General features: G+C 61.7%; 59 protein-coding genes (2 of these 59 running past the window's edge). 17 read left to right on the top strand and 42 right to left on the bottom strand.

Translation table 11 applies throughout. The features are described 5' to 3' along the window. Positions 1–215: the end of a glutathione S-transferase family protein gene (locus CFII68_RS01855; protein WP_018613600.1), read on the top strand. 418 nt of this gene lie to the left of the window's left edge; 215 of the gene's 633 nt are visible here — the last part of the coding sequence; the start codon falls outside the window, past its left edge; its stop codon occupies positions 213–215. Positions 216–220: 5 nt separating this feature from the next. On the opposite strand, the gene CFII68_RS01860 is transcribed toward CFII68_RS01855, so the two are convergent. Further along, positions 221–703: a GNAT family N-acetyltransferase gene (locus tag CFII68_RS01860; RefSeq protein WP_018613598.1), complete on the bottom strand. Its 483-nt coding sequence runs from the start codon at positions 701–703 to the stop codon at positions 221–223. 117 nt (positions 704–820) lie between these two features. On the opposite strand from CFII68_RS01860, the gene CFII68_RS01865 reads away from it, so the two are divergent. From CFII68_RS01865 to CFII68_RS01875, 3 genes are all read left to right on the top strand, one after another. Next, positions 821–1,477 (top strand): HD domain-containing protein, encoded by a 657-nt coding sequence (locus tag CFII68_RS01865; protein ID WP_018613596.1) that lies wholly within the window; start codon positions 821–823, stop codon positions 1,475–1,477. 84 nt (positions 1,478–1,561) lie between these two features. Beyond that, the gene (locus CFII68_RS01870) at positions 1,562–1,906 is read left to right on the top strand and encodes a hypothetical protein (protein ID WP_018613594.1); all 345 of its coding nucleotides are present in this window, start codon (positions 1,562–1,564) and stop codon (positions 1,904–1,906) included. A gap of 32 nt (positions 1,907–1,938) precedes the next feature. Beyond that, complete coding sequence (locus CFII68_RS01875) at positions 1,939–2,319, top strand: Rho termination factor N-terminal domain-containing protein (protein ID WP_018613593.1); 381 nt, start codon at positions 1,939–1,941, stop codon at positions 2,317–2,319. A gap of 455 nt (positions 2,320–2,774) precedes the next feature. Here the strand turns inward: CFII68_RS01875 and araH are convergent, their stop codons facing one another. From araH to CFII68_RS01990, 23 genes are all read right to left on the bottom strand, one after another. Beyond that, a complete protein-coding gene (gene araH, locus CFII68_RS01880; RefSeq protein WP_003204223.1) occupies positions 2,775–3,743 on the bottom strand; it encodes an L-arabinose ABC transporter permease AraH in 969 nt (322 codons plus the stop codon). A gap of 10 nt (positions 3,744–3,753) precedes the next feature. Next, entirely contained in the window at positions 3,754–5,298 is a 1,545-nt protein-coding gene (gene araG / locus CFII68_RS01885) for an L-arabinose ABC transporter ATP-binding protein AraG (RefSeq protein WP_018613592.1), read from the bottom strand. Positions 5,299–5,373: 75 nt separating this feature from the next. Beyond that, a complete protein-coding gene (locus CFII68_RS01890; protein WP_018613591.1) occupies positions 5,374–6,378 on the bottom strand; it encodes a substrate-binding domain-containing protein in 1,005 nt (334 codons plus the stop codon). Between the two features lie 175 nt (positions 6,379–6,553). Then, positions 6,554–7,372 (bottom strand): SDR family oxidoreductase, encoded by an 819-nt coding sequence (locus CFII68_RS01895; protein ID WP_018613590.1) that lies wholly within the window; start codon positions 7,370–7,372, stop codon positions 6,554–6,556. A gap of 236 nt (positions 7,373–7,608) precedes the next feature. Beyond that, the gene (locus tag CFII68_RS01900; protein WP_018613589.1) at positions 7,609–8,484 is read right to left on the bottom strand and encodes an SMP-30/gluconolactonase/LRE family protein; all 876 of its coding nucleotides are present in this window, start codon (positions 8,482–8,484) and stop codon (positions 7,609–7,611) included. After that, complete coding sequence (locus CFII68_RS01905) at positions 8,481–9,227, bottom strand: FadR/GntR family transcriptional regulator (protein WP_003204233.1); 747 nt, start codon at positions 9,225–9,227, stop codon at positions 8,481–8,483. The genes CFII68_RS01900 and CFII68_RS01905 overlap by 4 nt, the downstream gene beginning before the upstream one ends. Before the next feature lie 158 nt (positions 9,228–9,385). Continuing rightward, complete coding sequence (locus tag CFII68_RS01910) at positions 9,386–9,946, bottom strand: DUF1285 domain-containing protein (RefSeq protein ID WP_018613588.1); 561 nt, start codon at positions 9,944–9,946, stop codon at positions 9,386–9,388. Positions 9,947–9,961: 15 nt separating this feature from the next. After that, positions 9,962–10,567, bottom strand: coding sequence for a DUF4823 domain-containing protein (locus CFII68_RS01915; RefSeq protein WP_018613586.1), 606 nt, complete (start codon positions 10,565–10,567; stop codon positions 9,962–9,964). Between the two features lie 187 nt (positions 10,568–10,754). Further along, positions 10,755–11,723 (bottom strand): GTP 3',8-cyclase MoaA, encoded by a 969-nt coding sequence (locus tag CFII68_RS01920; RefSeq protein ID WP_014339493.1) that lies wholly within the window; start codon positions 11,721–11,723, stop codon positions 10,755–10,757. Positions 11,724–11,876: 153 nt separating this feature from the next. Then, entirely contained in the window at positions 11,877–12,515 is a 639-nt protein-coding gene (locus tag CFII68_RS01925; RefSeq protein ID WP_003204240.1) for a TetR/AcrR family transcriptional regulator, read from the bottom strand. 384 nt (positions 12,516–12,899) lie between these two features. Next, a complete protein-coding gene (locus CFII68_RS01930) occupies positions 12,900–13,694 on the bottom strand; it encodes a TatD family hydrolase (protein WP_018613583.1) in 795 nt (264 codons plus the stop codon). An 11-nt stretch (positions 13,695–13,705) separates the two neighbouring features. After that, positions 13,706–14,062, bottom strand: coding sequence for a PilZ domain-containing protein (locus CFII68_RS01935; RefSeq protein WP_018613579.1), 357 nt, complete (start codon positions 14,060–14,062; stop codon positions 13,706–13,708). Positions 14,063–14,104: 42 nt separating this feature from the next. Next, positions 14,105–15,091, bottom strand: coding sequence for a DNA polymerase III subunit delta' (locus CFII68_RS01940; RefSeq protein ID WP_018613577.1), 987 nt, complete (start codon positions 15,089–15,091; stop codon positions 14,105–14,107). After that, the gene (gene tmk, locus CFII68_RS01945) at positions 15,084–15,716 is read right to left on the bottom strand and encodes a dTMP kinase (protein ID WP_018613575.1); all 633 of its coding nucleotides are present in this window, start codon (positions 15,714–15,716) and stop codon (positions 15,084–15,086) included. Before tmk ends, CFII68_RS01940 begins: the two co-directional genes overlap by 8 nt. A 19-nt stretch (positions 15,717–15,735) precedes the next feature. Then, complete coding sequence (mltG, locus tag CFII68_RS01950; RefSeq protein WP_033062933.1) at positions 15,736–16,896, bottom strand: endolytic transglycosylase MltG; 1,161 nt, start codon at positions 16,894–16,896, stop codon at positions 15,736–15,738. A gap of 3 nt (positions 16,897–16,899) precedes the next feature. Continuing rightward, on the bottom strand, positions 16,900–17,715 hold the full coding sequence (gene pabC / locus CFII68_RS01955) for an aminodeoxychorismate lyase (RefSeq protein WP_018613571.1): 816 nt from the start codon (positions 17,713–17,715) through the stop codon (positions 16,900–16,902). Then, a complete protein-coding gene (gene fabF, locus CFII68_RS01960; protein WP_018613569.1) occupies positions 17,715–18,959 on the bottom strand; it encodes a beta-ketoacyl-ACP synthase II in 1,245 nt (414 codons plus the stop codon). The genes pabC and fabF overlap by 1 nt, the downstream gene beginning before the upstream one ends. A gap of 108 nt (positions 18,960–19,067) precedes the next feature. Next, complete coding sequence (acpP, locus tag CFII68_RS01965; protein ID WP_003175607.1) at positions 19,068–19,304, bottom strand: acyl carrier protein; 237 nt, start codon at positions 19,302–19,304, stop codon at positions 19,068–19,070. A gap of 191 nt (positions 19,305–19,495) precedes the next feature. Beyond that, positions 19,496–20,239 (bottom strand): 3-oxoacyl-ACP reductase FabG, encoded by a 744-nt coding sequence (gene fabG / locus CFII68_RS01970; RefSeq protein ID WP_018613558.1) that lies wholly within the window; start codon positions 20,237–20,239, stop codon positions 19,496–19,498. A gap of 15 nt (positions 20,240–20,254) precedes the next feature. Then, positions 20,255–21,193: an ACP S-malonyltransferase gene (gene fabD, locus CFII68_RS01975; protein ID WP_033062931.1), complete on the bottom strand. Its 939-nt coding sequence runs from the start codon at positions 21,191–21,193 to the stop codon at positions 20,255–20,257. 123 nt (positions 21,194–21,316) lie between these two features. Beyond that, positions 21,317–22,327, bottom strand: a complete 1,011-nt coding sequence (gene plsX, locus CFII68_RS01980; protein ID WP_084483751.1) for a phosphate acyltransferase PlsX — start codon at positions 22,325–22,327, stop codon at positions 21,317–21,319. Positions 22,328–22,331: 4 nt separating this feature from the next. Next, entirely contained in the window at positions 22,332–22,514 is a 183-nt protein-coding gene (rpmF, locus tag CFII68_RS01985; protein ID WP_003179396.1) for a 50S ribosomal protein L32, read from the bottom strand. Positions 22,515–22,527: 13 nt separating this feature from the next. Then, positions 22,528–23,055, bottom strand: a complete 528-nt coding sequence (locus tag CFII68_RS01990; RefSeq protein WP_018613526.1) for a YceD family protein — start codon at positions 23,053–23,055, stop codon at positions 22,528–22,530. Between the two features lie 105 nt (positions 23,056–23,160). Between CFII68_RS01990 and CFII68_RS01995 the strand changes: the two genes are divergently transcribed. Continuing rightward, complete coding sequence (locus CFII68_RS01995; RefSeq protein ID WP_018613524.1) at positions 23,161–23,739, top strand: nucleoside triphosphate pyrophosphatase; 579 nt, start codon at positions 23,161–23,163, stop codon at positions 23,737–23,739. Between the two features lie 163 nt (positions 23,740–23,902). Here CFII68_RS01995 and sppA read toward each other — a convergent pair whose 3' ends face one another. The 3 genes from sppA to rluC are packed head-to-tail and all read right to left on the bottom strand — an operon-like array spanning position 23,903 to position 26,521. Then, positions 23,903–24,892 (bottom strand): signal peptide peptidase SppA, encoded by a 990-nt coding sequence (gene sppA, locus CFII68_RS02000; protein WP_018613523.1) that lies wholly within the window; start codon positions 24,890–24,892, stop codon positions 23,903–23,905. Positions 24,893–24,912: 20 nt separating this feature from the next. Beyond that, entirely contained in the window at positions 24,913–25,575 is a 663-nt protein-coding gene (locus CFII68_RS02005; protein WP_018613521.1) for an HAD-IA family hydrolase, read from the bottom strand. After that, the gene (gene rluC / locus CFII68_RS02010) at positions 25,565–26,521 is read right to left on the bottom strand and encodes a 23S rRNA pseudouridine(955/2504/2580) synthase RluC (RefSeq protein WP_033062944.1); all 957 of its coding nucleotides are present in this window, start codon (positions 26,519–26,521) and stop codon (positions 25,565–25,567) included. The genes CFII68_RS02005 and rluC overlap by 11 nt, the downstream gene beginning before the upstream one ends. A 699-nt stretch (positions 26,522–27,220) precedes the next feature. Between rluC and rne the strand changes: the two genes are divergently transcribed. Beyond that, a complete protein-coding gene (rne, locus tag CFII68_RS02015; protein ID WP_033062930.1) occupies positions 27,221–30,406 on the top strand; it encodes a ribonuclease E in 3,186 nt (1,061 codons plus the stop codon). Between the two features lie 840 nt (positions 30,407–31,246). On the opposite strand, the gene CFII68_RS02020 is transcribed toward rne, so the two are convergent. The 3 genes from CFII68_RS02020 to CFII68_RS02030 form a co-directional block, all read right to left on the bottom strand. Beyond that, complete coding sequence (locus tag CFII68_RS02020; protein WP_014336160.1) at positions 31,247–32,515, bottom strand: malic enzyme-like NAD(P)-binding protein; 1,269 nt, start codon at positions 32,513–32,515, stop codon at positions 31,247–31,249. A gap of 322 nt (positions 32,516–32,837) precedes the next feature. Next, on the bottom strand, positions 32,838–33,062 hold the full coding sequence (gene rpmE / locus CFII68_RS02025) for a 50S ribosomal protein L31 (protein WP_014336159.1): 225 nt from the start codon (positions 33,060–33,062) through the stop codon (positions 32,838–32,840). 474 nt (positions 33,063–33,536) lie between these two features. Further along, complete coding sequence (locus CFII68_RS02030) at positions 33,537–36,110, bottom strand: EAL domain-containing protein (RefSeq protein WP_018613515.1); 2,574 nt, start codon at positions 36,108–36,110, stop codon at positions 33,537–33,539. Positions 36,111–36,468: 358 nt separating this feature from the next. Between CFII68_RS02030 and CFII68_RS02035 the strand changes: the two genes are divergently transcribed. The 3 genes from CFII68_RS02035 (at position 36,469) to CFII68_RS02045 (ending at position 38,722) form a co-directional block, all read left to right on the top strand. Next, positions 36,469–36,855 carry a hypothetical protein gene (locus CFII68_RS02035; protein ID WP_018613512.1) on the top strand — a complete coding sequence of 129 codons (387 nt, stop codon included), beginning with the start codon at positions 36,469–36,471 and terminating at the stop codon, positions 36,853–36,855. A gap of 279 nt (positions 36,856–37,134) precedes the next feature. Continuing rightward, positions 37,135–37,980: a DUF692 domain-containing protein gene (locus tag CFII68_RS02040; RefSeq protein ID WP_018613510.1), complete on the top strand. Its 846-nt coding sequence runs from the start codon at positions 37,135–37,137 to the stop codon at positions 37,978–37,980. Continuing rightward, positions 37,973–38,722: a DUF2063 domain-containing protein gene (locus tag CFII68_RS02045; protein WP_018613509.1), complete on the top strand. Its 750-nt coding sequence runs from the start codon at positions 37,973–37,975 to the stop codon at positions 38,720–38,722. The genes CFII68_RS02040 and CFII68_RS02045 overlap by 8 nt, the downstream gene beginning before the upstream one ends. Positions 38,723–38,877: 155 nt before the next feature. On the opposite strand, the gene CFII68_RS02050 is transcribed toward CFII68_RS02045, so the two are convergent. The 4 genes from CFII68_RS02050 to CFII68_RS02065 all read right to left on the bottom strand — a co-directional run bounded on the left by CFII68_RS02050 (position 38,878) and on the right by CFII68_RS02065 (position 42,763). Beyond that, positions 38,878–39,384, bottom strand: coding sequence for a DoxX family protein (locus CFII68_RS02050; protein ID WP_018613507.1), 507 nt, complete (start codon positions 39,382–39,384; stop codon positions 38,878–38,880). A gap of 17 nt (positions 39,385–39,401) precedes the next feature. Then, the gene (locus CFII68_RS02055) at positions 39,402–40,037 is read right to left on the bottom strand and encodes a ferric reductase-like transmembrane domain-containing protein (RefSeq protein ID WP_018613506.1); all 636 of its coding nucleotides are present in this window, start codon (positions 40,035–40,037) and stop codon (positions 39,402–39,404) included. Between the two features lie 678 nt (positions 40,038–40,715). Beyond that, a complete protein-coding gene (locus tag CFII68_RS02060; RefSeq protein WP_018613504.1) occupies positions 40,716–42,026 on the bottom strand; it encodes an ATP-binding protein in 1,311 nt (436 codons plus the stop codon). Beyond that, positions 42,023–42,763: a response regulator gene (locus tag CFII68_RS02065; RefSeq protein ID WP_003202589.1), complete on the bottom strand. Its 741-nt coding sequence runs from the start codon at positions 42,761–42,763 to the stop codon at positions 42,023–42,025. Before CFII68_RS02065 ends, CFII68_RS02060 begins: the two co-directional genes overlap by 4 nt. A 225-nt stretch (positions 42,764–42,988) precedes the next feature. Here CFII68_RS02065 and CFII68_RS02070 point away from each other — a divergent pair, with 225 nt between their 5' ends. Together CFII68_RS02070 and CFII68_RS02075 are read left to right on the top strand one after the other, a co-directional pair. Continuing rightward, on the top strand, positions 42,989–43,252 hold the full coding sequence (locus tag CFII68_RS02070; protein ID WP_018613502.1) for a DUF2790 domain-containing protein: 264 nt from the start codon (positions 42,989–42,991) through the stop codon (positions 43,250–43,252). A 175-nt stretch (positions 43,253–43,427) separates the two neighbouring features. Continuing rightward, complete coding sequence (locus CFII68_RS02075; RefSeq protein ID WP_018613499.1) at positions 43,428–44,639, top strand: cytochrome c biogenesis protein DipZ; 1,212 nt, start codon at positions 43,428–43,430, stop codon at positions 44,637–44,639. Positions 44,640–44,951: 312 nt separating this feature from the next. Here the strand turns inward: CFII68_RS02075 and CFII68_RS02080 are convergent, their stop codons facing one another. The 8 genes from CFII68_RS02080 to CFII68_RS02115 all read right to left on the bottom strand — a co-directional run bounded on the left by CFII68_RS02080 (position 44,952) and on the right by CFII68_RS02115 (position 50,661). Beyond that, a complete protein-coding gene (locus tag CFII68_RS02080; protein ID WP_018613497.1) occupies positions 44,952–45,578 on the bottom strand; it encodes an Lrp/AsnC family transcriptional regulator in 627 nt (208 codons plus the stop codon). After that, positions 45,553–45,996: an Lrp/AsnC family transcriptional regulator gene (locus tag CFII68_RS02085; RefSeq protein ID WP_018613495.1), complete on the bottom strand. Its 444-nt coding sequence runs from the start codon at positions 45,994–45,996 to the stop codon at positions 45,553–45,555. Before CFII68_RS02085 ends, CFII68_RS02080 begins: the two co-directional genes overlap by 26 nt. Beyond that, positions 45,989–46,501, bottom strand: coding sequence for an Lrp/AsnC family transcriptional regulator (locus CFII68_RS02090; protein ID WP_014339153.1), 513 nt, complete (start codon positions 46,499–46,501; stop codon positions 45,989–45,991). Before CFII68_RS02090 ends, CFII68_RS02085 begins: the two co-directional genes overlap by 8 nt. Then, on the bottom strand, positions 46,498–46,956 hold the full coding sequence (locus CFII68_RS02095) for an Lrp/AsnC family transcriptional regulator (protein WP_018613493.1): 459 nt from the start codon (positions 46,954–46,956) through the stop codon (positions 46,498–46,500). Before CFII68_RS02095 ends, CFII68_RS02090 begins: the two co-directional genes overlap by 4 nt. A 2-nt stretch (positions 46,957–46,958) precedes the next feature. Next, positions 46,959–48,137 carry a cytochrome D1 domain-containing protein gene (locus CFII68_RS02100; RefSeq protein ID WP_018613491.1) on the bottom strand — a complete coding sequence of 393 codons (1,179 nt, stop codon included), beginning with the start codon at positions 48,135–48,137 and terminating at the stop codon, positions 46,959–46,961. Beyond that, positions 48,134–48,463, bottom strand: coding sequence for a cytochrome c (locus tag CFII68_RS02105; RefSeq protein WP_018613490.1), 330 nt, complete (start codon positions 48,461–48,463; stop codon positions 48,134–48,136). The genes CFII68_RS02100 and CFII68_RS02105 overlap by 4 nt, the downstream gene beginning before the upstream one ends. A gap of 185 nt (positions 48,464–48,648) precedes the next feature. Continuing rightward, a complete protein-coding gene (locus tag CFII68_RS02110; RefSeq protein WP_018613488.1) occupies positions 48,649–48,957 on the bottom strand; it encodes a c-type cytochrome in 309 nt (102 codons plus the stop codon). Between the two features lie 24 nt (positions 48,958–48,981). After that, positions 48,982–50,661, bottom strand: a complete 1,680-nt coding sequence (locus tag CFII68_RS02115; RefSeq protein WP_014339158.1) for a cytochrome D1 domain-containing protein — start codon at positions 50,659–50,661, stop codon at positions 48,982–48,984. A gap of 198 nt (positions 50,662–50,859) precedes the next feature. Here CFII68_RS02115 and CFII68_RS02120 point away from each other — a divergent pair, with 198 nt between their 5' ends. The 6 genes from CFII68_RS02120 to CFII68_RS02145 form a co-directional block, all read left to right on the top strand. Further along, on the top strand, positions 50,860–51,663 hold the full coding sequence (locus tag CFII68_RS02120; RefSeq protein ID WP_018613485.1) for a CbbQ/NirQ/NorQ/GpvN family protein: 804 nt from the start codon (positions 50,860–50,862) through the stop codon (positions 51,661–51,663). After that, complete coding sequence (locus tag CFII68_RS02125; RefSeq protein WP_018613483.1) at positions 51,647–52,231, top strand: cytochrome c oxidase subunit 3 family protein; 585 nt, start codon at positions 51,647–51,649, stop codon at positions 52,229–52,231. The genes CFII68_RS02120 and CFII68_RS02125 overlap by 17 nt, the downstream gene beginning before the upstream one ends. A 12-nt stretch (positions 52,232–52,243) precedes the next feature. Further along, positions 52,244–52,489, top strand: coding sequence for a cytochrome C oxidase subunit IV family protein (locus CFII68_RS02130; RefSeq protein WP_018613481.1), 246 nt, complete (start codon positions 52,244–52,246; stop codon positions 52,487–52,489). A 228-nt stretch (positions 52,490–52,717) separates the two neighbouring features. Continuing rightward, the gene (locus tag CFII68_RS02135) at positions 52,718–53,158 is read left to right on the top strand and encodes a cytochrome c (RefSeq protein ID WP_003202495.1); all 441 of its coding nucleotides are present in this window, start codon (positions 52,718–52,720) and stop codon (positions 53,156–53,158) included. A gap of 3 nt (positions 53,159–53,161) precedes the next feature. Beyond that, positions 53,162–54,589, top strand: a complete 1,428-nt coding sequence (locus CFII68_RS02140; RefSeq protein ID WP_018613473.1) for a cbb3-type cytochrome c oxidase subunit I — start codon at positions 53,162–53,164, stop codon at positions 54,587–54,589. Positions 54,590–54,766: 177 nt separating this feature from the next. Then, on the top strand, positions 54,767–54,884 hold the start of the coding sequence (locus CFII68_RS02145; protein WP_018613471.1) for a nitric oxide reductase activation protein NorD. The gene runs 1,721 nt beyond the window's last position; the window shows 118 of its 1,839 coding nt (coding positions 1–118); the start codon lies at positions 54,767–54,769; its stop codon lies beyond the right edge, outside the window.

Genomic DNA, 54,884 nt, shown 5'->3' with positions numbered 1-54,884 from the left:
AGAAGATGGGGTTGCTGGAGCAGCAGTTGAACCGCACCGGCGCCTACGTGGCCGGTACGGCGTTTTCCCTTGCGGATGTGCTCATCGGCCTGTCGGTGCACCGCTGGCGCCAGGCGCCCATGGAGCGTCCCGACTATCCGGCCGTGGCGGCCTACTGCAAACGCCTCGAACAGCGACCGGGGTTTGCCGAGTACGCATCCGCCGCGCACTCATGAAGTGCTCAGTTGCCGTTAGCGAAATCCCGTAGCACCTTGCCGTCCATTCGGTAGCGCACCCACTCTTCCTGGGGTTGCGCGCCGAGGGATTTGTAGAACTCGATGGCCGGCGTGTTCCAGTCCAGCACACTCCATTCGAAACGCCCGCAATCGTTGTCACAGGCAATTTTCGCCAAATGGCGCAGCAACGTCTTGCCCGCCCCGCCACCGCGCTGGTCAGGCGTGATGTACAAGTCTTCGAGGTACAGGCAGTTGCTGCCCAGCCAGGTGGAATAACTGAAGAAGAACACCGCGAAACCGATCGGCACGCCATCACGCAGGCAGATCAACCCGTGGGCCGTTGCGCCTTCGCTGAACAGGCTGCGCTCGATGTCCGCCACACTGGCGATGACTTCGTGGCGGGCCTTTTCGTAATCGGCAAGCTCAGTGATGAAGGCAAGGATTTGAGGCGCATCGCTGGGTTGCGCAGGACGGATCTCGATGGACATGAACAGGCCTTGTAGCCAATTGAAAGCGCCATACTAAGCCGCCACGGGGCGCTCGTCACATATGAAAATGAACATCATCCACGAACCCTCGAAGTACTGACATACAAAGGATCTGTCATGACCGCTGCCGCCTTTGCACCTTTTCAAACCGTCGCTGCCCAGTTGTTGCCTCATGCATTGGAGCCATCGGAGGATGGCGCTCACGATCTGTCACACCTGCAACGGGTCTGGCACAACGTACGCTTGCTCCACCGTCATGAAGGCGGTGACCTGCTTATCCTGCTGGCGGCAACATTGCTGCATGACTGCGTGGCGGTGGAAAAAAATTCACCGCTGCGCGCCCAGGCCTCCCGCTTGGCAGCGGATAAGGCATCGACACTGTTGTCGACACTGAACTGGCCAAACGAAAAAATCAGCGCCGTTGCCCATGCCATCGAGGCTCACAGTTTTTCGGCCAATATCGCAGCGATCACACTCGAAGCCAAAATTCTCCAGGACGCCGACCGCCTAGACTCATTGGGCCTGCTCGGGGTGGCGCGCACATTCTATGTGGCCGGACGCATGGGCAGCGCACTCTATGACCCTCAGGATCCGCAGGCCAAGTCCCGGGATTACGATGATCGACGTTTCTGCCTCGATCATTTCCAGACCAAATTGTTGCACCTGGCCAACGGTTTCCAGACTGCCACCGGGCAACACATGGCGCTGACCCGTCACGAAAAACTAAAAAACTTCATGGAGCAATTCATCGAAGAAGCCGGACTCGACGGCTAGACCATTCGTCGCACCCGAGGCACCAACCCAAATCCAGCGAGGCCCAAGATCAGGTAAGCATTCTGAAAAATGGAGGCGACACCCATGATCACTTCAAGGCTGACCGCATTCACCTTCGCCGCGTTGCTGTCCTCGGTGGCCTTCGCAGCTTCCACCTCCGGCACCGGGCCGACCGATCCTGTGCAAGCACCCAACTCTCCCGCAACCCAAGGCCTGCCCAAATTGAACACCGACGGTACTGGCGGCGGCCTGAACAATGGCCAGCCACCCGCCACCGGCACCGATCCGCGTGTGCAGGGTAATGACACGGGTCGTCAGGGCGGCATGAACACACCGGACTCGACAGCGCCTGATAACGCCGAGACCGGGGTGGGCTCAAAGACCACGACCGGTGGGTCGGGCTCCGAAGGTGGCGCCGCCAGCCAATAGCCTCTGCTCAGACATTTGAGGAGGAACATCCCATGCCTCGTGGAAGCAAAGACAAATACACCGCCGAACAAAAGCGCAAGGCCGCACACATTGAAAAAAGCTACGAGAAAAAAGGCGTGTCCGAGAACGAAGCCGAGGCACGCGCCTGGGCGACCGTGAACAAGCAGTCCGGTGGTGGCGAACGCACCGGTGGTTCAGGCCAGGAAAAGCCGGCGGCGGCCAAGAAAACCGACCGCAAGGAATCGGCCCGCCGCGCCGCCAAGACCCGCGAAGGTCACCCGCGCACCAGTAAAGCCTCCCATGGAACCCAGACAGTGGACAGCCTGATGAAGGAGGCCCGGGCGAAAAACATTCCCGGGCGCTCGAGGATGCGTAAGCAGGAGTTGGTGGAGGCGTTGCGCAAGGCGGGGTGATTGTCGGCGTCTGGGTGGACGCCTTCGCGAGCAGGCTCGCTCCCACAGGGGATCTGCGGTGTGCAGGGGGTCTGAGCCTCCCACATTGGATCTGCGCCGTGCCGAAGTTTCTGCGCCTGGCACGACACCTGTGGGAGCGGGCTTGCTCGCGAAAGCGGTGGGTCAGCGAAGGAGGTGTTGGATGTGCCGACGCCTTCGCGAGCAGGCTCGCTCCCACAGGTTTTTGTGCCAGGGCGCAGAACCCCGGCACAGGCACAGAGCCAGTGTGGGAGCGGGCTTGCTCGCGAAAGCGGTGGGTCAGCGAAGGAGGTGTTGGATGTGCCGACGCCTTCGCGAGCAAGCCCGCTCCCACACTGGCTCTGTGCCTGTGCCGGGGTTCTGCGCCCTGGCACAAAAACCTGTGGGAGCGAGCTTGCTCGCGATGGCGGTAGATCAGTCGCCAGTAAGCCTGCCGTCTAGCGTTGTTTCAAGCGGTCAATCACCACCGCCAGCAGCAGGATCGAGCCGCGGATGACGTATTGGTAGAAGGTGTCGATGTTCTTCAGGTTCATCGCGTTTTCGATGATCGCCAAAATCAGCACGCCGGCGATGACGTGGCGGATCATGCCGATACCACCGCTCAACGACACCCCACCCAGCACGCAAGCCGAGATCACGGTCAGTTCGAAGCCTTGGCCGATCATCGGTTGGCCGGAGGTCATGCGCGATGCCAGGATCACCCCAGCCAGGGCGCCGATCACGCCATGCACGGCGAAGATGATGATCTTGGTGCGATCAACGTTCACCCCCGCCAACAACGCCGCTTCCTGGTTGCCACCGATGGCCATGGTGTTGCGCCCGTAGGTGGTGTAATTCAGCAGCCAACCGAAAAACAGGAAGCAGGCGATGGTGATCAGGATCGGCACCGGTACGCCGAACAATTGGCCATTGCCGAACACGAAGAACGATTCCTGCGACACACCCACCGCCTTGCCGTTGGCAAAGATGTAGGCCAGGCCGCGGACGATCTGCATCGTTGCCAGGGTGGTGATCAACGCGTTGACCCGCAGCTTGGCGATGACGATGCCGTTGATCAGGCCAACGATCAGCCCCATCACCAGCGCCGCGCTGACGCCGAGGAACACGCTGTTGGTGTCGCGCATCACCACCGCCGCGACCACGCCGGCACAGGCAATCACCGAACCGACCGACAAGTCGAAGTGCCCGGACGCCAGGCAATACAACATAGTGCAGGCCGCGATGCCGGTGGTGGAAATCGCCAGGCCCAGGCCGCGCATGTTCAGCGGCGACAGGAAGTTGTCGATCATCAGGGTGCAGAGCACGAAGATGCCGATGGCCGCCAGCAGCATGACCCAGTCATCCAGGAAACGGCGCAGGTCCAGGGGTTTGCGTGCCGTTGGCAGTGCATTGTTTTGAATGGTCATGATTTACCTCTCAGTTCGCCGCGTCGGCAACGCGTTGGCGCGGCAGCGCCAGTTGCAGCAGGTTGGATTCGTTGGCCTGGTCACGCGACAGCTCGCCGCGCATGGCCCCTTCGCAGAGCACCAGGATTCGGTCGGAAATGCCCATCACTTCCATCAGGTCGCTGGACACCACAATCACCGCGATGCCGTCGGCCGCCAGGTTGTGGATAATCTGATAGATCTCCGCCTTGGCGCCGATGTCGATGCCGCGAGTGGGCTCGTCCAGCAGCAGGACTTTCATCGGCATCGACAGCCAGCGACCGAGAATCGCCTTCTGCTGGTTGCCGCCGGACAGGTACATGATTTTCTGGCTGGCCGCCGGGGTCTTCACTTTCAGCGACTTGATTTGCTTGTCGGCATTGCCCCGCTCCCAGTCGCCACGCAACAGGCAGCCGAGCGTGGAATGAGACGAGCGCGCACTGATGTTGATGTTCTCGCCCACGCTGCCCAACGGAATGATGCCTTCCTTCTTGCGATCCTCCGGGCAGAGCAGCACGCCCGCGGCGATGGCATCCCTTGGTGAACGCAATTTCAGTTCCTTGCCGTGCAAGACCAGGCTGCCCTCGCGCTGACGCTCCAGGCCACTGAGCAAGCGAAAAAGCTCGGTACGACCGGCGCCGACCAGCCCGAACAAGCCGAGGATCTCGCCCTTGTGCACCTGGAAACTCACTGGTTCGCGCAAGCCCGGCCCCAACAGGCCCTTCACTTGCAGCGCCACATCGCCGCGCTCCCGAGGACGGTAGTCATAGATGTCCTGGATATCGCGACCGACCATGCACGTGACGAGTTGATCATGGGTCAACTCGCTCATGTTCTCGAAGGTCCGCACGTAACGACCGTCCTTGAACACCGTCACCGCGTTACAGATACGGAACACCTCCTCCATGCGGTGACTGACGTACAGCACCACTTTGCCCTCGTCCCGCAGGCGGGCGATGATCGCCATCAAACGGTCGATTTCACGGGCCGACAGGCTACTGGTGGGTTCGTCGAAAGCAATGACGTGGGCACCACGGGACAAGGCCTTGGCGATTTCCACCAATTGGCGCTGGCCGAGGGACAGGCGACCGACTTTTTCCTGCGGGTCGATTTCGTCGGCCAGGCCCTTGAGCAGCATCAGCGCCTGCTGGCGCAACACGCCCCGATTGACCAGGCCGAAACGCGCCGGCAAATGGCCGAGAAACAGGTTTTCAGCGACGGTCATTTCCGGCACCAGGTGCAGCTCCTGATGAATCACCGCCACACCGCTGGCGATGCTGTCGGCAGTGCCCTTGAACGCCATCGTCTGCTCGCCGATCTGCAAGTCGCCGCTGCTCGGGATGTAGGCACCGCCCAGAATCTTGAGCAGCGTGGACTTGCCGGCGCCGTTTTCACCCATCAAGGCATGGACCTGCCCCGGATGGGCAACGAAACTGATATTGGCCAGCGCCTGCACGCCGGGAAAGGACTTGCCGATCCCGTTGAATCGCAAGCTGCCGCCGATGTTGTGTTGCCGTGTCGCTGTTTGCGCTTGCATAACCACCTCGAACTTACAGAGATCAAGCGACCCCGCCACTCAAGTGACCAGGGCCGCTTTTGAATCAACCGGCCGTCAGTTCCACAGGCCGATCTTTTCCAGCTCTTGCTTGAAGTTCTCCCGGGTGATCAGCGTCACCTCGTCCATGGCGGTGTACTTCGGCGGCTCTTTGCCCGTGGTGATCCACTCGTACATCATCGCGGCGGTGTTGTAGCCTTCGAGGTGCGGGCTAGGCAGCATCGAACCGAAGAAGCCGCTGTTGGGTTTTTTCAACTCACCGATGGCGTCAGTGCCGTTGATGCCGATGCCGATCACATTGGCCGCCTTGAACCCGGCGGCTTCGGTGGCGCGCACGCCGCCCAGCACGGTGTTGTCGTTCATGCCGCCGATGATCAGGTTTTTCGCGGCGCTTGGCAGTTTCACCAGGGCCGAGTTAGTGGAGTCCATGCTGCCGGGTACGTCGAGGGTTTTCAGGGCGGCTGTGAGGATGTGATCTTTCGGCATACCGGCATCTTCAAGAGACTTTATCGAACCGTCGGTGCGCTTCTTGCCAGTGTCCAATTCGTTGTAGGTGTTGATCACCGCGTAGGTGTCCTTCCAATCCCAGCCGCGTTTTTTCGCTTCAGCGGCCATGGCGGCGCCCTGCTTCTGGCCCACCTCGAACGCGGCCATGCCCAGGTACGGCACGTCTTCCATGAACTTGCCGCTGGCGTCGACGAAACGGTCGTCCACGGCAATCACCTTGAGATCGTTGAGCTTGGCCTTGGCCATGATGGCCGGGCCGAGGGACACGTCCGGCGGGCAGATCACGAAGCCCTTGGCCCCGTTGGCGGCCAGGCTGTCGATGGCCGAGAGGGTTTTCTCGCCGTCGGGCACGGCGATCTTGATCAACTGGAAGCCTTTATCCTTGGCCGCCTTCTCGGCAAACGCCCATTCGGTCTGGAACCAAGGCTCCTCGGCCTGCTTGACCAGGAAACCAATTTTTACCGCATCGGCCGCCAGCAAGTGACTGCTGAGACTGACCGCGGTAACCGCCAGGGCGGCGCGACACAGGGAACGGATCCCACGACGATGTTTCATAGTTGACTCCTTGTTTTTTTTATTGAAAGCCAAACGTCCAGGTTTCTGCTCCACCGTCGGTGGAAATGCGCAGGCTGGGCGGTTACATCAAGTTGCTACACAGCATAGGCCTGAATAGTCATATCGTATGATGATTGGATTGCAGGCGAAGTTTCCCACTGCAATCCAGGAATATTCAGTCGTGGTACATGACCGAACGTCCCCCATCGATGGTGATACATGAGGCATTGATAAACGGTGCTTCGTCACTGGCCAGGAACACGGCCGTCATTGCCACTTCGATCGGTTGCCCGACGCGCCGTGGCGGGTGCAGATCCAGCGCACGCTGGCGTTCGGCATGGGGATCGGCAAAGCCGTTCCAGTAGTCGACGTTCAGTTGGGTTTCGATATAACCCGGGGCGATGGCGTTGACGCGTACCCCTTTAGGCGCGTATTCGATGCCCAGGGCGCGAGTCAGGCCGAGCAGGCCATGCTTGGCCACCGGGTAAGGGAAACAGCCGGGAATGATGTGGGACGAATGGACCGAGGCAATGTTGATGATACTGCCCACGCCCTGCTCGATCATCTGTGGCAACACGGCCTTGCAACCGTACCAGGCGCCGTCCAGATCGATGGCGAAGCAGCGACGCCAGTCCTCTTCGGTCATTTCCAGCGGGTCACGGAAGACATTGACGCCAGCGCAGTTGACCAACACATCGATGCGACCGTGCAGCTCGACGGCACGCCGGGCCATGGCCTGCAAGTCCTGCTGCTTCGACACATCGACCTGCAGCGCTTGCACGTCGGCCCCGCGTTCACGCCAATGGGCGGCCACCGCCTCGACCTTCTGCGCCTGGATATCGCTGATCACCAACCGGGCCTGTTGCGACGCGAACGCCGCGACGATGGCCTCGCCAATGCCTTGGGCGGCACCGGTCAACAGCACGACCTTGTCTTTCAGGCGCTCGCCCTTCGGTGGCTCCGGCACGGGTGGCAAGACCAAGGGCTCAGCCATGGTTCAAGCCTCCTGCGCGCGGGCACGAGAAAAACCGGGCATCCACGGATGACCGGCGCAAAGGCGCTTGAAAGAACAGTGGCCGGCGTACGCCGCCGGGGCGTACGGGGAAAGATCGTTGCATCACTTCACCTGTTTTGTTTTTTTAGTGTGAGTGCGTATTGCCGATGGAGCCGACTATAAACCCGGCCGCCAAATAATCTCAATATATATATTTACATCCCATATTTTGGGATTCAGCCTGCAAACCTTGTACACGCCACGCCAGGCACGTCGACACGCATCGACAGCACGGCACCGTCCAGCGGATGACCCAATGGGCTCGCCGCGCTGGTGATGTACAACGTCTTGAGGTCTTCGCCGCCGAACACACAACTGGTCGGGCGGCTGACGGGCAGTTCGATCACCCGATCGACCTGCCCGTCCGGATTCAGCCGCAACAAGCAACTGCCGTCCCAGCGGGCGTTCCAGATATAGCCCCGGGCATCCATCGCCGAACCATCCGGGCCGCCACGGGGATGGGGGCCGAACCAGACTTCGGCAGGCGCCAGGTTGCCTTCCGGGTAGATAAAGTGCCGATACAACGTGCCATCCAGGCTGTCGCCGAAATACACCGTGGTGCCATCGGGGCTCCAGAGCAACGTGTTCGGAATACCCAGCCCGCGCAACAAGGGCATGACCCGGCCATCACCGGCGACGCGAAACAGCCCGCCGGAGCGCCGCTCGATGGGCAAGTCCTCGCCTTCGTCACCGATATTGTTCTGCATGGTGCCGAGCCAGAGTTGACCCAGGGCGTCGCAACGGGCCTCGTTGGGACGATTGCCTGGCTGGGGATCGGCCATGCACAGCAGCGTCAGGCGCGGTTCCAGGCCCGGAGAATCGAGATCAAGGCGGTAGACCCCACTGCTCAGGGTCACCAAGGCGTCGCCACTCTGGGTCGGAATGAAAGCGGAGACATACTCGGGCATCTGCCAGATCTGTACGTTGGCGCCAATCAACCGCAGTGCCTGCTTGCCGGCGATATCGACCCAATACAACGCCTGGGTCGGCTCGTCCCAGAAGGGCCCCTCGCCCAACTTCGCCCGGTGTTCCGTCACAGCCGTCCACTTCATTGAAATCTCCCGTTCCCGGCTTGCCCGGCAGCGTCTGTTCGACCGGCCATGACATTGGGGTAAAAGCGTTTGATGGCCAGGTCAGCGTTATCGATCAGGGTCATGCAGGCCCAGACGCCCCGCGCCGCGTCACGGGCGGCGATGGCGTCGGCGATGTCCTTGTGGATGGGCAAGGTGCGGCGCAGTTCATCCGGGTCGGCCGCCGACACCTCGAACGACACCGCCAACAGCGCACCGAGGGCCGGAACCATTTGCTCGATGAACTGATTATGGCTGGCAGCGAGGATGCACTCATGGAAAAACTGGTCGGCACGGTTGTAATCGGCGCCGCTGTCCACAGCTCGCTCCAGTGCATGGTAGGCCAGGCGGATCGCCTGCACCTGATCGGCCGTGGCCCGCTCGCAGGCCCAGCGCACCGCCATCGGCTCGATGGTGCGACGCAGGTCCAGCAAGTCGTCGACAAAGTTTTCCGGCAGGCCGCTGCGTGACAGCCAGCCCACCACTTGAGGGTCGAACAGGTTCCAGCGCCGCACCGGCAACACCCGCGTGCCGACTTTCGGCCCGACTTCCAGCATGCCTTTGGCCACCAGGGTCTTGATCGCCTCGCGAATCACCGTGCGACTGACGCCCAGTTGCTCGCCCAAGTCTGCTTCGACCTTGATGGTTTGCCCAGGCTTGACCTGGCCGGCGGCTATCCAGCCCCCCAGCCAATCGACGGTCGATGCATGAAAACTGCTGGACATGAAAACCCCGCGGACCACTCTTATTGGAGACCCACGCTAATCATCATATGATTGGGTGTCAATTTGAATTTTGCATACCCCTGTGCGAGCGAGCTTGCTCGCGATAGCAGTCGTCCAGCCGACACAGATGTTGGATCAACCATCACTCCCGCAAGGGGTCAGGGCTCCAGGCCGATAGGGAAAAACTCGCCGCCGCTCCACACGCCCAACCAGCGCTGTCCGTCGATCTCGCGGCTGACCGCCAGCTCCACCAGTTGGTAGAACACATTGCGATGGATCAGTGCTTCGAGATTGCTGCGCACATGCACGTAGGGCGCGGGTTCCTGGGTCTGGGGATCGATCACCACCCGCAGCGGATGCTCGGCACCGGCCTCGGTGGTTTCCTCGACATTGGTGGTGAAGCGCAACAACTGCCCTTCCCCCTGCCCTTCGACCTCAAGGGTCACGGCCACGAACGGCGTATCGTCGACCTTGATGCCGACTTTTTCCACAGGGGTAATCAGGAAGTAATCATCGCCGTCGCGGCGGATGATGGTGGAGAACAGCTTGACCATCGGCTTGCGCCCGATGGGTGTGCCCAGGTAATACCAGGTGCCGTCCCGGGCGATGCGCATGTCGATGTCGCCGCAGAAGTCGGGGTTCCACAAGTGGACCGGCGGCAGGCCTTTGGTCTTGGGGATCTGCCCCAGCAAGTCATTGGCTTTTTGCGGTCCGCTCATGGTGACTCCTTACATTTATTCGTTGCTCATCCCCAGCAGGCTGCGGGCATATTCACGCAAAGGCGGGGCGATGAGGTCTTGTGGCTGCTTGTCGTGCAACGTCAGTAAACCGCCACGACTCTTGATGCGTGCAGTATCAATCAAATACTGGGTGCTGGTCTCGATCAACATGATTTGAATCACGCTGGTATCGACGCCCAGACGATCCACGGCTTCTTCATCCTGCCATTCGTCAGTGTTGCCAATGCGGTTGTCGGCCTTGGCGAAGCGGGTGTACAGCAAATAATGGGCGCCGGCGGAACGGGCTTCGCCCATGGCCTGGTCGAGGCCTTCGGGAACACGGGCGCGACGGACCATGGGGAAATATTCGATGAAGCCATTGAAGGCTTCCTCGGCCACGACGTTGGGACGCGGATAGGCACTGCCTGGCGGAGCAAAGGCGCCCTGGGCAATGTAGATGAACGAGTCTGGCTGAATACGCAGGTTGTTCACACGACGGCTGTCGCTATGGTCCAGCAGGCCAGCGTCGCTCATGTGGTAACGAACACCCTCTCCCATGTCGCTGACATTCATGCAGCCACCAAGCGCCAAAACGGCCAGCAGCAAAACCAGGCTACGCATCCTACCCTCCAAAAACCGGTGTCGGAAAACCGGCGAATGGTCGTGGGATGCAGCTTTTGCGCCAGCTCATCGAGATGGGGGGCAGATGTATCCAAGTGAATGGGAAATTGCTATCGCGGGCAAGCCTTGCTCCCACATGGTAAGCGTCGTACTTGTGGGAGCAAGGCTTGCCCGCGATAGCAATAGATCAGCCGCCGATGATTTTCATGATGGTCGCGCCGCCGGAGAATGCCACTTCCTGCTTGTCCCCCAACGCCTTGACCAGCAAGCGCTGAAGCGCCGGCAAGGCCTGGTGACGGGGCTTGTCCAGCAGGTCGCCGACGAAGTGACGGTTACTCGACGACAGGCAGCCGTGCAGCCAGCCCGTGGAAGACAACCGCAGGCGCGAACAGGTACGGCAAAACGGCACGCTTTCGTTGGCGATCACGCCAAAGTGACCCAGCCCCGGTATCTCATAGCGCACCGCCGTGGCATCCACCGGGGCGTCGGCTTGCAGGTATTCGTATTGATCGCCAATCAGGCTCAGCAACTGTTGAAGGCTGACGAACTGCTGCAAAAATGCGTTGGAATCGCTGGCCAGATGGCCCATGCGCATCAACTCGATGAAACGCAACTCATAGCCACGTTCCAGGCAGTATTCGAGCAAAGGCATCACCTGGTCCAGGTTCTGCCCGCGCAACGGCACCATGTTGACCTTGATCTTCATCCCGGTGGCCCGGGCCTGCTCCATACCATCAAGCACGGTCGCCAGGTCGCCGCCACGGGCGATACTGCGAAACGCGGCAGGGTCCAGGGTGTCGAGGGAAACATTGATACGACGGATACCGGCGTCTACCAGCAACGGCAGCTTTTTCGCCAGCAACTGGCCATTGGTGGTCAGGCTGATGTCCTCCAGCCCCATCTGCCCCACCGCCGTCATGAAACGCTCGAGCTTGGGGCTGACCAACGGTTCGCCGCCAGTGATGCGCAGCCGCTCGATGCCGGCGGCCTCGATCAAATAGGCTACGCCACGCGCCATGGCCTCGGCCGACAGTTCATCCTGCGCAGCCACCAACCGCTTGCCGTCAGGCACGCAGTAGGTACAGGCGTAATTGCAGGCGGAGGTCAGGCTTATCCGCAGATTACGGAAACGCCTGCCTTGACGGTCAACGATCATGGATCACTCCGGCACGAGAAAAATCGGACTCGCGAAAATTGACCTAGAAATCAAGATTCCGCAAGACCCAAGCCTGAGTATATTACTGGGACACTGCGCCATGTAAGCGGACATGGCGCAATAAGACAGCTGAATGTCTTGGCCTGTGCGGCCTTAGCTGCTCGGGACGTCGGTATCGCGCTTGCGCTTGTTGCCCATGCGCACGCCGATGTCCATCAGGAACTGGAAGAAACCTTCCTGGTCTTCCAGCACGTTGCTCCAGAACGGCGAGTGATACAGCGCCACCGCACCGTGCACCAGCGCCCAGGCAGCGCAGTAATGGAAATAAGGCGGCACGTCTTCGAGCTTGCCTTCGCTGATCCGGCCCTTGATCAGCAGGGTCAGGCGTTCGAAGTTCGAGGCGCGGATCTTGTGCAGCTCCTCGACCATTTCCGGCACCTGGTTGCCCTTGACCACCTTCTCTTCCAGGCGATCGAACAAGCGGTAGCGCTGCGGGTCGCGCATGCGGAACTCGAAGTAGGCCCGGGACAGGGCCTCCTTGTCCTTGTCCACATCGGCCGAGTGCAGCAGCTCGTTCAAATCGCGTTCGTAGTCGAGCATCAGGCGCAGGTAGATCTCCGCCTTGGATTTGAAATGTTTATAAATCGTGCCTTTGCCGATACCCACGGCATCCGCAATCATCTCGACGGTGACACTGTCTTCACCCTGGTCGAGGAACAACTTGAGCGCGGTGTCGAGAATTTCCTGCTCGCGGCGGCGAAACTCACGGACCTTACGGGGTTCTTTGTGCATAAGAAAAAGGTCTGAAGGGTCAAAATTCGAAGCCGGGTATTATGCCTAACTTACGCAAAAATGCACGGATCATCCGTTCTCGGCCACTGTTCTTCACAAAACCGTACCCACCCGGCTCGCCGTTTCTCACGCCAATGCGCCGCGCCTGCGAGCTTTGGCGACAGTGAGAACTTATCCGAAGCGAGCGTATTCCAAATTTGTTTAAAAACCGCCCCGGCCAGACTGGACGGGTTGGCATACTGATCAATACTTGAACTGTCGGCGCGACATCTCCCCCAAGTGACGCGCTGATGAAGGTACCAACGGACCGCGTACCTTTGTTTTACTCCTAATGGTCTTAACCCGGATTCACCCCCCAGAACCCGGGTTTTTTTTGCATGGAATTCAGGCTTGCGCCGGACGCACATGAGCCAGCGGAAACAATTGCTTAAAATTTTCCGTCGTCTGCTCGGCAAACCGTTCGTAGGACTCACCGCGCAGCATCGCCAGAAACTCTGCCACTTCCCGTACGTATTGCGGAAGGTTCGGCTTGCCACGATAGGGAATGGGCGCCAGGTAAGGCGAGTCGGTCTCCACCAACAGCCGATCAGCCGGCACCTTGCTGGCAACGTCGCGCAATGCATCGGCATTGCGGAACGTGACAATCCCGGACAAGGAAATGTAATAGCCCATGTCCAGGGCGGCCTTGGCCATGTCCCAGTCTTCGGTGAAGCAATGCAGCACCCCGGCCTGGGGCAGCGCGGCGTCACGCAGCAAGGCCAGGGTGTCGGCCCGGGCGCCACGGGTGTGGATGATCACCGGCTTGCCGGTTTGCCGGGCGGCCTCCAGGTGCAGCCGGAACGACGCCTGCTGCACGTCGGCGGCTTCCGGTTCGTAGTGATAGTCCAGGCCGGTTTCGCCGATGGCGACTACCCGTGGATGGTCCAGCTCACGCAACAGCCAATCGAGCGCCGGCGCGGCGTCGGGCTGGACATCCAGTGGGTGGACACCGACCGAGCAATCGACATCGGCATAACGTTCGGCCAGCGCCTTGACGTCGGCGGCGTTGTCGACGCTGACGCCAATGCACAGGAAATGACCGACACCCCGTTCACGGGCCGCGTCCAGCGCAGCATCCAGGGAGCCGCCATGGGCAGCGAGGTCGAGACGGTCAAGGTGACAATGGGAATCTACAAGCATAAAAGGCCGGGCTACATCGTATGAGTGGGACGGTCGGACTTCAGCGAGCCGGCCAAGTGGGTTTCGATCTGATTGCGGGCGGAATTGTCGCCGTCGCTGAATTGCACGCCGACGCCGGCGGCCCTGTTGCCCTGGGCGCCTTTGGGAGTTATCCAGATCACCTTGCCGGCGACCGGGATCTTTTCCGATTCATCCATCAGGCTCAAGAGCATGAACACTTCATCGCCCAAGCGATAACTCTTGTTGGTCGGAATGAACAGGCCGCCGTTCTTGATGAAGGGCATGTAGGCGGCGTAAAGCACCGACTTGTCCTTGATGGTCAGGGACAGGATGCCGTTGCGTGGCCCGGGACTGACAGGTTCGTTCATGCTGATCTCCGCTGCGATTGAGCTGAGTTTAGGCGGTACCTGTCAGTTTCGACCAGGCAAACTCGCCCACTGCACCAACAGCGCCTCGAGCAACAGCACCCGATTGAGGTTCGCTTTGCCCAACACCTTCTGACGTTGGGCAAGAATCCAGTCCTGGATGTTCAAGATTTTATCCTGGCTGCTTTTTTGCGCCAGGTACTGGATCACCTTGCGCATGTCCGCCAACCCCAGGCCAGTCTCGTCCTCGGTCAACTGGTAACGCAGGATCAGGCTCGACCAGTCGCAGAACCAGTCAAACAGCAAGAGCAACGGGATGGCGTTCCAGCCCTCGGCCAACTGCGTGGGGGATTGTTGCTGCTTGAGCAGTTTCTTGACCCCGTCCACCACCAAGGCCCGCTGCTCACGCACGCCCTGGGCCTGAAGGCTGACAGCCGCCAGGGGCGAGCCGGCCGCCAGGGTCAGCAGCTCGACACGCTCTTCGTCGCTGCTGTCGGGCAAGGCCTGGGCCAGCCACTGCAAGCTCATCGCCTCGCTCGGCAGCGGGCAGGCCTGTTGCACGCAGCGACTCTTGATGGTCGGCAGCAAGCGACTCGGCTGGTGGCTGACCAGCAACAGCACGGTGTCGCCAGAAGGTTCTTCGAGACTTTTAAGCAAGGCGTTGGCAGCGTTGATGTTCATCGACTCGACGGGCTCGATCAGCACCACCTTGCGCCCGCCCATCTGTGAGGTCTGGACCACGAAGCTGACCAGGTCCCGAACCTGGTCGACCTTGATCGCCTTGTCCGCCTCTTCCGGTTCCAGCACATAATTGTCGGGATGGCTGCCGGCCCTGAGCAGCAGGCAGGACTTGCACTCGCCACAGGCGTTCGAGACACCCGGACGCTGGCACAGCAGGCTGGCCATCAGGCGCTCGGCCAGTGCCCGCTTGCCGATGCCGGCCGGGCCATGCAACAGATAGGCATGGGCATGCTGGGCACGACCGGCCAGTTGCTGCCAGAGGCTGTCTTGCCAGGGATAGGCTTCAGCCACGGACACGCTCCAGCAAACGCGGCAGCAAGCCGTCCAGGGACTGTTGGACCTGAGCCAGCGGTTGCGCCGCATCGATCAGCAGGTAACGCGCCGGATCGGCCTTGGCGCGACTCAGGAAGGCACTGCGCACGGCGTTGAAGAAAGCCTGGCCCTCAAGCTCGAAACGATCCAGCCGACCACGGGCACTGGCGCGGGCCAGGCCGATTTCCACCGGCAGGTCGAACACCAGGGTGAGGTCTGGTCGTAGGTCACCCTGGACGAAGGTTTCCAACGCGGCGATGCGCTCCACGGACAAGCCCCGGCCGCCGCCCTGGTAGGCATAGGTCGAATCGGTAAAACGATCGCAGAGCACCACCGCGCCGCGGGCCAGCGCCGGGCGAATCACCTCGGCCAGATGCTGTGCCCTGGCCGCGAACACCAGCAACAGCTCGGTGTCGGGGTTCATGACCTCTTCAATGGGTGCCAGCAGCACCTCGCGAATTCGCTCGGCCAGCGGCGTACCGCCCGGCTCGCGGGTCAACACCACCTCGATGCCGGCAGCCCGCAGGCGTTCGGCCAGGTATTCGCGGTTAGTGCTCTTGCCGGCGCCTTCCGGGCCTTCCAGCGTTATAAACAAGCCAGTCACAGGCGATCCTTAATCAAAGTCATTGCGGGCTCGGCGGCTCGCTGGCATCCGGTTCGGGAGCAGGCACTTGGGGCGGCACCTGGGGTACAGCGTCGGGCGCCGTGTCGGGTGACGCCGCGGGAATGGGTGCCTGTTCGTCCGGCGTTGCCGGGGCCGGGCTGGAGCGGTAATCGGCACGGCGCTTGAGTTGGAATTCACGCACCGCGTTGTTGTGCGACTCCAGGTCATCGGAAAACACGTGGCTGCCGTCACCGCGCGCGACGAAGTAAAGGCTGTTGCCCGACACCGGGTTCAATGCCGCATGAATCGCTTCGCGCCCCACCATCGCAATCGGCGTCGGCGGCAAGCCCGGGATCAGGTAGGTGTTATAGGGGTTCTCTTCTTTCAGATGGGCGCGGGTGAGTTTGCCGGTGTAGCGCTCGCCCAGGCCATAGATCACCGTGGGGTCGGTCTGCAGCAGCATGCCCAGGCGCATGCGCCGCACAAAGACGCCGGCAATCTGCCCGCGTTCCTGGGGCACACCGGTTTCCTTCTCCACCAGGGACGCCATGATCAGCGCCTGATATGGCTGGGTGTAAGGCACATCGGCGGCACGTTGCGCCCACTCCTTGGCGAGCACGTCTTCCAGGCGGTCGTAGGCTTTTTGCAGCAGGTCGACATCCGAGGTGCCGCGCACGAAACGATAGGTGTCCGGGAAGAACCGGCCTTCGGGAAATATCCCGGAGTGACCAAGACGGTCCATGACCTGGCTGTCGCTCAGGCCGGTGAGGGTCTGCTGGAGCTTTTCATCCTTGGCCAGTGCGGCGCGCACCTGGCGGAAGTTCCAGCCCTCCACCAGCGTTACGCTGTACTGCACCACTTCGCCGCGCTTCCAGACACCGATCAGACCTTCCATGGTCATGCCCGGCACCATCCGATATTCACCGGAGTGCAACGGCTGGCCAGCGAGATTGAAGCGCCAATAGATCCGCAGCCAGAAAGCGTCCTTGATCAGGCCATCGGCTTCGAGGCGCTTGAGGGTTCCGGTCGGGGTGGTCCCGTTGGGCACGTCCAGCAATTCTTCCTGGGTGATGTTCAGCGGCTGTTGCAGCGCCGAATGAATCTTCCAGGCCGAAGCGCCCAACAACAGCCCTGCCAGAACCAGTCCGATCTCCAGCAGCAGCAAGAATTTACGTCTCACGAATCAAACATCCAATAGCGCACGGGCAAGGGTTTGCAGTTTACGGGTGAGCGGGCCAACCGACCAGCGCGCCGAACCGCATCCGCGTACCGGCCACACGCCATAAACGCTGTTGCAGACAAAGACTTCATCAGCCTGGTGCAGCTGTTCGAGACTGATGTCCGTGATTTGCGTGGCGATGCCCAGGGACTTGGCTTGAAACAATAATTCTGCGCGCATCACGCCGGCCACGCCGCAACGGCTCAGGTCCGCCGTGAACAACACGCCATCGCGCACCAGGAACAGGTTGCTGAACACACCTTCGATCACCCGCCCGGACGTATCCAGCATCAGGCCTTCGGCGTACTGCCCATCGCTCCATTCGGCACGCGCCAGCACTTGTTCCAGGCGATTGAGGTGCTTGAGGCCCGCGAGCAAGGGCTGCTCGGACAACCGCACGCTGCAAGGAAACAGCAGAACGCCTTGTTCGGCATGGGCGGCGGGATAAGCGGCTGGTGGGTTCCCTTGCAGGATGCGCCGGGCCGGGGTCGAGGGATCTGCGGCATAACCGCGCAGACTGTCGCCACGGGTCACGATCAGCTTCAGCACGCCGGCGCCCAGGCACCGGGCATAGGTATTCAGCTCGGTGCTCAACGCGCTCATGTCGACGTTGAGCGCCAACCGCCGGCAACCGGTTTCCAGGCGTTGCAGGTGACGCTCCAGCAACACTGGCGCGCCATCGTGCACGGCGAGGGTTTCGAACAACCCATCGCCGTAAGCCAGGCCGCGATCTTTCAGCGACAGGACGTCGGCCGGCTGACCGTCGACCCAGCTTTCCATCAACCGGCGAACCGGCGGAACACCAGCGAACCGTTGGTCCCGCCAAAGCCGAAGGAGTTGGACAGCACCACATCGATGTCCATGCTGCGGGCAGTGTGCGGCACGAAGTCCAGGTCGCAGCCTTCGTCCGGCTCATCGAGGTTGATGGTCGGCGGCGCTGTCTGGCTGTTGATCGCCAGGACGCTGAAGATCGCTTCCACCGCCCCTGCCGCACCCAGCAGGTGACCGGTCATGGACTTGGTCGAACTGACCGCCAGCTTGTACGCATGTTCGCCGAACACGGTCTTGATCGCCTGGGCTTCGGCCAGGTCGCCGGCCGGGGTCGAAGTGCCGTGGGCGTTGATGTACTGCACCTGCTCGCCGTTGAGTTTCGCATCACGCAAGGCGTTGGCGATGCAACGGGCAGCACCGGCGCCATCGGCCGGTGGCGACGTCATGTGGTACGCATCGCCACTGGTGCCAAAGCCGATCAGTTCGGCATAGATGGTCGCGCCGCGCGCCTTGGCGTGCTCCAGCTCCTCGAGCACCAGCGCACCGGCACCGTCGGACAGTACGAAGCCATCGCGACCCTTGTCCCACGGCCGGCTCGCGCGGGCGGGCTCGTCGTTGCGGGTCGACAGCGCGCGGGAAGCGCCAAAGCCACCCATGCCCAGGCCGCAAGCCGCCATCTCGGCGCCACCGGCGATCATCACGTCGGCTTCGTCGTACATGATGTTGCGCGCGGCCATGCCGATGCAGTGGGTACCGGTGGTGCACGCCGTGGCAATGGCGTAGTTGGGTCCCTGGGCACCCAGGTGGATGGACAGGAAACCGGAAATCATGTTGATGATCGAGCCCGGCACGAAGAACGGAGAAATCCGTCGCGGCCCCGATTCGTGCAGCGTGCGGCTGGTTTCTTCGATATTGGTCAAGCCGCCAATACCCGAACCCATGGCCACGCCGATGCGTTCACGGTTGGCGTCGGTGACTTCCAGCCCGGCGTTGCGCACTGCCTGGAAACCGGCTGCCAAGCCGTATTGAATGAACAGGTCAAGCTTGCGAGCTTCCTTGACCGACAGGTATTCCTCGACATTGAAGCCCTTTACCGAGCCGCCAAAACGGGTGGAATAGGCAGAAAGGTCGGTGTGTTCGATCAGACCAATGCCACTGCGGCCAGCCAGAATGCCCTGCCAACTGCTCGGCACATCCGTGCCCAGTGGCGACAACATACCCATACCGGTGACTACGACGCGTCTACGCGACACAGCACTCTCCTTTTTCTAATGACGACTTTGCATCAGGCCTAAAGAAAAAACCGCACGCCGTGATGGCAGTGCGGTTTTTCCATGACAGCTAGCGACGACTAAAAACGATTACGCCTGGTGGCTGGTAACGTAGTCGATAGCAGCTTGTACAGTAGTGATCTTCTCAGCTTCTTCGTCAGGAATCTCGGTCTCGAATTCCTCTTCCAGAGCCATCACCAGCTCAACAGTGTCAAGGGAGTCGGCACCCAGGTCTTCAACGAAGGAAGCGGTGTTCACAACTTCTTCTTCTTTAACGCCCAGTTGCTCGGCAACGATTTTCTTGACGCGCTCTTCGATGGTGCTCATACCTTGTTTTCACTCCTAATGGACAAATTCAGGCAGCTGGCCAGTGGGTAAGTGTATAGAAGAACTTTTCGGTTTTTCAACCGAAAGCTTCACTCCTCAAACCCTGCGGCCCGCCGTCTATAAATTGATTGCAGCTTTATAACGGATTTTAGACAGCTCGTATGACATTTTTTTGAAGCAATCCGTCACATTTAACTCATGTACATCCCGCCGTTTACCGGGATTGTAGCCCCGGTCACGTATGCCGCACCGTCCGATGCAAGAAAAGCGACCACGGACGCGATTTCTTGAGCTTGCCCCAGACGACCCAGCGGAATCTGCGTCAACAAGGCTTCACGCTGTGCTTCTGGCAGTTCACGGGTCATGTCGGTGTCGATGAAACCCGGTGCAACCGAGTTTACCGTAATCGAGCGCGAACCCACTTCACGCGCCAGCGCACGGCTGAAACCTTCCAGACCGGCCTTCGCCGCAGCATAGTTTACTTGGCCTGCGTTGCCCATGGCACCCACAACCGAACCGATACTGATAATTCGACCCCAGCGAGCCTTGGTCATGCCACGCAAAACGCCCTTGGACAGCCGATACAGGCTGTTCAGGTTGGTGTCGACGACGTCGAACCATTCGTCATCTTTCATGCGCATCATCAGGTTATCGCGGGTGATACCGGCATTATTGACCAGGATCGCCGGCGCACCGAACTGCTCCTGAATGCTTGCCAGCACCGCCGCAACGGATTCGTCGCTGGTGACGTTCAGCTCAAGGCCGGTGCCTTGGATGCCGTTTTCCTTCAGGGTCGCAGCGATACGCTCGGCGCCCGAAGCGGACGTCGCGGTGCCGATAACGATGGCGCCTTGACGACCCAGTTCCAGGGCGATGGCCTGGCCGATGCCACGGCTTGCACCGGTCACCAGTGCAACTTTACCTTGCAGACTCATGCAAGCTTCTCCTGTTCAGGCCTGCGCTGCACGGGCGGCAGCGAAGGCGTCTGGGGTGTTGAGGTTGGAAGTCGACACGCCTTCGGCGCAGCGTTTGTTCAGGCCTGCCAGCACTTTGCCAGGGCCGCATTCGACCAGCTCGGTCGCGCCCTTGGCCGCCAGGGTCTGCACAGACTCGACCCAGCGAACCGGCTTGTAGAGTTGCTCCAGCAGATCCCGCTTGAGGGTCTCGAGATCCGGCGCCACGCTGGCACTGACGTTCTGCACCACAGGGATCTGCGGGGCCTTCCAGTCGATGGCGGCAATGGATTCGGCAAAGCGCTCGGCAGCCGGACGCATCAGCTCGCAGTGCGACGGCACGCTGACTGGCAGTGGCATGGCGCGCTTGGCACCACGGGCCTTGCAGCCCTCGATGGCGCGCTCGACAGCAGCCTTGGCACCGGCGATGACCACTTGGCCCGGGGAGTTGAAGTTCACCGCACTGACCACATCGCCTTGCGCCGCTTCGGCACAGGCGGCCAGCACATCGGCGTCTTCCAGGCCGAGGATCGCGGCCATGCCGCCCTGCCCGGCCGGAACCGCTTCCTGCATCAACTGGCCACGACGCTCCACCAGTTTCACCGCGTCGCCCAGGCTCAGGCTGCCAGCGGCTACGAGGGCGCTGTATTCGCCCAAGCTGTGACCGGCAACGAATGCCGGGCGCGCGCCGCCTTCAGCCAGCCACAGGCGCCACAATGCGATCGAGGCGGTCAGAATGGCTGGTTGGGTTTTATCGGTTTGATTGAGGCGCTCTTCCGGCCCTTGCTGGGTCAGTGCCCAGAGGTCATAGCCGAGCGCAGCGGAAGCTTCTTTGAATGTTTCGAGGATCAGCGGGTATTGCGCGCCCAGCTCGGCCAGCATGCCGAGGGACTGCGAGCCCTGTCCTGGAAAGACGAATGCGAGGGAAGCAGACATGAAAACAAAGCCCCTAATGATCTTGTCGTCAAAAATTGACGCCCCTGGGGGCGTTAGCAAACTGAAAGTTGGATGGCGGCTTGAACCGACCGGTCACATTTAAGCATTGTCGGACGAAAACGCCTAAGTTAACAAATCCTCGAGGCGACCACGCAAGCGCTCCGGCAGGTTTTCCTGGATCTCGATCACTGCCCGGTTGATCGCGCTCTGGAAACCCTGCACGCCCGCCGAACCGTGGCTCTTGATCACGATTCCCTGCAACCCGAGAAAACTCGCACCGTTGTGCCGCGCCGGCGCCAGGTCGGCCTGCAACCGACGCATCAACGGCAGTGCCAGGGCGCCAACTACCCGCGAGGCGAAGCCCTGCTTGAACAAGGCCTCGATGCGCTGGCCGATCATGGTCGCCAGGCCTTCGCTGGACTTGAGCAGGATATTGCCAACGAAGCCATCGCACACCACCACATCGGCCTCGCCACGGTACAAGCCGTCGCCTTCGACGAAGCCGATGTAGTTGATGCCGCGCGCGCCCTGCAGCAGCGTGGCCGCCAGCTTGACCTGCTGGTTGCCCTTGATGTCTTCGGTGCCGATGTTCAGCAACGCCACACGAGGGCGCACGATGCCCAGGGTTTGCGCCGCGACCGAGCCCATCACCGCAAATTGCAGCAAATGCTCGGCACTGCAATCGACGTTGGCCCCCAGGTCGAGCAACTGGCAAAACCCACGCTGAGTCGGAATCGCCGCCACCATCGCGGGTCGGTCGATACCCGGCAAGGTCTTGAGTACGTAGCGCGACAGCGCCATCAGCGCACCGGTATTGCCGGCACTGACACATGCCTGGACCTTGCCATCGCGCAGCAGCTCAAGGGCCACCCGCATCGAGGCGTCAGGTTTGCCACGCAGGACCTGGGCCGGTTTTTCGTCCATGGTGATGATTTCGGACGCCGGGGCAATCGCCAGGCGCGCGCGATCGACAGCCGATTGGCCGCTGAGCATTTCTTCCAGGAGGGAGGGTTGACCGACGAGGGTCAGGTGCAGCGAGGGTGTAGCATTCAGACAAGCAAGGCTGGCCTGAACAATGCTGCGGGGACCGAAGTCCCCGCCCATTGCGTCAATCGCGATGACTTGAGCGGACAAGTGATTACTCGTCGGCGCCCTTGTCGATCACTTTACGGCCACGGTATACGCCTTCTGGCGATACGTGGTGACGCAGGTGAACTTCACCAGTGGTTTTTTCTACGGACAGGGTGCTAGCCTCGAGAGCGTCGTGCGAACGGCGCATGTCACGGGCAGAGCGGGATTTTTTGTTCTGCTGAACAGCCATAATTGATTAACTCCTAAACGTTTGGGTCACGCTTTAACTGCGCCAATACACTGAACGGGTTGGACCGCGTTACCTCGTCCTCGCTCGGTTCGGGCTCATCTGCTCCCGCCGGCTGCTGGCATTCTTCCGGATGATGAGCAGGCACAATGGGCAAGGCGAGCAGAAGCTCCTCCTCGATCAGTGACTGCAGATCCAATGGATCTTCGCCCAGTTCCAGCACGTCATAACCTTTCGGCAACGACTGGGTATTCGCACCCTCCTTCACCACGGCGTAACTGCATTCGCTGTGGATCGGCAGGGTGACCAGCTCAAGACAACGCTGGCAAACCATTTTGACTTCAGTGTCGATAAAGCTGTGGATTACCACAGATTTACGTTCATCTCGTTCAAAAACGAATTTGGCCTGGACCGTACCGACATCGTCGGAAAGCGGGTCGCAGAGTCTCTTCAAATTGGCCAGCAGCAGTTCACCTTGAAGGGTGGTGCCACGGTCAGCCAATTTGCGCGGGTCAACGTGAGGTGGAATCGGGTCATTCAACATAGGCGCAGCATTATAGGGATGCCCCCGGCCATGTCAAAGGAAATTCAGCCCTGTCCGTCACTTGCGCGCCTCGCTAGAATTCGCCCCTGCCTTTTGGAGCCGCCCATGCTGCCTTTATTACTTGCCTCAAGCTCGGTCTATCGCCGGGAATTGCTTGCCCGATTGGGACTGCCGTTCGTCTGCAGCTCACCCGACATCGACGAAAGCCATCGCCCCGGCGAGCCCGCCCTTGAACTGGTCAAGCGCCTGGCCCGGGAAAAAGCCCTGGCACTGGCCGACAGCCACCCGGCACACCTGATCATCGGTTCAGACCAGGTCGCCGTGCTCGGCGAACGCATCCTGGGCAAGCCTCACACCTTCGAGAACGCTCGCGAGCAACTGCTGGCTGCCAGCGGCACCAAGGTCACGTTCCTGACCGGCCTGGCACTGCTCAACAGCCAGACCGGCGCCTGCCAGGTCGACTGCATTCCGTTTACCGTCAACATGCGTACCTTGGACCCAGAGCGCGTCGAGCGCTACCTGCGGGCCGAGCAACCTTACGACTGCGCCGGCAGTTTCAAGGCCGAGGGACTTGGCGTGAGCCTGTTCCAGAGCACCGAAGGGCCGGACGCCACCAGCCTGATCGGCCTGCCACTGATTCGTCTTGTGGATATGTTGCTGGCCGAGGGCGTGCAGGTTCCCTGAGCCAACATACAACATGTGGCGAGGAGGGCTATTTGTGGGAGCAAGGCTTGCCCGCGATGCAGGCGCTGCGATGGTGCAGGCCAGCCGAGTTATCGCTCATCGCGAGCAAGCTTTGCTCCCACAGCAAATTTCCCCGCCACAGAAGATCGCGCGAAACAAGGAGCTAGCGCAGTGCAGGCCCCTGGAAGCCCATCCACATCGCCAGATGCTCGGCAATGCTTGCCCCCAGCTTTTTCGAGAAACGATCGAACGGCGACTCTTCAATCGTGAAGTCCACCAGGTCCTTCTGACCGATCACATCCCGCGCCACCGAACTGGCACTGCCCAAGCCGTCGATCAGGCCCAGCGGCAATGCCTGCTCCCCCGACCAGACCAGCCCGGAGAACAGCTCCGGATGCTCCTTGTCCTTCAGGCGCTCGCCCCGCCCCTTCTTGACGCTGGCAATGAACTGCTTGTGGGTCGTGTCGAGCACGCTCTGCCAAAAAGCGGCCTCTTCAGGCTTTTGCGGCTGGAACGGATCAAGGAAGGATTTATGCTCGCCGGAGGTATACACCCGACGCTCCACACCCAACTTCTCCATGGTCCCGACAAAGCCATAGCCGGCCGCCGTCACACCGATGGAGCCCACCAGGCTGGCCTTGTCGGCATAGATCTGGTCCGCCGCACTGGCAATGTAATAGGCACCGGAAGCACCGAGGTCGGAAATGACCGCATACACCTTGGTATTGGGGTGCAATGCGCGCAAGCGAACGATCTCGTCGTAAACGTACCCCGACTGCACCGGGCTACCGCCTGGACTGTTGATGCGCAGCACCACGCCCTTGACCTTCGAGTCCTCGAAGGCGGCCCGCAGGCTACCGACAATGTTGTCGGCACTGGCAGGCTCTTTGTCAGCGATCATGCCTTCGATATTGATCAAGGCGGTGTACGCCGAGCCGGCGACAGCGCTTTTTTCCATATCCATCAGCGGCGTGAACAGCGCCAACGCAACAAAGAGATAAGTAAAGGTCAGCAACTTGAAGAAGATGCCCCAGCGACGGGAGCGACGTTGTTCCTGCACGCTGGCGAGCAAGGTTTTTTCCAACAGCTTCCAGCTTTTGCCATCCTCGCTCTCGGCGCTCGCCTTGACGGGTGCTTTCCATTCATCGGTCATGCGTGAATCCCCAGCGAAACTTAAAGGGCCCGCCGGCTCAGCCAGGCGTGCAACTCAGGAAAATGATCAATGGCCAGTCGCGGCTCGAACGCCCGTAGCGCCTCGATCGTTTGCGCCCCGTAGCTGACCGCCACCGACCCCATGCCGGCGTTGCGCGCCATCTGCAGGTCGAATGACGAATCCCCCACCATCAGCGCCTGCTCCGGTCGCACGTTGCAGTGCGTCAGGATCTGCTTGAGCATCAACGGATGCGGCTTGCTGGCGGTTTCGTCTGCGGCACGGGTGATATCGAAATAATCCTCCCAACCATAGGACTTGAGCACTCGATCCAGTCCGCGACGAGCCTTGCCGGTCGCGACAGCCAGGTGATAGCCCTCGGCCCGCAGAGCCTCCAGCGTAACCGCCACGCCATCGAACAATGGTGAAGGCTCGGCGTCCAGCGCGATGTAGTGATCAGCGTAATGCTGGCGGAAAACCACCAGCTCATTGTCGTCAATGTCCGGGTACAGGCTGCGAATGGCTTCTGGCAATCCGAGACCGATGATGCCTTTCACCGCCAAGTCGTCGCATCGGGCAAACGCCATGCGGTCCGAAGCGACATGCATCGCCTCCACGATCCGACCAATGGAGTTGGCCAGAGTGCCGTCCCAATCGAAGATCAGCAACTTGTAGTCAGGATGCACTCAACCGCTCCACGGTCTTGGCCCACATGTCATCCACCGGAGCCTGCAACTTCAGTTCGCCACCATCGGGCAGCGGCACGGTCAGCATATAAGCATGGAGGAACAGGCGCTTACCGCCCAGGTCGCGGATTTCCTTGGTGAAATCGTCATCGCCATATTTACTGTCACCGGCAATGCAATGCCCGGCGTGCAAGGTGTGGACACGGATCTGGTGGGTACGCCCAGTCACGGGCTTGGCCTCGATCAGGGTGGCAAAGTCGTCGAAGCGACGCAGCACCTTGAACACCGTCAGCGCCTCCTTGCCCTCCTCGTTGACTTCGACCATGCGCTCGCCGGAACGCAGGTTGCTCTTGAGCAACGGCGCCCGGACTTGCTTGATGGACGTTTCCCAGCGGCCACGCACCAGCGCCATGTAGCGCTTGTCGACGCCGTCGCCGCGCAATTGCTCGTGCAGGTGACGCAACATGCTGCGCTTCTTGGCGATCATCAGCAGGCCGGAGGTGTCGCGGTCGAGGCGATGGACCAGTTCCAGCTCCTTGGCGTCCGGACGCAACTGACGAAAGGCTTCGATCACACCGAAATTCAGGCCACTGCCGCCGTGAACCGCAATGCCCGCGGGCTTGTTGATCACGATCAGGGCTTTGTCTTCATAGACAATCGATGCTTCAAGGCGCTGCAGAAGACCCTGGGCCAGGGGCACCGGCTCATCGCGCTCGGGCACGCGAACCGGCGGCACGCGCACGATGTCACCGGCCTGGAGCTTGTATTCGGGCTTGATCCGACCTTTGTTCACCCGCACTTCGCCTTTGCGCAAAATGCGGTAGATCAAGGTCTTGGGCACGCCTTTGAGCCGGGCCAGCAGGAAATTATCGATTCGTTGGCCGGCATATTCCGGCGAGACCTCGAGCAGTTGAACGGCTGGGGTCGAAGGGGCAGTAGTTGTCATGGCGGCGATCATAACAATTTTTTATGGAATTGAAGCACTTAATCATTGCTGCTATAGTCGCGAACGCCGCCAAAAGTGGCTGGACAGTGGACTAACGGTCAAAAACCGGCCCTGACCAACGCAATTCACGAGGACGAGAGGCCGTCCTACGGGGCTTTCGCTACGTAACGGTAGAGTTTTCAGGTGTAACGAGCGCAGGTGACATGAGGCCTGAAATACGCCGCAAAGCAGAGTTTTGACTCGCCTTGCGCGCCACATTCACGGCCAGTTCACAAAGTGCAGTCAGCTGCGAACGACCCCGAGCGAATGCTTCGGAAACAACGCCTAAATTAGCCATGATGCGTGACCTCCCCTTCCGGAGCTCACGGTAAATGCCAACCCGCTGCGGATTCTGCGCGCGGCAGCACCCGAATTATCAGGGATACGTGTAGGGTGGAGATGTACAACCGTCGGACTGTGTAGCACTAGGCTTATATTTAGACGCTTCATCTCGTCCACAGGCGCCGGTTGATTCCTCCTCCTGACTGAGTGCTTGAGTACCAGCAAGCAGGACGCGTCCGTCGCGACTTCGCCATCATTGGGTCGAACTCGCTGGACACTGGAGTGGCCTTGCCATCTCCAGGACGCACCTGACACCGACCGTGAGAAGTCGTGTGTGCCGAACGCCGTTTCCGGCAGCCCGGAAACCGACGGTACTACATGAAAAGAATGCTGATTAACGCAACTCAACCCGAAGAGTTGCGTGTTGCACTGGTAGATGGCCAGCGCCTCTACGACCTGGATATCGAATCCGGTGCACGCGAGCAGAAGAAGGCCAACATCTATAAAGGCCGGATTACTCGCATCGAACCAAGCCTTGAGGCTGCCTTTGTCGATTTCGGCTCCGAGCGCCACGGCTTCCTGCCCCTCAAAGAAATCTCCCGCGAATACTTCAAGAAGGCCCCTGAAGGCCGCGTCAACATCAAGGACGTCCTGAGCGAAGGCCAGGAAGTCATCGTTCAGGTCGAAAAAGAAGAACGTGGCAACAAGGGCGCCGCCCTGACCACCTTCATCAGCCTGGCTGGCCGTTACCTGGTCCTGATGCCGAACAACCCGCGTGCCGGCGGCATCTCCCGCCGCATCGAAGGCGAAGAGCGCAACGAACTGCGTGAAGCCCTCAATGGCTTGGTCGCACCTGCCGACATGGGCTTGATCGTGCGCACTGCCGGCCTGGGCCGCAGCAGCGAAGAAATGCAGTGGGACCTCGATTACCTGCTGCAACTGTGGACCGCCATCAAAGAAGCCTCGCTGGATCGCTCCGCGCCGTTCCTGATCTACCAGGAAAGCAACGTGATCATCCGCGCCATCCGCGATTACCTGCGCCAGGACATCGGCGAAGTGCTGATCGACAGCGTCGAAGCCCAGGACGAAGCCCTGACCTTCATTCGCCAGGTGATGCCGCAGTACGCCAGCAAGATCAAGCTCTACGAAGACAGCGTTCCGCTGTTCAACCGTTTCCAGATCGAAAGCCAGATCGAGACCGCTTTCCAGCGCGTCGTCGAACTGCCGTCCGGCGGCTCCATCGTCATCGACCCGACCGAAGCCCTGGTGTCCATCGACATCAACTCGGCGCGCGCCACCAAAGGCAGCGACATCGAAGAAACCGCCCTGCAGACCAACCTTGAAGCGGCCGAAGAAATTGCCCGTCAGTTGCGCCTGCGCGACATCGGCGGCCTGATCGTCATCGACTTCATCGACATGACCCCGGCCAAGAACCAGCGCGCCGTGGAAGAAAAGGTCCGTGAATGCCTGGAAGCCGACCGCGCCCGCGTACAGGTCGGTCGCATCTCGCGCTTCGGCCTGCTGGAAATGTCCCGTCAGCGCCTGCGTCCATCCCTGGGCGAAAGCAGCGGTATCGTTTGCCCGCGTTGCAACGGCACCGGCATCATCCGTGACGTCGAGTCGCTGTCCCTGGCGATCCTGCGCCTGATCGAAGAAGAAGCCCTGAAAGACCGCACCGCCGAAGTTCGCGCCCAGGTGCCGATCCCGGTGGCCGCGTTCCTGCTCAACGAAAAACGCAACTCGATCACCAAGATCGAACTGCGTACCCGCGCCCGCATCGTCATCCTGCCGAACGATCACCTCGAGACGCCGCACTTCGAAGTGCAGCGCCTGCGCGATGACAGCCCGGAAGCCCACACCAACCAGTCCAGCTACGAAATCGCTGCTGCCGCTGCCGAAGTGGAAGAAGTCCAGCCGGCCGCCGCCGCCACTCGTACCCTGGTTCGCCAGGAAGCCGCGGTCAAGACCGCTCCGGCCCGCGCCAATGCTCCGGTTCCGACCGAAGTGGCCGCTCCGGTTGCCGCCCCGGCCGCTGCACCAGAGCCAAGCCTGTTCAAAGGCCTGGTGAAGTCGCTGGTCAGCCTGTTCGCCACCAAGGAAGAACCTGCTGCCCCAGCCGTCGTCGCCAAGCCTGCCACCACCGAGCGTCCTGCCCGCAACGAAGAACGCCGTAACGGTCGCCAACAGACCCGCAACCGCAACGGTCGTCGTGACGAAGAACGCAAACCTCGCGAAGAACGTGCTCCGCGTGAAGAGCGTGCGCCACGTGAGCCGCGTGAAGAGCGTCAGCCGCGCGAAGCCCGTGAGGAAGCGCCAGCCGTAGCCCGCGAAGAACGCGCACCGCGTCCGCCGCGTGAAGAACGCCAGCCGCGCGCACCGCGTGAAGATCGCAAGCCACGTGGCGAGCGTGAAGAACGTGTTCGCGAACTGCGCGAGCCACTGGATGCCGCCCCGGCTGCCACCGCCACCGCCACCGCTGAAGAGCGTCCGGCCCGCCAGCCTCGTGAAGAACGTGCACCGCGTCCTCCACGTGAAGAGCGCCAGCCACGCGCCGAGCAGGCAGCCGCCGCTGCCAGCGAAGAAGAAGTACTGAACACCGAAGAGCAGTTGCAGGAAGACGGCCAGGACACCGCCGAAGGCGATCGTCCACGCCGCCGCTCCCGTGGCCAGCGTCGTCGCAGCAACCGTCGTGAGCGTCAGCGCGATGCCAACGGCAACGTGATCGAAGGTTCGGAAGAGTCCGAGTCCTCCGAAAACGCCGAAGCGCCAAGCGCTGCCGACCTGGCCGCCGGCCTGGCCGTGACTGCGGCCGTAGCCAGCAGCGCGATCAGCGCCCCGGCCGAAGCAGAGGCTCACGAACAAGCCGAACGCGCTACCGCTGCCGTGGAAAACACGCCGGTTGAAGCGCCTGTGGTCGAAGCCACTACCCCGGTAGAAGCCACTGCTTCGCCAGAAGTGGAAGTCGCCCCGGTCCGTGAAGCCCAGGTTGCTGAAACTGAAGTGGTCGCCGAGCCTGCACCGGTCGTCGAGCAGCCAGTGGTAGCCGCCGAGCCAGCCTTCGAAGCACCGGCCGAGGAAAAGGCACCAGAGCCTGCCCGCGAGGAGCAGACTGCGTTCAACTGGACCGCAGAGCCAGCCGCACCGGCACCTGTTGTCGAGCCTGAACCGACACCAGAGCCCGTGAAAGCGGTCGAGCCAGAAGTGGTCGAACCTGCTCCAGTGGTTGTCGAAGCACCTGCCCCGGTTGAAGAGCCAGCACCTGCCAGCGCCCTGACCGAGAATGGCCGCGCGCCGAACGATCCGCGTGAAGTGCGCCGTCGCAAGCGTGAAGCCGAGCGTCTGCAGAAGGAAGCCGAACAAGCCGCCGCTGCTGCCGCTCAAGCGCCTGCTGCCGAGCCAGCTCCAGCCGTGGAAGAAGTCGCCGAGGCAGCCCCTGCCCCGGTCGCCGAGACCCCGACTGAATCGGCTCCGGCATTCGACGAACCTCAGCAAACTGCTGAAGAAGTCGCGCCGCGTCACACTGAAGCCCTGGAAAAAGAGCACGAGCCTAAACCTCACGCCTGATTCCACCGCCCAGTAAAAAGCCCCGCCTGGTCATGCCAGGCGGGGCTTTTTTATGCCTTCATACTTATCCACAGTGGGGCTGGGGCCAGGCACAAGACTTATGCCAACTGAAAATCCAATGTGGGAGCCGAGCTTGCTCGCGATGGCGTCGGCTCAGCTTGCATTAATGCTGAATGCCAGACCGCTATCGCGAGCAAGCCCGCTCCCACAGTGGACTGGGGTCGGCTACAAGATTCATGCACCATTGAAGACCCAATGTGGGAGCCGAGCTTGCTCGCGATGGCGTCGGGTCAGCTTGCCTCAATGCTGAATGCCAGACCGCTATCGCGAGCAGGCTCGCTCCCACAGGGGACTGGGGTCGGATACAAGATTTATGCACCGCTGAAGATCCAATGTGGGAGCCGAGCTTGCTCGCGATGGCGGCAGGTCAGCTTGCATCGATGTTGAATGCCAAACTGCAATCGCGAGCAAGCTCACTCCCACAGGGATTTGCGGTGGACACAATCAAAGTCCATCACCGATCAAATGTGGGAGCCGAGCTTGCTCGCGATGGCGGCAGGTCAGCTTGCATCGATGTTGAATGCCAGACTGCAATCGCGAGCAAGCTCACTCCCACAGGGATTTGCGGTGGACACAATCAAAGTCCATCACCGATCAAATGTGGGAGCAGAGCTTGCTCGCAATGGCGGCAGGTCAGCTTGCATCGATGCTGAATGCCAAACTGCAATCGCGAGCAAGCTCGGCTCCCACAGGGATTTGTGGTGGCCACACAAAACCGGCAGGCACAAAAAAGCCCCGACTCACAGGAGCCGGGGCTTTTTGTTGAAGCGCTACAACGGCTTAGCCGTTGAACACGTCATCCACGCTCTTGAGCGGGTAGTTCTTCGGATACGGCAGGGTGGCCACGCCAGTCTCGATGGCGGCCTTGGCCACGGCATCGGAGATCAAGGTGATCAGGCGGGCGTCCATTGGTTTCGGGATGATGTACTCACGACCGAATTCCAGCTTGATGCCGCCGTAGGCGTCGCACACTTCCTGAGGCACCGGCAGCTTGGCCAGTTCGCGCAGGGCGTTGGCGGCCGCGACTTTCATTTCTTCGTTGATGCGCTTGGCGCGAACGTCCAGGGCACCACGGAAGATGAACGGGAAGCCCAGTACGTTGTTGACCTGGTTCGGGTAGTCCGAACGGCCGGTGGCCATGATCACGTCGTTACGGGTCGCGTGAGCCAGTTCCGGGGCGATTTCCGGATCCGGGTTCGAGCACGCGAACACGATTGGGTTCGGCGCCATGCGCAGCAGGTTTTCCGCGCTCAGCAGGTTCGGGCCCGACAGGCCGACGAACACGTCGGCACCGTCCAGCGCGTCCGCCAGGGAGCGCTTCTCGGTCGCGTGGGCGAACACAGCCTTGTACTGGTTCAGGTCGTCACGGCCGGAGTGGATCACACCGGTACGGTCGACCATGAAGATGTTTTCGATATTGGCGCCCATGCTCACCAGCAACTTCATGCAGGAGATGGCCGCAGCGCCAGCGCCGAGGCAGACGATCTTGGCTTCCGGCAGGGTCTTGCCGGCGATTTCCAGGGCGTTGATCATGCCGGCCGCGGTAACGATCGCGGTGCCGTGCTGGTCATCGTGGAATACCGGAATGTCGCACTGTTCGATCAGGGCGCGCTCGATCTCGAAGCACTCAGGTGCCTTGATGTCTTCCAGGTTGATGCCACCGAAGGTGATGGAGATGCGCTTGACGGTGTCGATGAAGGCTTGCGGGCTCTCGGAGTCGACTTCGATGTCGAATACGTCGATACCGGCGAAGCGCTTGAACAGCACGCCCTTGCCTTCCATGACCGGCTTGGAAGCCAATGGGCCGAGGTTACCCAGGCCGAGAATCGCGGTGCCATCGGAAATGACTGCAACCAGGTTGCCTTTACCGGTGTATCTGTAGGCCAGTTCAGGGTCGCGAGCGATTTCGCGGACTGGTTCGGCTACGCCGGGGCTGTAGGCCAGCGACAAGTCGCGAGCAGTAGCGGTGGCCTTGGTGAGCTCGACACTCAGCTTTCCTGGACGAGGATGAGCGTGATATTCGAGAGCGGCAGTTTTCAGATCAGACATGTGGGCATTCCGCTTTTTACTGTGTTGGACAGACGGACCGCCGAGGATACGCGCCTCGTAAAGTCCCCACAAGACTGACCAGTCACTACTGTCAAGCGCCCAGCCCTACGACTTTGGGCCAAGGGCCGCGAAACACAAGGCCTATGTGCATACAATCAGACAGAGAAATGTCTACAATTTTTCGTCGAGACATCCCGCGCCGCCCATTGAACGCGACGAAACCCGACACCTCGGTTTATCGCAGACACAAAAAAGGCGTCCACAAGGGACGCCTTCTTTATCAATCTGGAGCAGTCGAGACGACCCTCCAGAATGATCAGCCTCAGGCTTTTGGAGTAACCTTGCCGAAAGCACCGAAACGATCGGCGAACTTCTGAACACGGCCGCCGGTATCCAGAGTCTTTTGCTTACCGGTGTAGAACGGGTGGCATTCGTTGCAAACGTCGATCGCCAGGGCTTTGCCGTAGGTCGAACGCGTTTCGAACTTGTTGCCGCAGCTGCAGGTTACGGCAATTGCTGGGTATTCCGGATGGATATCGGTTTTCATGCTGTTTTCCTCAGGCTAGCGTGCCGCCATCCAACACTATTGTTGAATACCGCACGTAATTAGGCCGCGGATTCTACCAGACAACATCAATCACGCAAGCTATGACTTGTACCAACCGTCTGCTAGGCTCCCGGCCTCATGCGCAAGCTCTTTTGTGGGAGCGAGCCTGCTCGCGATGGCGGAGTGTCAACCTATCTCCATGTGGCTGATCCACCGCCTTCGCGAGCAGGCTCGCTCCCACAGAAATCCTGGGTGCTCATGAGTTTTGCATTCATCGCAGAACCCCTGTGGGAGCGGGCTTGCTCGCGAAGACGTCGGCACAGCCAACATATATGCCAGCAGGTCCACCGCCTTCGCGAGCAAGCCCGCTCCCACAAGGTTATTGGGTGACCTCAAGTTTCGGGCACAACACCGGCTCCCTTGTGGGAGCGAGCCTGCTCGCGAAGGCGGAGGATCGGCTGGCACAGAGGTTGGCTATAACCACCTCGGGGTGGTGAAGAACGAGGCCATCTCCGAGCGGGCCAGGGCTGCGCCGAAGTAGGGGCCCTGGACATGGTCGCAGGCTACGTTGCGCAGTTGGCTGAATTGCCGGGCGTTTTCGATGCCTTCGGCAGTGACCATCAGCCCTACGCTGCGGCTCAAGCGGATCATCGCCAGGACGCCCTCCTTGTCATCCTCCAGGCCCAGCTGCGTCAGGATGTTGCGATCGAAGCGGATGCCATCGAACGGCTGGTCCAGTACCTCGCGCAGGGAGGCGATGCTGGTGCCGAATTTGTCGATGTTGATTCGCACGCCGAGGTCCTTGAGCGCATGGAGGGTGCTGGCGACGGTCTGGTGGTCGGCCAGCAGCACCCCTTCAGCCACTTCCAGGGTCAGCCGCTGAGGTGCCAGGCCACTCGCTTCGAGGGCTGTCTGTACCTGGTTGAGCAGGAAACTGCTGTTGAACCATCGGGGTGAAACTGCGATGGAGACGTTGACGGCGCTCGGCCAGGTGGCAGCCTCTTCACAGACGTTGATCAGCATCCAGGTGCCCAGTTCTTCAAGCTGGCCCGAGGTTTCGGCCACCGGTATGAAGTCGGCCCCACCCAATTCACCTTTCTCGGGATGGTGCCAGAAGGTCTGGGCTTCGAAACCGTGCAGTTGCTCGGCGCTCACGTCGAAGCGAGGCAAGTAGCGCAGTTCCAGTTGATCCCGTTGCATGGCGTCGCGCAGTTGCTGTTCGTATTGCCGCCGGTCGCGGGCCAGGTTGCCCATGGCTTCTACATACACGCGCCAGGTGTTGCGGCCGGCTGCCTTGGCCGCATACAACGCGATGTCGGCGTGGCGCAACAGTTCATCGGCACGTTCGTCTCCGGGCTGCGCCCAGGCAACGCCGATGCTCACCCCCAGGTAGAGAGTATTGCCGTCCAGGTGCATGGGCCGTTGCATGCAATCGATCAGCCGTTCACAGAGTTGATCGAGATCGCCGGCATCGCCCGGGTCGGGCATGACAATGACAAACTCATCACCGCCCAGGCGGGCCACCAGATCAGTGCCGCGCACGTTCTGCTGGAGGATATGCGCCACTTCCTTGAGCACTTTATCGCCCACGGCATGCCCCAGGGAGTCGTTGACTGGTTTGAACCGGTCCATGTCCAGGTTCAGCAGCGCCAGGGGCGGACGATCGGCTCGGCCCAGGTGTTCGCGCAGGCAATCGAACAAGCGGTTGCGGTTGGCCAGCCCGGTCAGTGGATCATGCAGGGAAAGGTGCTTGATCTCGGCCAGTGCGCGCAATTCGTCGGTGATATCGGTGGCGGTGCCACGAAAACCCAGGGTGCCAGCTTCGATAGCTCGCACCGAGAGTTTGCAGGTGCGGATGCGCTGGTTGCGCGCGGTGTACTCGCACAGCAGCGGTACCGAGGAGACGCTGTTGGCGCCGCCGAGCAGCCATTGGGCAATCGAGATCGAGCCGCCATGGGGGTGGAGCAGCCGGTGCAGAGGTTTGCCCAGCCACTCCGTGGGACTGAAGCCGGTCACTTGTTCGAAGCGCTCCGACAGATAGGTCAGGGTGCCGGTCGAATCGACCTCCCACAACCAGTCGGAGGACACTTCGGCAATGTCGCGGAAACGTTCTTCACTGCGTTCCAGCGCCTTGCGGTGGGCCAGCAGGCTGGCGTACTGGTGTTCCTGGGCGCGGAGCATGGCCAAGGCATGGCGCAGAACGGTCAGGGCCAGAATCCCCAGCACCAGTAACGCCACGGCCAGCAACGGCAGGAGGAATTTTCGCAGATCCTGGCCCGGGGTCTGCGGCCGCCAGGCCAAGGCTTCCAGGGTCAGGTCGTTGAGCAGCAGCTGGGCGGTATCGGCTGGGCCCGGTGTCCTGGCGATATGGGCATCGGGCAGGGCGAAGTCCCGCGCCAGGTTTTCCAGGGCTCCGGGATCAAGGACCTTGACGAAGAGCAACAGGCTGGGCGGGCCGGGGATTTCGGGCACGCTGCTGTCCGTGCCGATGGTGATGACGGACGCGGCGACAAACGCAGGGGCGTCCTCGTGATGCAGCATCTCGACGACCACTTCGTCGTGATTTTCCGCGGCGTTGGCTTTTTTCAACAGCGCTCGCAAGTCGCCGGTCAGCCAAGCCTCGGCATCGACCTCACTCATCTGGCCATCGATTACCGAATAAACCGTCTTGCCGCTGGGCGAGATGACGAACACCGCCTGGTAGCCATAGAGCGAAAACACGCTGCTGCCGACGTTTTCCTGGTCATAGGCCCATTCCTTGTCGACGTCGACATGCAGGTGCCGGTAGGCGTCGCTCCACTTGGAGTAGTCACTCAGATCCCGTCCGATACCCGTGCGGATCCCCTCGATGGCCCGCTGGGCGAAAAACAGGCTCTGTTCACGGGCGCGCTGGTCCTGGGCGCCAGTGATGTTGAGCAGCACGGCGATCGCCAGTGCAGACATGACAAACAGCAGCAGCATGATGGCCGGGAAAGTGCGACGGGTGAAACTACGGGTTGGTGAGCCCGGGGAAAGGACAGTCGAGTCATTGCCAGCATTTTCAATCATAGAAATAAGTCATCAGCAAAAAAGCGATTTCACCCGCACCTGTCTTATATCGGCTGTCGGGCTGATTTACTTAGTCGTGATCACAAATGGTGCGCCTGGCTGAGCTGCCGCCAGGTGGGACGGCATGCAACGGTTCGTCGGGACACGCTGTCCAGAGCTTCCTTGCTCAAGAGCAAGGACCTGTGGCCGAGGCGGGTTTGTATCGCAGTGTGTACCGCGCGGCCCTGGATACACCGGCTTGACGAAGACCCGGGCCGGCGACACAGGCCCGATACACACCGACGATTAACTACGCCAGCCAGCCGGCACCGAGCCTCGGTGCGGGTGACTGGCGTATTGATCATTCGAGGAATACCCCATGCTCAACTTCTCCCGAAACTCATCCCTTGCACTCGGCCTGGCCCTGGTCGGCGGCCTGGGTCTGTCCACGGCGGCTTCGGCCTTGACCATGAATGACTTGGTCCAGGGCTACACCCTGGCGGCAGCCGATACCGTGAAGAAACCCGCCGAAGGCAAGTGCGGCGAAGACAAGTTCGCCAAGACCGACACCAACCACGACGGCCAGGTCTCGCGTGATGAGTTCATCGCCGCGGCCCCGGAGCGCGCCGCTGAGTTCGACAAGATCGACGCCAACCGTGACGGCGGGATCTCGTTGCCGGAAGCCAAGCAATACCTGTCGGCCCAGGCCAAGAGCGCGGAAGGTAAATGTGGCGAAGGCAAGTGCGGGGCGGCTATCGAGTCCTGATTGGCCCCAGTGGCGAGCCTGATGAGTTGATGCCAGCCCACTGATGCGGCATCGAACAAAGAACCCGTTAGGTCTATGTAGGAGCTGTCGAGCGAAGCGAGGCTGCGATCTTTTGATCTTTCACTTGAGATTCAAGTGTCTGGGGAAAGATCGCAGCCTCGCTTCGCTCGACAGCTCCTACACAGCTCCTACAGACCCAGCCACGGGTGTTCGGCTTTCTATCGTGCGATTGATCGTCTCATGAGGCTCACCACATCTCGTTTCCCCAGGAGATGTGTCATGTTGAATCTACCCCAACCCTCAGCAGGCCTCGGCCTGCGCCGGGCCTTGCTCGATGAGCTGCGCCAGGCGCCGGCCGGGGATTTCGACTTTCTCGAAGTCGCCCCGGAAAACTGGATCGGAATCGGCGGTGCCCATGGCGCCGCCTTGCATTGGCTGGCCGAACGTTATCCGTTGACGTGCCATGGCCTGTCATTGTCCCTGGGTGGGCCGGCGCCGCTGGACCTGACGTTTCTCGGGCAGGTGCGCGCTTTTCTTGAGCGTTTCGACGTGCCGTTGTACAGCGAACACTTGAGCTACTGCGGTGATGAAGGGCATTTGTATGACCTGTTGCCGCTGCCCTTTACCGAGGAAGCAGTGCATCACGTGGCAGCGCGGATCCGTCAGGCCCAGGATGTACTGGGGCGACGCCTGGCGGTGGAAAACGTCTCCTATTACGCCGCGCCCCATCAGGACATGAGCGAGCTGGAATTCACCCGGGCGGTGTTGCGCGAAGCCGACTGCGACCTGTTGCTGGACGTCAACAATGTCTACGTCAACTCGATCAATCACGGCTTCGATCCCCAGGCATTCCTGGCGGGCCTTGAGCCGGGGCGGGTGGTCGCGATGCATGTGGCCGGGCATTACGACGAGTCCGACACGCTGAAAATCGACAGCCATGGCGCGCCGGTCAAGCCGGTGGTCTGGGCGCTGCTGGCCCAGGCCTACGCGCGGTTTGGCGTACAGCCGACCTTGCTCGAACGGGACTTCAACTTCCCGCCCTATGCCGCGCTGGTGGGCGAATTGCAGACCATTCGCCAGTTGCAACACCAAACCGTTACCCGGCAGGCGGTGATCCATGGCTGAGCCCCGGCAGACACTGCATCAGCAGCAACAGGCGCTGACCCGTTACCTGCGCGACCCTGAACACTGCCCGGTCCCGGCCGGCATGGACGCGGCGCGGGCGCAGGTGTACCGCGACCTGATTTTCGAAAACATGCGTTCGCTGCTCAGCGGCACCTTCCCCGTGCTGGTGAGCGTGCTGGGGCAGGACCGTTGGCGTGCCTGCGTGCGCCGCTTCCTGCGCGAACATCGCTGTGCCACCCCCCGGTTCGGTGAAATCGCCGAGGAATTCGTCGGTTACCTCGCGGCTCACTCGTCGCCGGATTGGCCGCCGTTCGTGGCAGAGCTGGCGCACTACGAGTGGGTCGAGATGGCGCTGCTGCAATCCCAGGCCGAGCCGTTGCCGACACCTGACGAGGCCTCCTGGCTCGACCAGTCGCTGCGTGTCTCGCCCCTGGCCTGGCCGCTGGTGTACCAGTGGCCGGTGCATCGCCTGGCATCGAACTACCAGCCCTCGACGCCACCGGCCCAGCCGACGCTGCTGCTGGTACGGCGAACACCTGGGTTTGCTGTGCGCTTTTCCGAACTCAGCCCGTTGGCCTGGCGGCTTTTGCAGCGTATCGAGGAATATCCCGGGTTGGCGGGGCGAGGGCAGTTGCTGGCGTTGGCGCGGGAAGCGGGGGTGGATTCATCCGCGTTCATGGACAGCGCGGTGGCGCTGCTGCGGCGGATGCAGGACGAAGGGGTTGTTGGCGTACAGCAGTAATCTGTCCATTTGAAGTGCTAACCCCTGTGAGGGCCTGCTGTGGGAGCAAAGCTTGCTCGCGATGGGTCGCCCTCGGTCTGACTGATTGACCGAGTCGTCTGTATCGCGGGCAAGCCTTGCTCCCACAGCAAGCTCGCTCCCACAAGGGATTTTTGTCAGGCCTTGTTTCGCTGGTGCACACCGATCTTCAGCAGCGCATCCACGCTCAACTTCCCAGCCCCCTGCAACAGCAACGGCAGCAACGCCACCAGGTAGATCAACGGCAGCTTGAAGTTGCCATGTCCCTTGTTGGTAATCCCATAGCCCTGGGCCAGTTCGCTCAAGCTTGACCAATCCGCCGGCCAGTGCACGGCGGCAGTCGCCACCACGGTGACGACGATCAGCGCCAGCGCCGACAGGCGCGTACCCAGGCCGATCAACAGGGCGATGGCGCCGATCAGTTCGGCCCACATCGCCAGTTCCCAGTTCCACTGGGCCGGCACATGGTTGAAGGGGAACAGGAAGGCGGACTGGATCTCGGCGAACCAGTTCTCGCCGTTCCATTTCTCCAGGCCGGACTCGAAGAACTCCCAGGCCAGGAACAGGCGCAGGCCCAGCGGCGCGAGCCATGCACCTGCGTGATCGAGATGAAGGTGCAGCGTTTTCAAGGCGTTTGAATACATGATCGATTCCCCTGGGCTCAAGCCGCGTGTGGCGGCCGTTGGCGTCGCTGGGTGGCCTGGGCCAGCTTGCCCACCAGGCGGATGGCGGTGGCGGCGCAGATCAGGCCGAAGGGCAGCACATACCAGGCGCTCATGGGGATGCGTTTGAAGTTGGAATAAGCAAAGATCGCCGCCAGCACCCACATGCCGGTGACGTGCAGGCGCTTCCAGGCCCTGAAACCGATCAGGCGCGTGGTGCTTTTGAACGAGGTCAGCGCCAGCAGCAGGATGAACACGTAGCCCACGGTACCTGGCACGTTGCCAAGGGTGGTGCGGCCGGGCCAGAACTCGGGATTGAGCTGGCCGTAGCTGTAGATCAGCACGGCATGGACCAGATGGGAAAACGCAAAGGCCAGCCCGATGAAGCGCCGTTCACGCACCAGCGACCGGCCCAGGGGCGAGGGCACCAGCACCGCGAATGCCGAGGCGGTGAAGGCCAGCAGGAACAAAATGAAGGACGAGCGCGCCGTGGCGCGAATGGCGCTGCGCACGCCTTCGGTCAGGTCTGGGTTGAGCACCAGGATCAACCCGGTCATCAACAGCACCAGGGCGGCGAGCAGGCTGAACAGCGACCAGCCCTGATAACGAAAGGGGGATGCAGTTGCGATAGGCATGTAAAGGCTCCTTGGATGGTGAGACCCGGTCGTGACAGCAACCGGGAACAGGGGGGAGTCTTTCAAACAGGTGTAAGCGGGGTGTGTCCGCAACGCAGGACTGTGCAAGTTTGTGTATGCCGATCATCCGCAGACACACTGGCATACAAAACCGCATCCAAATCCAACCCCTGTGGGAGCGAGCTTGCTCGCGATGGCGTCAGGTCAGTTGAACAGGTGCTGGCAGATACACCGCTATCGCGAGCAAGCTTTGCTCCCACAGGTCCTGCTCAAACAGATCTGATGGGTGTACGACCGGGAGAGCCAGGTCGGCTACTAGGCCGCCTCGCGGTGGACGTTGATCTCGGGCGCCCCGTTAACCACGATGGCCGAACGCAGGCATTGTGGAGTGGGTATCCCGGCATGGATGCCGGGATAGCCGCGCTGGGCCATGGATGGCCCTTCGCGGCGGGCCCACGGAGCAATGCCTTCGTTCGGGCATGCCGAGCCTAGGCGAGGCACCGAGTGGTGGGGCAAAGCGTTTTTGGTTACTTTTGGCGCTCTTCCAAAAGTGACCCGCTGTAAGAGCGGAACCCTAAGCAGCCGTTACCGCAGCAATGGATATGTACCCAGCCAACAACATCCCAGCCGACGGTCAAGGCCGCCATCGCGAGCAAGCCCGCTCCCACAGGGGCTGTGTCAGCTTGCGAATGCCAGGCGCAACTCGGCGCACAGGCCGCCGCCGTCGCGGTTGCTCAGGGTCAGTGAACCGCCCATGGCGATCGCCAGTTGCTGGGCGATGGCCAAGCCCAGGCCGGTGCCGCCGGTTTCCCGGTTGCGTGAGCTTTCCACCCGGTAGAACGGCTTGAGCACCTCGGCCAGTTCCTGCTCGTTGATCCCGGGGCCGCGGTCCAGGACCTGGATCGCCAATTGCCCGTTGTCGGCGAGTTGCACCTGGATCTGCGCCGCGCCACCAAATTTCAAGGCGTTGTCCACCAGATTGACCAGCACCCGCCGCAGGGCATGGGGGCGGGTGTCGATGACGGCGGCGTTTTTCCCGGACAGTTGCACATCCTTGCCAGTGTCCTGGTAGTCGAACACCAGGCTGTCGAGGAACGCATCCAGGCTGATCCGGCAACTGGCCTCGGTGGCGCCGTGGATGCTGCGGGCATAGGCCACGCCTTCACGCACCAGGTGCTCCATTTCGCTCAAGTCGCTCCACAGCTTGTCCTTCTCGATCCCCTCGTCCATGAATTCGGCGCGCAGCTTCATGCGCGTGATGGGCGTCTGCAAGTCGTGGGAAATCGCCGCCAGCAACTGCATGCGCTCCTTGAGGTAGGCAGCGATGCGGTCCTGCATGGCGTTGAACGCTTTGGCGGCATGCACCACTTCGGTCGGGCCTTTCTCGTCCAGGCGTACACCGTGGGCGTTCGGGTCTAGAGTTTCCACCGCTTGGGCCAGCCGGGTCAGTGGGCCGACGGCGAGGCGAACGGCCAGCCAGGTGCAGCCGATCAACAGCGCCAGTTGCCCCAGCAATACCATCGGCAGCCAGGGGGAGAGGGGCGTCATCGCCGGGCGAACGTCGATGGTCAGCGGGCTGCCGTCCCCCAGGCGCAGGTGCGCCTGATAGTGCATTTTTGGCCCGGGAATCTGTTTGAACGTCAGGCCATAGGCCTGGCCGATGGCTTCCTGGATTGAACTGACCGAGATCGGCGCGTCGGCCAGATCCATCGGTTGGCCGGCCTGGCCTTCGTCGAGCAGGTAGCCATAGTTGCGCCGGGCGAGTTTCGGCAGCCAGGCCTGGCGTTCGGCGGCAGGCAGGCGGTCAAGAATGGCGACGGAGGTCGAAACATCGGTTTCCAGGTTGCCGAGCATGGTCGACTTGGCGCTCTGGTAGCGCTCGTAGTACTGGACGCCGAAGGACAGCCCCTGGGCCAGGATCAGGCCGATCAGGAAGATCAGCGACAGCCTCGAGGCCAGCGTCCGCGGCCAGCGCAACGACAGGCTCATACCGAGGCCTCAAGGATCTCCACCGGCAGCGAGAACACGTAGCCTTCGCTGCGCACGGTCTTGATGTAGGCCGGCTCCCGGGCGTCGTCCAGCAGGCGCTGGCGCAGGCGGCTGACCAGCAAATCGATGGAGCGATCGAACAGGTCGGCGTCCCGGCCCTGGGTCAGGTTAAGCAACTGGTCGCGGTTGAGCACCCGTTGCGGATGGTCGAGGAAGACCCGCAACAAACGATATTCGGCGCCGCTCAAGGCAACCATGGTGCCGTCGGTGTCCAGCAGGTGGCGGGCGGTGGTGTCCAGGCGCCAGCGTCCGAACGCCAGCAGGCGACCGCTCTCGGTGACCACCAGGTTGGGCGGCAGCATGCGGGTGCGGCGCAGCACGGCATTGATACGGGCCAGCAGCTCACGGGCGGCGAAGGGCTTGACCAGGTAATCGTCGGCGCCCATTTCCAGGCCGATGATGCGGTCGGTTTCGTCGTTGCGCGCGGTGAGCATCAGTACCGGCGTGGCCTTGTGCTTGCCGGCCCGCAGCTCCCGGCACAGCACCAGGCCGTCGTCGCCGGGCATCATGATGTCCAGCACGATCAGGTCCACCGGAGTGGTTTCCAGGAAGGCGCGCATTTGCCGGCCATCGGCAACGACAGTGGTGCGCAGGCCGTTCTTTTTCAGGTAGTTGCCAACCAGCTCTCTGATCTCGCGATCGTCATCCACTATCAACACGTGATCGACATGATCCATGGTGTCCAGCTCCTCGGCGTTTCGTTGTGAGCAGTCTACAGGCGCCGGCCGGCCGGGCTCGCGGCGGTTTGTATTGCAGTGTATCTGGCGCGGGACGGATACACAGCGATGCAAAAAGCCACCTGGCTCGATACAGGTGCGATACCTGCGCGGCATTCAATGGCACCCATCGAGGCGACACAACAGGCCTCGGCAGATAACCCCCCATTGAATCGAGGAATCGCCATGAACACCAAAGCCCTCTACGCCGCCTGCCTTTTCGCCGCACTGAACATCTGCACCCTGTCGGCCCGGGCCGAAAGCAACGTGCCGGCGCAAACCTACACCTACGGCACCCACCTGGACGTCCAGAAGGTGCTGTCCCTTAGCGAAGACGCCGAGCCGACCTGCGGCGTGGTCAACGCCCACATGACCTACCTGGATTCGGCAGGCCACAAACAGGCGCTGGACTATCGCAAGCTTTCCGATAACTGCAATGACGGTAACTGAGTCGCCGTGGAAGCCAACTTGTGACAGTAAACCTGTGGGAGCAAAGCTTGCTCGCGATAAACGATGACGCGGTGATTGCCAGTAATCGAGGCGCCTGCGTCGCGAGCAAGCTTTGCTCCCACAGAGGCGCTGCCCGATTTGGTGTGTTCTATCTACCTACCATTGAGGTGTTGCCATGCTTCTGATCGCTTTTCTCGGCGGGGTCCTGACGATCCTCAGCCCCTGCATTCTTCCGGTGGTGCCGTTTCTGTTCGCCCGGGCCGAGCGCTCCCGTGGCTCGGTGCTGCTGACCCTCGGCGGCATGGTCCTGACGTTTGCCCTGGTCTCCAGCCTGGCGGTCGTCAGCAGCGAGTGGGTGCTGCGCGCCAGCAGCGTCGGCCGGCAAGTCGCCTTGGTGGTGATGGTGGTGTTTGCCTTGTCGCTGATCTTCAGTCGGGTCGGCACCTGGCTGGCGCGGCCGCTGGTCAGCCTGGGCAATCGCCTGGACGCCGGTGCCGGGCGGATGGCCGGGCCTGTGGCTTCAGTGCTGATCGGGGTCGCCACCGGGCTGCTCTGGGCACCGTGCGCCGGACCGATACTCGGGGTGATCCTGACCGGGGCCATGCTGCAAGGCGCCAGCGCACAAACCAGCCTGCTGTTGCTCGCCTATGGCCTGGGCAGTGCCTTGTCCCTGGGGACGCTGATCCTGGCCGGGCGCGGACTGGTCGGACGCCTGAAACTCTCGCTGCCGATCACCACTTGGCTGCGCCGGGGGACGGGAGCGGTGGTGTTGCTGGCGGCCGTGGCGATTGGCACGGGGGCGGATGACCGCTTGTTGGCGGCGACTTCCTCCCAACAATCGGCCAGCTTGGAAAAAAGCCTGCTAGAGAACGTGCCCAAGGCCCTCGACTATGTGGTGAGCAAGGCTGGCGCAAGTTCCATGCCGGCCCTCGAATCCCAGGGCGCCATGCCTGCGCTGGACGGCGCGGTGCAATGGCTGAACTCGCCCCCGCTGAGCAGCGAATCACTCAAGGGCAAGGTGGTGCTGGTGGACTTCTGGACCTACGACTGCATCAACTGCCAGCACACCTTGCCCTATGTGAACGGTTGGGCGAAGAAGTATGAAAAGGACGGCTTGGTAGTGATCGGTGTCCACACCCCGGAGTACGGCTACGAGAAGATCATCGACAACGTCCGCGAGCAGGTGCGCAAGCTGGACATCCACTACCCGGTGGCGATCGACAATCAGTATGCGATCTGGCGCGCCTTCAACAATCAGTACTGGCCGGCTCATTACTTCATCGATGCCAAGGGGCAGGTGCGCTACAGCCACTTTGGCGAAGGACGCTATGGCGAGCAGGAACAGGTGATCCAGCAACTGCTGCAGGAGGCGAAGGCAGGTCAATGACTGTGGCGGGGGAGCTTGCTATTGGCAAGGGGATCTGTGGGAGCAAGGCTTGCCCGCGATGAAGCCGATGCGGTCTCTCAGAAACCGAGGCGCCTGTTTCGCGAGCAAGCTTTGCTCCCACAGGCGCCAGGCGCAGGCCGGTCTCAACATAAGGTGCTCCTTTGATGTGGGAGCAAGGCTTGGTGGGAGCAAGGCTTGCCCGCGATGAAACCGATGCGGTCCTTCATAAAACCGACGCCCCTGTTTCGCGAGCAAGCTTTGCTCCCACAGGTGACAGGCGCAGGCCGGTTTTTTTCAGGATGCGGCTGATCCTCAACATAAGTCGCTCCGTGGGAGCAAGGCTTGCCCGCGATGAAGCCGATGGGGTTCTTCAGGAACCGAGGCGCTTGTTTCGCGAGCAAGCTTTGCTCCCACAGGTGACAGGCGCAGGCCGGTTTTTTTCAGGATGCGGCTGCTCACCAGCATGTCGTCGGCGGCGCAGGCGTCCCCCAGCAGGTAGCGCAGGTGTTCGCGGTAGCTGTCGATTTCTTCGCGGCTACGGCCATGGACCATGGCGAACAGGTTGTAGCGCCAGCCGGGCCGGCGCGGGCGCCGGTAGCAGTGGCTGACGAAGGGCTGAGCCCCCAGCAGGGCGCCGAGACGCGAAATGTCGGCATCGGCCACGTCCCAGACCGTCATGCCGTTGTGGCGATAGCCCAGGCGATAGTGATTGGGCACGGCGGCAATGCGGCGGATCGCACCCTCGGCCTGCAGGCGTTTGAGCAGGTCGAGGGTGGATTCCACACTCAGTTCCAGTTGTTCGGCCAGCCAGGCCCAGGGGTCTTCGAGCAAGGGCAGGCCGGCCTGGGTCAGTTCCACCAGGCGCAGCGCCAACGGTGTTTCATCCAGCCGTGGCGGCGCTTGCCACAAAGACTCAGACGGGGAAATACAGGCCGACATGGTAGGTCTCCTCTTTGGGCAGGTTCAGCGGCACCAGGCCGGTCAGGTGTTCAATGTGCAGCAGGGTGTCGTTGATCGCCTGTTCGCTGGGGCAGGCGAGCACGAACCACATGTTCCAGGTGTGCTCGCGGCGGTAGTTGTGGGCGACCTCGGGCATGTCCGCGAGCAGCTCGGCGATGGCCTCGAAGCGCGGTTCGGGCACCGCCAGCGCCGCCAGGGTGAACGCACCGCCCAGGCGATCGATGTCGAACATCGGACCGAAGCGGGTGAGGACCCCGTCGTTGAGCAACTCATGCAGGCGGTCGAGCAATTCGGTGCTGCTGCTGTCCAGTTCCTGGGCCAGGGCCTGCCAAGGGTGACGCACCAGCGGCAGGCCCAGTTGCAGCCGATTGATCAGGCGACGGTCGAGGTCATCCATCGATACGGGCTCCGGCCGGGGCGGCGAAACGTCCGCCGCATTGCTTGAACAGGTGCGTGCTGAACAGCAACTGGTGGGGCAGGTCGTCCAACTGGTGTTCTTCCAGCAACGCCTGAACCTGGGTCTCGACACGGTCACGCTGGCGACCGTGAATCATGCAGAACAGGTTGTATTGCCACTGGGGCAGGCGCCTGGGGCGTTGGTAGCAAAGGCTGATGCCCGGTGCTTGTCCGAGGCGTCGGCCGACTTCATCGACCAAGGCGTCCGGCACGTCCAGCACCAGCATGGCGTTGGCGGCAAACCCCAAGGCGCGATGGTTGACCACCAGGCCGACACGGCGGAACAGCCCCTGTTCATGCCAATGCTGCACCTGCTCGAGCACCTGCGGCTCACTGGCCTCGATCTGCTCGGCCAGGGCCTGGAAGGGACGCGATGTCAGGGGCAGGCCGGTTTCCAGCAAACGGCGCAGTGCCAGTGACTGTTGTTCGCTCAGGGCGTTTTTCATGGGGTGGCCTCCAGGGCAAAGCCCAGGTCGATGCGGTAGGCGGTCAGCATGGGCAGGTCCAGTGGCGTGAGACCGGTGTCGTTCTCCAGTTCCTGGAGGATGTTTTCCAGGTGGGCACGGTTGGGGCCGGTCAGCACGAACCACAGGTTGTAGCGATGTTCGCGGGCATAGTTGTGATTGACTTCCGGGTATTGGCTGATGCGTGCGGCCACCTGGTGCAAGCGGTCTTCGGGCACGGCCAGGGCGGCCAGGGTGCTGGCCCCGGCCCGGGTGTGTTCGAACACCGGGCCGACCCGCGATAAGGTCCCGGCCACTTGCAGGTGTTGCAGGCAGTCGATGACCTGGGCTTCGCTGCAGCCCAAGGTCTCGGCCATGGCCCGATAGGGCTCGGCGCACAACGGCAGGCCATGCTGGAATTGATCGATCAGGCGCCGGGCCAGTGAGCTGGAAGTCATGGTCAGAACCCCGGCTTGTGCGCGCGACTGCTGAAGAAAATGCCGCTCGGGCTCAGGGCCGGCAGGCTGCCCAGGCGTTCGAGGCGATAAGGATCCCAGACCTGCACCTGACCACCATCCCGGGCGGACAGCCACAACTGGTCACCCCGCGCGGTGAACTCCATGTGCAGCACCGCCGGTCCTGGCCGCAGGTCGGCGACGATGGCGTGGGTCTGGGTGTCGATGACCTGGACGCGGTCGTTGTCCGGGTAGGCAAAGTTGACCCACAGCTGCCGACCGTCCGGACGCGCCGTGACGAACACTGGTTGACCGGCCACGGCGATGGCGTCGGTCTGTTGCCAATCCTGGGCGTTCATCACCAATACCTGGTGATGCCCGACGGCAGGCACGAAGGCTTGCTGGTCGGCCAGGGCCCAGCCCTCCAGATGCGGCATCTTGTACACCGGGAGCCGCGCCTGGCCGCGGCCGTAATGGCCCAGTACCCGTTTCACCCCGCGCTCCGGGTGCCAGAGATCGAGTTGGGCCATGCCGTCTTCACCGAACAGCCCGGCCATGTAATAACGCCCGTCCGGGGTGATCAGGGCGTCGTAGGGTTGCTGGCCGATGGCGGTGAAACGCTCGATGCGCGGGGTGAGGCCTTGGCTGAAGTCGGCGGTCCAGATCTCGCCCGTGTCGAACAGGCTGAACACGAAGCGTTGCCCTGGCGCGTCCACCAAACCGACCACCCGTGAGCGCTTTTGTCCGCCGGACAACGGTGTGGCCGGGATGTCGGCGACCTGTTCCAGGGTCTGGGCGTCGAACACCTTGACGCCGCCGGGCTCGTAGTTGGAGACGGCGATCAGCTTCCCATCCTGGCTGATTGCGCCGCCGATGCTGTTGCCGCCCTGGATGATCCGGCGTTCGATGCGTGCGCCCAGCAGGTCGACTTTGCTCAGGCCCCCATCGCGACCGAACACGTAGGCATAGCGCTGGTCGCGGGAGAACACCACCGAGGCGTGGGACAAGTCGCCCAGGCCTTCGACGCGGCCCAGGGCGGTGCGGGTGTCGCTTTCAATGATTTGCAGGCTGCCGGTGGCGCGCTCCACCACCACGCCCAAATCGCCGGTGCCGCGCAACGGTGTCTGGGCGCAACCGCAGAGCAGCAGGGCGATGGCGGTGGAGGAGAGGAAAGAACGGATCATGAGGCGGGTTTTCCTTGAAGGAGCCGGTCCACCAGCCAGCGAATGTCGTCGGGCGCGAGCAACGGTGCCCAACCGGGCATGGCGCTGCCGGGCCGTCCGAGGGAGACGGTGGCGATGAGGCTGTCGCGGGATTTTCCGGCCAGGGCTTCGTGGGTCAGGGGTGGGCCGAGGCCGCCGGTCATGTACAGGCCGTGGCAGGCGCCACAGTCCTGGTCCAGCAGGTGTTGCAATTGGGCCTGGCGCTGGCTGTCGGGAGCGGCCAGCACGCAGGAAGAGAAAACAAAGAGGAGGGTGGTTATCAAGGTTGCAGAGCTGTGTCGTTCCATGACGTCCTCCTGAACAAGAAATAAAGTTGGGCGCGGCCCCTGTGGTGAGGGGATTGATGTGGGAGCAAAGCTTGCTCGCGAAACAGCCGCCTTGATTTCTGAAAGACCGCATCGCCCCCATCGCGGGCAAGCCTTGCTCCCACATCAATCCCATGCCACATGAATTTCCTCGCTACAGGGATGTGTTATTTAAGGGTCAAGACCCACGCCGCCAGGATCTTGGCTTCCTCGTCCGTCACGGGGTTGGCCGGCATCGGCATCGGTCCCCAGTTGCCTTGCGTACCTTCCTTGATGTGCTTGGCGAGTAAATCCTGTGCTCCGGCGACGCCGGCGTTTTTTGCCGCGACCTCCTTGAGCGCCGGACCCACCACCTTGGTGTCGATGGCGTGGCAGGCCGCGCAGGGCTTGCTCTTGAACAACGTCGGGCCGTCTTGGGCCAACGCCGGCAGGCTGTAGGCGGCAGTCAAGGCCAAGGCAATCAGAATAGGCTTCATGGTTTTTCCTCTTATTGATGGGGCTCAATAGATGTCGTGTTGGGTGTTGTAGACGTTGAATTTTCCGGTTGGGGTGATCAGGCGTTTGTCCTTGATCACGTTCTTGACCTTGAGGGTCTTGTCGTCGATCACCACCAGCGCCGACTCGTCTTCCTGGCCACTCCAGACCGAGAACCAGACCTCGTCGCCGGCCTTGTTGTATTCCGGTTGCACCACACGCAGCGCGCCTTTCTTGATACCGGCGTACTCGGCAATCGGCAGCACGGTGTAGCCGGCGTCGAGCTTGTCGATGTTGAACACCGCCACCGACTGGCTGAGCTTGGCGTCCGGGCTGAGGGTGGTGTCGACATACAGGTGACGGGACGCGGGATGAGTCTTGATGAACAACGAGCCGCCCCCCTGGCCCTGGAGCGAACCGACCTGTTTCCAGGCGTATTGGGGGTGCTTGACCGGGTCGGTGCCGATCAGCGAAACCCCGGCATCGCCCAAGTGGCTGGTGGCCCAGACCGGTCCGTAGAGGGGGTGGTTGAAGTTGGCGCCGCGTCCCGGGTGCGGGGTCTTGCCAACGTCCACCAGGGCGGTGAGCTTGCGCTCCTTGGAGTCGATCACCGCGACCTTGTTGGAGTTGTTGGCGGCCGTCATGAAGTACCGATGGCTGCTGTCCCAACCGCCGTCATGCAGGAACGGCGCGGCGTCGATGCTGGTGATGGTGAGGTTCTTGATGTCCTGGTAGTTGACCAGCATCACCTTGCCGGTTTCCTTGACGTTGACGATGAACTCCGGCCATTCGTGGGAGGCGATGATGGCCGCGACCCGAGGCTCGGGATGGTATTGCTGGGTGTCGACGGTCATGCCGCGGGTCGAGACGATCTGCTTGGGCTCCAGGGTCTCGCCGTCCATGATGGTGAACTGCGGCGGCCAGTAGGAACCGGCGATGGTGTACTTGTCCTCGTAGCCCTTGAACTTGGAGGTTTCCACCGAGCGGGCCTCGATACCCACCTTGATTTCCGCGACCTTGGTCGGCTCTTTCGGCCACAGGTCGATCATGTCGATCTTGGCGTCCCGGCCGATTACCAGCAGGTAGCGACCCGAGGCCGAGATGCGCGAGATGTGCACCGCATAACCGGTGTCGATCAGCTTGACGATCTTCTTGCTGTCGCCGTCGATCAGGGCAATCTTGCCGTCGTCGCGCAGGGTCACCGAGAACAGGTTCTGCAGGTTGAGGGTGCTGAGTTGCCTGGTCGGCCGGTCTTCGGGTTTGACCAGCACTTTCCAGGTCTTGCGGGTTTCGGCCATGCCCCATTCCGGAGGGGTCGGTGGGGTGTGCTGGATGAACTTGGCCATCACCGTGATCTGGTCTTTGGTCAGGGCATTGGACGTGCCCCAGTTCGGCATGCCAGCGGCCGAGCCGTAGGTGATCAGCGCCTCCAGGTAGGCCTGGCCGCGCGATTGGGTGATGTCGGGTGTCAGCGGCTTGCCGGTGGCGCCTTTGCGAAGCACGCCGTGGCAGCCGGCGCAGCGCTGGAAGTAGATTTCCTTGGCCGAGTCGAAGTCGGCCTGGCTCAGGTCGGGCGCGCCTTCGGTCTTGACCACGCGGGGTTGTTCCGGCGCAGCGGTTTGGTCGGCGAAGGCGTGGGGGGCGGCCAGCGCTGTACACAGCGCCGTGACCCGCAGGGCCCACGATTTTTTGTGGCTGATCAGCATTCCATTTCTCCTCAGGCGTGACCCGCGCTGCGCTGTAATTGACGTTCGGCGCGCAGGTTCTTGGTGCGTTGCAAGGCTATGCCCGAGGCGGTGGTTAGCCGCTTGACGGCGATCAAGTTTGCCGGCCGCAGCCCTTGCCAGGTTGTCGCAGGGCACCGTAGCGTGGCCTGCAATCGTGTTGTCTGATCAGGCCTTGCCATGAACGCTATCCACACTTTGCAGCACCCCGACGAACCCTTTTATCAACCCCAGGACAACGAGCAGGCGCTGTTCGAACAGGCCTGGCATCACGGCATGCCGGTGCTGATCAAAGGCCCGACCGGCTGCGGCAAGACCCGCTTCGTCCAGCACATGGCTCACCGCCTGAAACTGCCGCTGTACACCGTGGCCTGCCACGATGACTTGAGCGCGGCCGACCTGGTGGGCCGTCACCTGATCGGCGCCCAGGGCACCTGGTGGCAGGACGGGCCCTTGACCCGGGCGGTGCGCGAGGGCGGCATCTGTTATCTGGATGAGGTGGTCGAAGCGCGCCAGGACACGGCCGTGGTGTTGCACCCGCTGGCCGATGATCGTCGGCAGTTGTACCTGGAACGCACTGGCGAAGTACTGCAGGCGCCGCCGTCCTTCATGCTGGTGGTGTCGTACAACCCCGGTTACCAGAACCTGCTCAAGGGCATGAAGCCCAGCACGCGCCAGCGTTTCGTGGCGATGCGCTTTGGCTATCCGGCGGTGGCCGATGAAGAGCGCATCGTCGCCCGCGAGGCGGGGGTGGATCTGGCCCTGGCGGCCCAGGTGGTGCGATTGGGGCAGGCGCTGCGCCGGCTCGACCAGCACGACCTGGAGGAGGTCGCCTCGACGCGCCTGCTGATTTTCGCCGCGCGCATGATTGGCTCCGGCATGGACCCGCGCCAAGCCTGCCTGGCATGCCTGGCCGAGCCGTTGAGCGACGACCCGCAAACCGTTGCCGCGTTGATGGATGTGGTCGATGTCCACTTTGGCTGAAACCGTTGCCGTGCCCCGACGCTTGCCCGGGGACCTGGCGATGTGGTTTTTCATCCTCGCCGAGCTGTCGGTGTTCGCGCTGTTGATCCTGGCGTTCACCGTTGCCCAGGCGTTGCATCCGCAGACTTTCAGCGAAGGCCGGCAATTGCTGGACCGCTCCACGGGCCTGGCGATGACCCTCAGCCTGCTGACCGCTGGCCTGTTCGCCGCCCTGGCCCAGGAGCAAGTCAGGCAGGACCGACCGCGTCGAGGCGCACTGTTGTTGTGGGTGGCCTTGTTGCTCGCCTGCGGCTATGTGGGGATCAAGCTCACGGAATACGCCCATCTGTTGGCGAACGGCCTGGGGATGGAGCACAACACGTTCTTCACCTTGTACTGGATCCTCACCGCGTTTCATTTTCTCCATGTGTTGCTGGGCATGGTGATCCTCGCCTGGCTGGCCGAAGGGTGTCGGCGACGTCGTTATGGGGCGCAGCGTAACAGTGGGCTGGAATCCGGCGTGCTGTATTGGCACATGGTCGATCTGGTCTGGGTGTTGCTGTTCCCGGTCGTCTACATCCTTGATTGAGCGGAGGTGCTCATGTCGGCTTCCCGTGTCTTGATTGCATGCTGGATGACGCTGGCGGTGCTGAGCACCGGCACCGTTGCCCTGGGCCAGATCGCGGCTACCGGGCTGGTGTCCATCGCCATCCTGGTGGTCGCGGTGACCAAGGCCTGGCTGATCGCCGACGGCTTCATGGAACTGCGCCACGCGCCGCGATTGTGGCGGTGGTTGGTGTTGAGCTGGGCGGCGCTGCTCGCGATTGCGATCTCACTCGCGATCTGATCGTTCCCACGCTCTGCGTGGGAATGCATCCCGTGACGCTCTGCGTCACCTTCCTGAAGCGGAACGCGGAGCGTCCCTGGCGGCGTTCCCACGCGGGAGCGTGGGAACGATCGAAGCTCATCTGCCCGGAACAACCCACCAAAACCATCGGAGATTCTTGATCGCCATCAAGCGGTTTCCGACCCCTTGCTTCCTAGAATGAACACGCCAAGCAATGAGGAAGTGACCATGTCAGATACCTTCACCAAAGGCATGGCCAGGAATATTTATTTCGGGGGAAGCATCTTCTTTTTCCTGATATTCCTGGCCCTGACCTACCACACGGAACAGACCTTTCCAGAACGCAGCAACCAGGCGCAATTGACGGAATCGGTGATACGCGGCAAGGGCGTCTGGGAGCGCAACAACTGCATCGGCTGCCATACCCTGCTGGGCGAGGGCGCGTACTTTGCGCCGGAGCTGGGCAACGTGGTCAACCGTCGCGGCGGCGATGAAGCCTTCAAGCCGTTCCTGCAGGCCTGGATGAAAATGCAGCCGCTGAACGTTCCGGGTCGTCGGGCCATGCCGCAGTTCAACCTGAGCGAGCAGGAAGTCGACGACATCGCCGAGTTCCTCAAATGGAGCTCGAAAATCAATACCAATGGCTGGCCGCCAAACAAGGAGGGCTGAGAGATGAGCATGGCTAATCCGCATCTGAAATTCGCCTCGCAGGCCGTCGCCAAACCCTACTTCGTGTTTGCCCTGATGCTGTTCCTGGGGCAGGTGTTGTTCGGTTTGATCATGGGCCTGCAATACGTGGTCGGCGACTTCCTGTTCCCGCTGATCCCCTTCAACGTGGCCCGCATGGTCCACACCAACCTGCTGATCGTCTGGCTGCTGTTCGGCTTCATGGGCGCGGCGTATTACCTGATACCGGAGGAGGCCGATCGCGAACTGCACAGCCCGAAACTGGCGATCGTGCTGTTCTGGGTGTTCGCCGCCGCGGGTGTGGCGACGATCCTGGGCTACCTCTCGGTGCCTTATGCGACGCTGGCGAAGTTCACCGGCAACGACTTGCTGCCGACCATGGGCCGCGAGTTCCTGGAGCAGCCGACCATCACCAAGATGGGCATCGTGGTGGTGTGCCTGGGGTTCCTCTACAACATCGGCATGACCCTGCTCAAAGGTCGCAAGACCACGGTCAGCATGGTGATGATGACCGGGCTGATCGGCCTGGCAGTGTTCTTCCTGTTCTCCTTCTACAACCCGGAAAACCTCGCTCGCGACAAATACTACTGGTGGTGGGTGGTGCATCTTTGGGTGGAAGGCGTCTGGGAACTGATCATGGGTTCGATGCTCGCTTTCGTCCTGATCAAGATCACCGGCGTGGACCGCGAAGTGGTGGAAAAATGGCTCTACGTGATTATCGCCATGGCGTTGATCACCGGGATCATCGGCACCGGCCACCACTTCTTCTGGATTGGCGCGCCTGAGGTCTGGTTGTGGGTAGGCTCGATCTTCTCGGCACTGGAACCGCTGCCGTTCCTGGCGATGGTGGTCTTCGCCTTCAGCATGGTGAAGAACCGTCGTCGGCACCACCCGAACCGCGCCGCTACCTTGTGGGCCAAGGGCACCACGGTCACCGCGTTCTTCGGCGCGGGCGTCTGGGGTTTCCTGCACACCCTGGCACCGGTCAACTACTACACCCACGGTTCGCAACTGACTGCGGCCCATGGTCACCTGGCCTTCTACGGTGCCTACGCAATGATCGTGATGACGCTGATCAGCTACGCCATGCCACGCTTGCGGGGCTTGGGTGAAGCGGCGGACGAGCGTTCGCAGCGCCTGGAGATCTGGGGCTTCTGGTTGATGACCTTGTCGATGGTGATGATCACCTTGTTCCTCACCGCGGCCGGTGTCGTCCAGGTCTGGTTGCAGCGCTGGATGACGGATGGCAGTGCCTTGCCATTCATGGCCACGATGGATCACTTGAAGCCGCTGTTCTGGGCGCGGCTGGTCAGCGGCGTCGGGTTCCTGGCCGGGTTGCTCTGCTACCTGTTCAGCTTCCGTCAACGTGGCCGTGCGGCCCTGCGCGCACCGGCGGCGGTGGTGCCTTCGTAAATCACCACAACTACTGAGCCGGACTCATTTGGGGTGAGAGGATTCATGTGGGAGCAAGGCTTGCCCGCGATGGGGGCGATGCGGTCTTCCAGAGATCAAGGCGCCTGTTTCGCGAGCAAGCTTTGCTCCCACATGAATCCCCTCGCCACAATGGGGTCGGCTTAAGAGGAAATAACCATGGCATTCACCCTGGAGCTGGAAGAATGGGTCGGCAGTGTCTGGCACCGTTTCATCACCCGCCGGGCCAGTGCTGACTTTCCTGAGGCCCGGGTCGAGCTGGTTCCCCGGCAACGCG

Source organism: Pseudomonas sp. CFII68, from assembly GCF_000416195.1.
Classification (GTDB): domain Bacteria; phylum Pseudomonadota; class Gammaproteobacteria; order Pseudomonadales; family Pseudomonadaceae; genus Aquipseudomonas; species Aquipseudomonas kilonensis.
This window is presented reverse-complemented; position numbering and strand designations above follow the sequence as displayed.

What these genes read in the sequence shown, in the direction of transcription:
- CFII68_RS01860 (WP_018613598.1), bottom strand. Translation starts at nt 703, where the DNA reads ATGTCCATCGAGATCCGTCCTGCGCAACCCAGCGATGCGCCTCAAATC.
- CFII68_RS01865 (WP_018613596.1), top strand. Translation starts at nt 821, where the DNA reads ATGACCGCTGCCGCCTTTGCACCTTTTCAAACCGTCGCTGCCCAGTTG.
- CFII68_RS01870 (WP_018613594.1), top strand. Translation starts at nt 1,562, where the DNA reads ATGATCACTTCAAGGCTGACCGCATTCACCTTCGCCGCGTTGCTGTCC.
- CFII68_RS01875 (WP_018613593.1), top strand. Translation starts at nt 1,939, where the DNA reads ATGCCTCGTGGAAGCAAAGACAAATACACCGCCGAACAAAAGCGCAAG.
- araH (WP_003204223.1), bottom strand. Translation starts at nt 3,743, where the DNA reads ATGACCATTCAAAACAATGCACTGCCAACGGCACGCAAACCCCTGGAC.
- araG (WP_018613592.1), bottom strand. Translation starts at nt 5,298, where the DNA reads ATGCAAGCGCAAACAGCGACACGGCAACACAACATCGGCGGCAGCTTG.
- CFII68_RS01890 (WP_018613591.1), bottom strand. Translation starts at nt 6,378, where the DNA reads ATGAAACATCGTCGTGGGATCCGTTCCCTGTGTCGCGCCGCCCTGGCG.
- CFII68_RS01895 (WP_018613590.1), bottom strand. Translation starts at nt 7,372, where the DNA reads ATGGCTGAGCCCTTGGTCTTGCCACCCGTGCCGGAGCCACCGAAGGGC.
- CFII68_RS01900 (WP_018613589.1), bottom strand. Translation starts at nt 8,484, where the DNA reads ATGAAGTGGACGGCTGTGACGGAACACCGGGCGAAGTTGGGCGAGGGG.
- CFII68_RS01905 (WP_003204233.1), bottom strand. Translation starts at nt 9,227, where the DNA reads ATGTCCAGCAGTTTTCATGCATCGACCGTCGATTGGCTGGGGGGCTGG.
- CFII68_RS01910 (WP_018613588.1), bottom strand. Translation starts at nt 9,946, where the DNA reads ATGAGCGGACCGCAAAAAGCCAATGACTTGCTGGGGCAGATCCCCAAG.
- CFII68_RS01915 (WP_018613586.1), bottom strand. Translation starts at nt 10,567, where the DNA reads ATGCGTAGCCTGGTTTTGCTGCTGGCCGTTTTGGCGCTTGGTGGCTGC.
- CFII68_RS01920 (WP_014339493.1), bottom strand. Translation starts at nt 11,723, where the DNA reads ATGATCGTTGACCGTCAAGGCAGGCGTTTCCGTAATCTGCGGATAAGC.
- CFII68_RS01925 (WP_003204240.1), bottom strand. Translation starts at nt 12,515, where the DNA reads ATGCACAAAGAACCCCGTAAGGTCCGTGAGTTTCGCCGCCGCGAGCAG.
- CFII68_RS01930 (WP_018613583.1), bottom strand. Translation starts at nt 13,694, where the DNA reads ATGCTTGTAGATTCCCATTGTCACCTTGACCGTCTCGACCTCGCTGCC.
- CFII68_RS01935 (WP_018613579.1), bottom strand. Translation starts at nt 14,062, where the DNA reads ATGAACGAACCTGTCAGTCCCGGGCCACGCAACGGCATCCTGTCCCTG.
- pabC (WP_018613571.1), bottom strand. Translation starts at nt 17,715, where the DNA reads ATGGAAAGCTGGGTCGACGGTCAGCCGGCCGACGTCCTGTCGCTGAAA.
- acpP (WP_003175607.1), bottom strand. Translation starts at nt 19,304, where the DNA reads ATGAGCACCATCGAAGAGCGCGTCAAGAAAATCGTTGCCGAGCAACTG.
- fabG (WP_018613558.1), bottom strand. Translation starts at nt 20,239, where the DNA reads ATGAGTCTGCAAGGTAAAGTTGCACTGGTGACCGGTGCAAGCCGTGGC.
- fabD (WP_033062931.1), bottom strand. Translation starts at nt 21,193, where the DNA reads ATGTCTGCTTCCCTCGCATTCGTCTTTCCAGGACAGGGCTCGCAGTCC.
- rpmF (WP_003179396.1), bottom strand. Translation starts at nt 22,514, where the DNA reads ATGGCTGTTCAGCAGAACAAAAAATCCCGCTCTGCCCGTGACATGCGC.
- CFII68_RS01990 (WP_018613526.1), bottom strand. Translation starts at nt 23,055, where the DNA reads ATGTTGAATGACCCGATTCCACCTCACGTTGACCCGCGCAAATTGGCT.
- CFII68_RS01995 (WP_018613524.1), top strand. Translation starts at nt 23,161, where the DNA reads ATGCTGCCTTTATTACTTGCCTCAAGCTCGGTCTATCGCCGGGAATTG.
- sppA (WP_018613523.1), bottom strand. Translation starts at nt 24,892, where the DNA reads ATGACCGATGAATGGAAAGCACCCGTCAAGGCGAGCGCCGAGAGCGAG.
- rluC (WP_033062944.1), bottom strand. Translation starts at nt 26,521, where the DNA reads ATGACAACTACTGCCCCTTCGACCCCAGCCGTTCAACTGCTCGAGGTC.
- rne (WP_033062930.1), top strand. Translation starts at nt 27,221, where the DNA reads ATGAAAAGAATGCTGATTAACGCAACTCAACCCGAAGAGTTGCGTGTT.
- CFII68_RS02020 (WP_014336160.1), bottom strand. Translation starts at nt 32,515, where the DNA reads ATGTCTGATCTGAAAACTGCCGCTCTCGAATATCACGCTCATCCTCGT.
- rpmE (WP_014336159.1), bottom strand. Translation starts at nt 33,062, where the DNA reads ATGAAAACCGATATCCATCCGGAATACCCAGCAATTGCCGTAACCTGC.
- CFII68_RS02030 (WP_018613515.1), bottom strand. Translation starts at nt 36,110, where the DNA reads ATGATTGAAAATGCTGGCAATGACTCGACTGTCCTTTCCCCGGGCTCA.
- CFII68_RS02035 (WP_018613512.1), top strand. Translation starts at nt 36,469, where the DNA reads ATGCTCAACTTCTCCCGAAACTCATCCCTTGCACTCGGCCTGGCCCTG.
- CFII68_RS02040 (WP_018613510.1), top strand. Translation starts at nt 37,135, where the DNA reads ATGTTGAATCTACCCCAACCCTCAGCAGGCCTCGGCCTGCGCCGGGCC.
- CFII68_RS02045 (WP_018613509.1), top strand. Translation starts at nt 37,973, where the DNA reads ATGGCTGAGCCCCGGCAGACACTGCATCAGCAGCAACAGGCGCTGACC.
- CFII68_RS02050 (WP_018613507.1), bottom strand. Translation starts at nt 39,384, where the DNA reads ATGTATTCAAACGCCTTGAAAACGCTGCACCTTCATCTCGATCACGCA.
- CFII68_RS02055 (WP_018613506.1), bottom strand. Translation starts at nt 40,037, where the DNA reads ATGCCTATCGCAACTGCATCCCCCTTTCGTTATCAGGGCTGGTCGCTG.
- CFII68_RS02060 (WP_018613504.1), bottom strand. Translation starts at nt 42,026, where the DNA reads ATGAGCCTGTCGTTGCGCTGGCCGCGGACGCTGGCCTCGAGGCTGTCG.
- CFII68_RS02065 (WP_003202589.1), bottom strand. Translation starts at nt 42,763, where the DNA reads ATGGATCATGTCGATCACGTGTTGATAGTGGATGACGATCGCGAGATC.
- CFII68_RS02070 (WP_018613502.1), top strand. Translation starts at nt 42,989, where the DNA reads ATGAACACCAAAGCCCTCTACGCCGCCTGCCTTTTCGCCGCACTGAAC.
- CFII68_RS02075 (WP_018613499.1), top strand. Translation starts at nt 43,428, where the DNA reads ATGCTTCTGATCGCTTTTCTCGGCGGGGTCCTGACGATCCTCAGCCCC.
- CFII68_RS02080 (WP_018613497.1), bottom strand. Translation starts at nt 45,578, where the DNA reads ATGTCGGCCTGTATTTCCCCGTCTGAGTCTTTGTGGCAAGCGCCGCCA.
- CFII68_RS02085 (WP_018613495.1), bottom strand. Translation starts at nt 45,996, where the DNA reads ATGGATGACCTCGACCGTCGCCTGATCAATCGGCTGCAACTGGGCCTG.
- CFII68_RS02090 (WP_014339153.1), bottom strand. Translation starts at nt 46,501, where the DNA reads ATGAAAAACGCCCTGAGCGAACAACAGTCACTGGCACTGCGCCGTTTG.
- CFII68_RS02095 (WP_018613493.1), bottom strand. Translation starts at nt 46,956, where the DNA reads ATGACTTCCAGCTCACTGGCCCGGCGCCTGATCGATCAATTCCAGCAT.
- CFII68_RS02100 (WP_018613491.1), bottom strand. Translation starts at nt 48,137, where the DNA reads ATGATCCGTTCTTTCCTCTCCTCCACCGCCATCGCCCTGCTGCTCTGC.
- CFII68_RS02105 (WP_018613490.1), bottom strand. Translation starts at nt 48,463, where the DNA reads ATGGAACGACACAGCTCTGCAACCTTGATAACCACCCTCCTCTTTGTT.
- CFII68_RS02110 (WP_018613488.1), bottom strand. Translation starts at nt 48,957, where the DNA reads ATGAAGCCTATTCTGATTGCCTTGGCCTTGACTGCCGCCTACAGCCTG.
- CFII68_RS02115 (WP_014339158.1), bottom strand. Translation starts at nt 50,661, where the DNA reads ATGCTGATCAGCCACAAAAAATCGTGGGCCCTGCGGGTCACGGCGCTG.
- CFII68_RS02120 (WP_018613485.1), top strand. Translation starts at nt 50,860, where the DNA reads ATGAACGCTATCCACACTTTGCAGCACCCCGACGAACCCTTTTATCAA.
- CFII68_RS02125 (WP_018613483.1), top strand. Translation starts at nt 51,647, where the DNA reads ATGTCCACTTTGGCTGAAACCGTTGCCGTGCCCCGACGCTTGCCCGGG.
- CFII68_RS02130 (WP_018613481.1), top strand. Translation starts at nt 52,244, where the DNA reads ATGTCGGCTTCCCGTGTCTTGATTGCATGCTGGATGACGCTGGCGGTG.
- CFII68_RS02135 (WP_003202495.1), top strand. Translation starts at nt 52,718, where the DNA reads ATGTCAGATACCTTCACCAAAGGCATGGCCAGGAATATTTATTTCGGG.
- CFII68_RS02140 (WP_018613473.1), top strand. Translation starts at nt 53,162, where the DNA reads ATGAGCATGGCTAATCCGCATCTGAAATTCGCCTCGCAGGCCGTCGCC.